43 protein-coding genes and 1 tRNA gene are annotated in these 46,985 nt (G+C 37.4%); 17 read left to right on the top strand and 27 right to left on the bottom strand.

Annotation, left to right across the window (positions count from 1 at the left end):
• Positions 1-1,333 precede the first annotated feature (1,333 nt).
• Entirely contained in the window at positions 1,334-2,944 is a 1,611-nt protein-coding gene (locus tag FIB07_15175) for a carboxypeptidase-like regulatory domain-containing protein (GenBank protein NJD54195.1), read from the top strand.
• A gap of 82 nt (positions 2,945-3,026) precedes the next feature.
• Here FIB07_15175 and FIB07_15170 read toward each other — a convergent pair whose 3' ends face one another.
• Together FIB07_15170 and FIB07_15165 are read right to left on the bottom strand one after the other, a co-directional pair.
• The gene (locus FIB07_15170) at positions 3,027-3,752 is read right to left on the bottom strand and encodes a class I SAM-dependent methyltransferase (GenBank protein NJD54194.1); all 726 of its coding nucleotides are present in this window, start codon (positions 3,750-3,752) and stop codon (positions 3,027-3,029) included.
• 130 nt (positions 3,753-3,882) lie between these two features.
• Complete coding sequence (locus FIB07_15165) at positions 3,883-4,590, bottom strand: nucleotidyltransferase family protein (GenBank protein NJD54193.1); 708 nt, start codon at positions 4,588-4,590, stop codon at positions 3,883-3,885.
• 117 nt (positions 4,591-4,707) lie between these two features.
• Here FIB07_15165 and FIB07_15160 point away from each other — a divergent pair, with 117 nt between their 5' ends.
• Positions 4,708-5,844, top strand: coding sequence for a glycosyltransferase family 4 protein (locus FIB07_15160; protein ID NJD54192.1), 1,137 nt, complete (start codon positions 4,708-4,710; stop codon positions 5,842-5,844).
• A 1-nt stretch (position 5,845) separates the two neighbouring features.
• Entirely contained in the window at positions 5,846-6,634 is a 789-nt protein-coding gene (locus FIB07_15155) for a class I SAM-dependent methyltransferase (GenBank protein NJD54191.1), read from the top strand.
• A 22-nt stretch (positions 6,635-6,656) separates the two neighbouring features.
• Here the strand turns inward: FIB07_15155 and FIB07_15150 are convergent, their stop codons facing one another.
• From FIB07_15150 to FIB07_15135, 4 genes are all read right to left on the bottom strand, one after another.
• On the bottom strand, positions 6,657-7,739 hold the full coding sequence (locus tag FIB07_15150; GenBank protein ID NJD54190.1) for a radical SAM protein: 1,083 nt from the start codon (positions 7,737-7,739) through the stop codon (positions 6,657-6,659).
• Between the two features lie 27 nt (positions 7,740-7,766).
• Positions 7,767-8,501 carry a class I SAM-dependent methyltransferase gene (locus FIB07_15145; GenBank protein ID NJD54189.1) on the bottom strand — a complete coding sequence of 245 codons (735 nt, stop codon included), beginning with the start codon at positions 8,499-8,501 and terminating at the stop codon, positions 7,767-7,769.
• Positions 8,502-8,509: 8 nt separating this feature from the next.
• A complete protein-coding gene (locus tag FIB07_15140; GenBank protein ID NJD54188.1) occupies positions 8,510-9,382 on the bottom strand; it encodes a glycosyltransferase family 2 protein in 873 nt (290 codons plus the stop codon).
• Positions 9,383-9,497: 115 nt separating this feature from the next.
• A complete protein-coding gene (locus tag FIB07_15135; protein ID NJD54187.1) occupies positions 9,498-10,463 on the bottom strand; it encodes a flippase-like domain-containing protein in 966 nt (321 codons plus the stop codon).
• 254 nt (positions 10,464-10,717) lie between these two features.
• On the opposite strand from FIB07_15135, the gene FIB07_15130 reads away from it, so the two are divergent.
• Both FIB07_15130 and FIB07_15125 read left to right on the top strand, forming a co-directional pair.
• A complete protein-coding gene (locus FIB07_15130) occupies positions 10,718-12,613 on the top strand; it encodes a DUF1616 domain-containing protein (GenBank protein ID NJD54186.1) in 1,896 nt (631 codons plus the stop codon).
• A gap of 10 nt (positions 12,614-12,623) precedes the next feature.
• A complete protein-coding gene (locus FIB07_15125) occupies positions 12,624-13,730 on the top strand; it encodes a class I SAM-dependent methyltransferase (GenBank protein ID NJD54185.1) in 1,107 nt (368 codons plus the stop codon).
• Positions 13,731-13,755: 25 nt separating this feature from the next.
• Here the strand turns inward: FIB07_15125 and FIB07_15120 are convergent, their stop codons facing one another.
• From FIB07_15120 to FIB07_15110, 3 genes are all read right to left on the bottom strand, one after another.
• Entirely contained in the window at positions 13,756-17,781 is a 4,026-nt protein-coding gene (locus tag FIB07_15120) for a glycosyltransferase (protein ID NJD54184.1), read from the bottom strand.
• 75 nt (positions 17,782-17,856) lie between these two features.
• Positions 17,857-19,164, bottom strand: a complete 1,308-nt coding sequence (locus FIB07_15115) for an ABC transporter ATP-binding protein (protein ID NJD54183.1) — start codon at positions 19,162-19,164, stop codon at positions 17,857-17,859.
• Positions 19,165-19,926 (bottom strand): ABC transporter permease, encoded by a 762-nt coding sequence (locus FIB07_15110; protein NJD54182.1) that lies wholly within the window; start codon positions 19,924-19,926, stop codon positions 19,165-19,167.
• A 145-nt stretch (positions 19,927-20,071) separates the two neighbouring features.
• On the opposite strand from FIB07_15110, the gene FIB07_15105 reads away from it, so the two are divergent.
• The gene (locus FIB07_15105; protein NJD54181.1) at positions 20,072-21,883 is read left to right on the top strand and encodes a glycosyltransferase family 2 protein; all 1,812 of its coding nucleotides are present in this window, start codon (positions 20,072-20,074) and stop codon (positions 21,881-21,883) included.
• Here FIB07_15105 and FIB07_15100 read toward each other — a convergent pair.
• The 5 genes from FIB07_15100 to FIB07_15080 all read right to left on the bottom strand — a co-directional run bounded on the left by FIB07_15100 (position 21,873) and on the right by FIB07_15080 (position 25,289).
• Positions 21,873-22,220: a hypothetical protein gene (locus tag FIB07_15100; protein NJD54180.1), complete on the bottom strand. Its 348-nt coding sequence runs from the start codon at positions 22,218-22,220 to the stop codon at positions 21,873-21,875. The genes FIB07_15105 and FIB07_15100 overlap by 11 nt on opposite strands.
• Before the next feature lie 121 nt (positions 22,221-22,341).
• Positions 22,342-23,055 (bottom strand): spore coat protein, encoded by a 714-nt coding sequence (locus FIB07_15095; protein ID NJD54179.1) that lies wholly within the window; start codon positions 23,053-23,055, stop codon positions 22,342-22,344.
• The gene (rfbD, locus tag FIB07_15090) at positions 23,052-23,873 is read right to left on the bottom strand and encodes a dTDP-4-dehydrorhamnose reductase (GenBank protein ID NJD54178.1); all 822 of its coding nucleotides are present in this window, start codon (positions 23,871-23,873) and stop codon (positions 23,052-23,054) included. The genes FIB07_15095 and rfbD overlap by 4 nt, the downstream gene beginning before the upstream one ends.
• A complete protein-coding gene (rfbB, locus tag FIB07_15085; protein NJD54177.1) occupies positions 23,846-24,802 on the bottom strand; it encodes a dTDP-glucose 4,6-dehydratase in 957 nt (318 codons plus the stop codon). Before rfbB ends, rfbD begins: the two co-directional genes overlap by 28 nt.
• Positions 24,803-24,815: 13 nt before the next feature.
• Positions 24,816-25,289 (bottom strand): dTDP-4-dehydrorhamnose 3,5-epimerase, encoded by a 474-nt coding sequence (locus FIB07_15080; GenBank protein ID NJD54176.1) that lies wholly within the window; start codon positions 25,287-25,289, stop codon positions 24,816-24,818.
• A 114-nt stretch (positions 25,290-25,403) separates the two neighbouring features.
• Between FIB07_15080 and FIB07_15075 the strand changes: the two genes are divergently transcribed.
• On the top strand, positions 25,404-26,429 hold the full coding sequence (locus FIB07_15075) for a glycosyltransferase family 2 protein (protein ID NJD54175.1): 1,026 nt from the start codon (positions 25,404-25,406) through the stop codon (positions 26,427-26,429).
• 8 nt (positions 26,430-26,437) lie between these two features.
• Here FIB07_15075 and FIB07_15070 read toward each other — a convergent pair whose 3' ends face one another.
• Together FIB07_15070 and FIB07_15065 are read right to left on the bottom strand one after the other, a co-directional pair.
• Positions 26,438-27,334 (bottom strand): glycosyltransferase family 2 protein, encoded by an 897-nt coding sequence (locus FIB07_15070; protein NJD54174.1) that lies wholly within the window; start codon positions 27,332-27,334, stop codon positions 26,438-26,440.
• 8 nt (positions 27,335-27,342) lie between these two features.
• On the bottom strand, positions 27,343-28,488 hold the full coding sequence (locus FIB07_15065; protein ID NJD54173.1) for a glycosyltransferase family 2 protein: 1,146 nt from the start codon (positions 28,486-28,488) through the stop codon (positions 27,343-27,345).
• Between the two features lie 124 nt (positions 28,489-28,612).
• On the opposite strand from FIB07_15065, the gene moeB reads away from it, so the two are divergent.
• Genes moeB through FIB07_15040 form a run of 5 tightly spaced genes read left to right on the top strand, consistent with a single transcriptional unit; the run spans position 28,613 to position 30,547 of the window.
• Positions 28,613-29,422 (top strand): molybdopterin-synthase adenylyltransferase MoeB, encoded by an 810-nt coding sequence (moeB, locus tag FIB07_15060; GenBank protein NJD54172.1) that lies wholly within the window; start codon positions 28,613-28,615, stop codon positions 29,420-29,422.
• Positions 29,423-29,427: 5 nt separating this feature from the next.
• A complete protein-coding gene (locus FIB07_15055; protein NJD54171.1) occupies positions 29,428-29,652 on the top strand; it encodes a sulfurtransferase TusA family protein in 225 nt (74 codons plus the stop codon).
• Positions 29,649-29,951, top strand: a complete 303-nt coding sequence (locus FIB07_15050) for a DsrE family protein (protein NJD54170.1) — start codon at positions 29,649-29,651, stop codon at positions 29,949-29,951. The genes FIB07_15055 and FIB07_15050 overlap by 4 nt, the downstream gene beginning before the upstream one ends.
• A gap of 3 nt (positions 29,952-29,954) precedes the next feature.
• Positions 29,955-30,299, top strand: coding sequence for a DsrE family protein (locus FIB07_15045; protein ID NJD54169.1), 345 nt, complete (start codon positions 29,955-29,957; stop codon positions 30,297-30,299).
• Positions 30,300-30,301: 2 nt separating this feature from the next.
• Positions 30,302-30,547 (top strand): hypothetical protein, encoded by a 246-nt coding sequence (locus FIB07_15040; GenBank protein ID NJD54168.1) that lies wholly within the window; start codon positions 30,302-30,304, stop codon positions 30,545-30,547.
• A 20-nt stretch (positions 30,548-30,567) separates the two neighbouring features.
• On the opposite strand, the gene FIB07_15035 is transcribed toward FIB07_15040, so the two are convergent.
• The 3 genes from FIB07_15035 to FIB07_15025 all read right to left on the bottom strand — a co-directional run bounded on the left by FIB07_15035 (position 30,568) and on the right by FIB07_15025 (position 33,939).
• Complete coding sequence (locus FIB07_15035) at positions 30,568-31,938, bottom strand: mannose-1-phosphate guanylyltransferase/mannose-6-phosphate isomerase (GenBank protein NJD54167.1); 1,371 nt, start codon at positions 31,936-31,938, stop codon at positions 30,568-30,570.
• A 20-nt stretch (positions 31,939-31,958) separates the two neighbouring features.
• Positions 31,959-33,113, bottom strand: a complete 1,155-nt coding sequence (locus FIB07_15030) for a formate--phosphoribosylaminoimidazolecarboxamide ligase family protein (GenBank protein NJD54166.1) — start codon at positions 33,111-33,113, stop codon at positions 31,959-31,961.
• 61 nt (positions 33,114-33,174) lie between these two features.
• Positions 33,175-33,939: a hypothetical protein gene (locus tag FIB07_15025; protein ID NJD54165.1), complete on the bottom strand. Its 765-nt coding sequence runs from the start codon at positions 33,937-33,939 to the stop codon at positions 33,175-33,177.
• Between the two features lie 202 nt (positions 33,940-34,141).
• Here FIB07_15025 and FIB07_15020 point away from each other — a divergent pair, with 202 nt between their 5' ends.
• Entirely contained in the window at positions 34,142-35,104 is a 963-nt protein-coding gene (locus FIB07_15020) for a hypothetical protein (protein ID NJD54164.1), read from the top strand.
• Positions 35,105-35,108: 4 nt separating this feature from the next.
• A complete protein-coding gene (locus FIB07_15015; protein ID NJD54163.1) occupies positions 35,109-35,396 on the top strand; it encodes a hypothetical protein in 288 nt (95 codons plus the stop codon).
• A gap of 119 nt (positions 35,397-35,515) precedes the next feature.
• Here the strand turns inward: FIB07_15015 and rpl12p are convergent, their stop codons facing one another.
• The 4 genes from rpl12p to FIB07_14995 form a co-directional block, all read right to left on the bottom strand.
• Positions 35,516-35,833 carry a 50S ribosomal protein P1 gene (gene rpl12p, locus FIB07_15010; protein ID NJD54162.1) on the bottom strand — a complete coding sequence of 106 codons (318 nt, stop codon included), beginning with the start codon at positions 35,831-35,833 and terminating at the stop codon, positions 35,516-35,518.
• 21 nt (positions 35,834-35,854) lie between these two features.
• Positions 35,855-36,769: a 50S ribosomal protein L10 gene (locus FIB07_15005; GenBank protein ID NJD54161.1), complete on the bottom strand. Its 915-nt coding sequence runs from the start codon at positions 36,767-36,769 to the stop codon at positions 35,855-35,857.
• 1 nt (position 36,770) lies between these two features.
• A complete protein-coding gene (locus FIB07_15000) occupies positions 36,771-37,412 on the bottom strand; it encodes a 50S ribosomal protein L1 (protein ID NJD54160.1) in 642 nt (213 codons plus the stop codon).
• A gap of 161 nt (positions 37,413-37,573) precedes the next feature.
• A complete protein-coding gene (locus FIB07_14995) occupies positions 37,574-38,755 on the bottom strand; it encodes a hypothetical protein (GenBank protein NJD54159.1) in 1,182 nt (393 codons plus the stop codon).
• Between the two features lie 435 nt (positions 38,756-39,190).
• Between FIB07_14995 and FIB07_14990 the strand changes: the two genes are divergently transcribed.
• Both FIB07_14990 and FIB07_14985 read left to right on the top strand, forming a co-directional pair.
• Positions 39,191-39,463 carry a winged helix DNA-binding protein gene (locus FIB07_14990; GenBank protein ID NJD54158.1) on the top strand — a complete coding sequence of 91 codons (273 nt, stop codon included), beginning with the start codon at positions 39,191-39,193 and terminating at the stop codon, positions 39,461-39,463.
• Between the two features lie 684 nt (positions 39,464-40,147).
• Positions 40,148-40,399, top strand: coding sequence for a hypothetical protein (locus tag FIB07_14985; GenBank protein ID NJD54157.1), 252 nt, complete (start codon positions 40,148-40,150; stop codon positions 40,397-40,399).
• A 360-nt stretch (positions 40,400-40,759) separates the two neighbouring features.
• Here the strand turns inward: FIB07_14985 and dinB are convergent, their stop codons facing one another.
• The 4 genes from dinB to FIB07_14965 form a co-directional block, all read right to left on the bottom strand.
• Positions 40,760-41,854, bottom strand: coding sequence for a DNA polymerase IV (dinB, locus tag FIB07_14980; protein ID NJD54156.1), 1,095 nt, complete (start codon positions 41,852-41,854; stop codon positions 40,760-40,762).
• 8 nt (positions 41,855-41,862) lie between these two features.
• Complete coding sequence (locus tag FIB07_14975) at positions 41,863-42,753, bottom strand: hypothetical protein (GenBank protein ID NJD54155.1); 891 nt, start codon at positions 42,751-42,753, stop codon at positions 41,863-41,865.
• A gap of 45 nt (positions 42,754-42,798) precedes the next feature.
• On the bottom strand, positions 42,799-45,426 hold the full coding sequence (locus tag FIB07_14970; GenBank protein ID NJD54154.1) for a DEAD/DEAH box helicase: 2,628 nt from the start codon (positions 45,424-45,426) through the stop codon (positions 42,799-42,801).
• A 527-nt stretch (positions 45,427-45,953) separates the two neighbouring features.
• A tRNA-Thr gene (locus FIB07_14965) sits at positions 45,954-46,027 on the bottom strand.
• Positions 46,028-46,116: 89 nt separating this feature from the next.
• On the opposite strand from FIB07_14965, the gene FIB07_14960 reads away from it, so the two are divergent.
• Entirely contained in the window at positions 46,117-46,884 is a 768-nt protein-coding gene (locus tag FIB07_14960; protein NJD54153.1) for a peptidase A24, read from the top strand.
• The last annotated feature ends 101 nt before the right edge of the window (positions 46,885-46,985 follow it).

The raw sequence follows: 46,985 nt of genomic DNA, 5'->3' as shown, positions 1-46,985 counted from the left end.
CACGGGTGAAACAAGCATAACCTGGTCATGGACAAATCCGTCGGATTCAGACTTTGATCATGTTGAAGTGTATCTTGACAGCGTTTTCAAGACCAATGTGACCTCGGGAACATACACGGCTACCGGGTTGAATGCAAGCACGACTTACATAATTGGTACAAAGACTGTAGATACAACAGGTAATGTGAATAGTACTATAGTCACTGATTCAGCAACCACAGCATCAGATGCTACCCCTCCAGCAAGCGTGACTGGTCTTGGTGAAACTGCAACAGGTGAAACAAGTATTACCTGGTCATGGACAAATCCGTCGGATTCAGACTTTGATCATGTTGAAGTGTATCTTGACAGCGTTTTCAAGACCAATGTAACCTCAGGAACATACACAGCTATAGGGTTGAATGCGAGCACTACTTACACAATTGGTACAAAGACCGTAGATACAACTGGTAACGTGAATGCCACTACGGTTAGTGATCCTGCCAATACCACTGCCAGCGGGGATACTACGCCTCCCACAAGCGTTACAAACCTGGCGAATGTGAGCTATGCCCTGAATTATATCAACTGGACATGGACTGACCCGCAAGACCAGGATTTTGACAGGGTTATGGTTTATCTGAATGGAGCATTCCAGAACAATGTCACAAAAGGAGAGCAGTATTACAATGCCAGTGTATCTCCGGGAACATACACCATCGGAACAAGAACGGTGGATACCACTGGTAATGTAAATACCACTATGGTAACGCATACGGCAACCACTATACTTCCATCTGTGAGGTACATAAATGGTACGGTAATAGACAGCGTGACTAAAACGGCCATCCCGGGTGCTACAGTGTTCATCAACACCAGCCTTCCGACAATGACTAATGAGACAGGGTTCTATTCGTTTACTGTCACTGAAGGTACGTTTGACCTTTCAGCAAAGCTTGATCCGACGTATAATGCCAACAGTTCGGTAATTGTCTCGACAATAGGCAGCGCTGTTGTAATACAGGATATTGAACTCGTTAAGAAGCCAACGGGAACTATATCAGGAGTTGTTTCAAACATTTAATGATGAAGAACTGCAGGGTCTTATGACCCTGTGGGCTTCATACTTAGATTAGAATTTGGAAAAGTCAAGAGCACAGAATATATGGCATATAGCATGATCTTCAGTGCTTATATGAGACTCCATTCAATTGTAATAATAATAAAGGTGGAAAGGCATCTTATGATCACGCATTGATAGCAAATAAAGTAGAAAGTTATATTAACCTTCAATTCGTAAAATGTACTAACTATTTAAATTCAATATATATAAGTTAAGGATAGGAGAGTAAAAATGAAAATATTGGAAAATATTACAAGCGGTTATAAGAAGGCCGCAACAGGAATAGCAATTGTATCAGTTCTGGCATTAATGTATATCGCATTGATCCCCGGGTCTTCATTAGCGTATGTTTATGGACCCGACGGCGGATTATTAGCAGGGGCGTTTGTCTTTATTAAGGAGTGGCCGCAGTATAATGACACGACAGATATTGGTGGATCGTATGCAATCAATGAAATGCCGATCGGTGAATATACATTAGTTGCAATGGGGAATGATTCGTATGCTCCGAATGTTACAAGTATAAATGTTACAGAGGGGAATACGAATTTCCATGATATACAATTGAAGTCTGCAAACCATTTTTTCCTGCCATTCCTTTACAAAACTACAGGCAGTGTATATGATTCTAAAGTTCAGTTGATGAATAATGGAACATCGAATGCTTCAGTTGAATTAACATACTATTTCCTTAATGGAACAGTTGCAGGTAACGATGTTTATATGGTCCAACCTGGAAAATTATGGAATAAAGATGTTTATGAAATAACGGGAGCAACGGGCTCGTTATTTGTAGGATCTGCAATTGTTAAATCTGAATTGCCAATAAAGAGTGGTGGATATATTAAAACAATACAAAAGGACGTATATTCACTTGCCTCATCATTCTCTGATAGTGATATCGGGACAAATGTGACTATTCCATTCCTTTATAATGGAGGAAATTATGATTCTGGATTGCAGGTCATCAACCCCGGGAATACAACAGCAACTGTGACAGTTAAATTATATTATATAAATGGAACTCAGGCGGCTACTACTACCTATACATTGGATCCAAAGAAGCTAGGTCCAACGACAATTACTTCATTGCTGCCAGGTGTATTTTTTATAGGTTCATCAACGGTAACTTCTAATCTACCTATTGCTGCTCAGGGTTATATCCGTACATCGGCATCAGGCATATACAGTATTGCACCAGCACTAAGCAACACAGTAACAACTGCGTATATCCCGTTTGTTTATAATGGCAATTACTATGATTCCGGATTGCAGGTATTCAACCCAGGAAATGTACCTGCACAGATTACTGTTAGTTTATATTATGTAAATGGAACTAAGGCAGCTAATACAACGTATATATTACCTCCAAAGAATCTGGTTGGAACAACAGTTTCATCCTTGATTCCAGGGGTGTTATTCGTAGGATCTTCAGAAATTATATCTAACCAATCAGTTGTAGCTCAGGGATATATAAGAACATCTGCATCAAATGTTTACAGTGTTGCACCGCAGGTTAGGAAACCCGGATCAATCGGAGATGTCAATGTGCCATTCTTATATAATACCGCAAGCCACAACTCTGGGATACAAGCAGTTAATCCCAATAGTGCGGCTGCTAGTGTAAATGTTAGATATTACTACACTAACGGCACTCAAGCCGGTAGTTATTCAGGGACTGTTGGTCCATATGGTCTGGCTGGTGTAACTGTTTCATCGGTCGTGCCTGGTGACTTCACAGGATATTCGGTCGTATCTGCAAATCAATCAATTGTAGCCCAGGGATATATAAGACAAGCAACAGATAATATCTATAGCATTGCTCCACCGGTGGAGAAATAAAGCGAAATAAACTCCTTAGGAGCGAAAATTAAATTTCTCGCTCTTAATTTTTTTTATTATAGTATAAGAAAAATAGTATAATTCAATCAATAAGTTTCTCAGCCAGAATTGCTATTCGCCTTCGCATAATAGGTAAGATATTTAAAAAACATCTTTCTATGATACAAAATATGGGAATGTGAGATTCAGCATAGTAACTCTTTTTAATAAGGAATTTTCTATTATGCAAATTCTTTATAAGATAATCCATAGACTTATAATCAACATGACCCTCCTCTTTGCTTAAAATTATATTATTATTTTTCAAAATTTCCAATATATGACCTCGATGAGGTGTCCAGATAATTAATTTTCCTCCTTTTTTTAATAATCGGTTGCATTCATCCAAAACATTTCCAAAAGTGTCAGGATATAGATGTTCAAACAAATCAGCACAAATAATAACATCAAACGAATTGGATTTTAATCCTGTATTCTGAGCATCAGAACATAAAAATTTTATATTTCCAGATTTCCATTTATCCAACAATCTATTACAAAGATCTATACCTTTTTGATTGAAATCCACTCCGATAACTGCCTTACATAGCGGTGCAAGTGCAAAACAAAAAGTTCCCCAACCGCATCCTAAATCCAAAATACTTTCTTCCTTATTTGGCGTATATATCTGTAAAATTTTTGAAATTCTATATTTTTGAAAAGATGATTTAATATCAGCCAATTTTATATATTTGTTGCTTTTAAAATACACATCATAATATTCTTTATTTACTTTCTTTTTTTCTATTTTTTTTTGCCCTTGGATCATTTTTTGTTTTCCTTAAGTCTTTGGATTTTTGATCTTTTTTATTACTCACTAAAGATATATTCTTGCGAATTAAGATATATAATATTATAAAAATATTTAGTTAATAAGATGAACGCTTAATTTCTAATATCTAAGTAACTTCTTTCAAATCTTCTTCTGAATTTATATTTGAATATTTATCACAAATAATAAATGATTTAACTATTTTTCCTTCGTCTATAGCACATTGTATTAAATCAGGAAGCTCCTTTTCACCCCTGACTTGATTAATTGGTGTCTTTTCAATATAGGATAAAAGTTCATTTTTAAAAATACAATTTCCTGTGCCTTGCATGTCATTTTGGGGATTTCTTGGTTTTTCTATTAATCTATATATCCTTCCACCTTCATCATTGAAAATCGAATATGTATGCTTTATTTTACTTCTATCCTTCTCGATAACGATTCCACATATGCCAAAAAGTCCTTCGTTATTGAATATTTCAATCATTTCTTTGTGCTTTGGATTAATTAAGATTTCATCACCAAGGAACAACATAAAATCTTCACTACCCAACGCTTCTTTGGAGCTTTCAATAGCATGAACCAGACCATGTTGATTAGACTGGATTACATATTTTATTTTCTTTCCTTTGTATTCTATACCATAAGTATTTATTATATCTTCAGCCCTATAACCTACAACAATTACTATCTCATTTATGTTTAGCTTAATTATATTATTGAGATTATGCTCGATTAAAGGCCTCCCTTTTAGTTCAAGCATGCATTTATTTCTATTATCAGATACACCTTCAAGGCGTTTTCCACGCCCTCCTGCTAAGATTAAAGCTTTCATAACATTACGGCAACATAAATGTGAATATTATTTATATATGTATTCCCTTTCACATATTAATTGCTCAAAAGATTGAAATCAATCGATAAAATTAATCAAATTAATAAGGATCTTTAAATGAGAAAATTAAATATAATTCTAACTGCTCATGATTTTGTGTCACCAATTCGTGGAGGTGCTGGTTTATTAATAGTAAAGGCTGCTCTTGAATTAAGAAAAAGAGGAAATCATGTAAAAATTATGGCTCCAACAGATAATAAAAATATCAATGGAATTGAAATCATTAACTTACCCCATGTTTCAAAAGATAAGCCATTTATTCTCACAGCATCTAAGTATATGCTATTTTTTGTTTTTGAGTTGTTCAAAATAAAAAAATTTGATGTTATTTTCACTCATGGTATTGCTGGTATACCTGCTGTTATATTTGGAAAAATATTCAACAAAAAAGTAATTATTGATGTGACTGATCTTCATACCGAATACCTGAAAGAATCACCGAAAAAATTTCCCTGGAAAATATTTATTTCAATTGTCTCTAAATTGGAATATTCTTCATTAATATTTGCGACCAAAGTTATTGTCGTTTCAAATGTCATGAAAAATATTTTGATCAAAAATGGTGTTGATTCAAGTAGGTTACATGTTGTTTATTATGTTGGCTTTGAGGTGGAAAAGTTTTCCACAGAAAAACAAAAAAAAGACTATTTCACAATTATTCATCATGGTGGCGTGGATGTCCAGGATGGTGTCAATTATATTGCAGAAGCTGCACCATTGGTTTTAGAGAAATATCCCGAAACAAAATTTATGATCGTCGGTGGAGGGGCATGTCTCGACTTTGTAAAAGAGATAACAAAAAGAAAGGGTGTGGAGAAATCCTTTATATTTACAGGTTGGAAACCCTATGATGAAATAATGAACTATCTGAAAGAAGCAGATATCGGACTCGTAACTAGGCCAAATACTTTGGCAAATAATACAGTTTTGCCCCTAAAATTATTGGAATACTGGGCAAGTGGAACTGCAGCAATTTCTTCAAGGCTCAAAGGAATACAGGAAGTAGCAGAAGAAAATGACGATATTGTTTTTTTCGAACCGGATAATCCAAAGGATTTAGCTGAAAAATTAATAAATTTATTGGAAAGTCCTGAACTTGTTCAAAAGTTGCAAAAAAAAGGAAGGATGAAAGCGATAGGCAAATTCAATTGGGAGATTCTCGTTAAAGAAATGGCAGAAATCATAGAGGAGTAGAATGGAAAATTGTATAGAATTCCCGGAAGCAATTGAATATAGTTTGCTCAAAAAAATTAGACTTCCAATAATCTTGGATTTTATGGAAACTGAAGAAAATGATATTATTTTGGATGTGGGTTCGGGGGGAGGTTATTTTATAAGAAATATAGCGAAAAAATCAAAGTTGGTTATTGGCCTTGATATGTCCCTATCAAATACAAAAAATGCAAAACGATCAATTGGTCATGGAAATATTTGTTTTGTAATTGGAGATGCAACGCGTTCGCCATTTAAAAAAGAAGTTTTTGATAAGATATTGGCAACAGAAATAATTGAGCATATAGAAAATGACAAGTTATTCATTGAAGAGTGTGAAAGAACACTAAAAAACAGAGGTCACATTGTAATTACAACACCATGCACGAATCCGACTCTTTCATTAGATTGGCTAAGAAAGATTTCAGGAGTCAATATTAAAGAAGATTTTGGACATGTTAGAGGAGGTTATACTAAAAATAATTTAGATAAGCTTTTAAATCAAACTAAATTTAAAATAATTAGGGTCAGTTATTTTTCTCAATTTTTTGCTGAATTGAGTAAGATTTTTACATATTTGGGTCGAACAATACATTCAGATAGTGAAAATTGGACAAGTGGGAGGACCCAATCAAAACTCATTGGAACGAGATCTTTTAGACTATATAAGTTTTTTTTTCCAATATTGTATCAATTCTCAAAGCTAGATAAATTGCTGAATATGTTTAAAGGACACCATATTATTATTAAAGCATCCAAAACAATAAAATAACTTTATATAGGTTTTTTTAGAACTATATCTTACAACATCTTATACACCCAGGGAATAATTTTATCGTTTTAAGAGTATATCTGAATTTTCTTGCCCTTTCGTTGTTCCAGATATTTTTAAAAGAACTATTTCTTAAATTTCCAAATATATAATGCATACACGAATAAATATTTCCTTCAGGTGTAATCCTTGCAGTACCCCACGGCCAGAAGCATCTTTCTTGATGAACATACCCTGAAAGATCAAAATAATAATCATCAAAATCATTCACACTTAGATCGGGCATAAATGAAACTTGGACATATTGCCTTTTGCACTCATCAGTTATTTCAATATATTTTTTATTTAGTAGAGCAACATCATTTTTTGACAATGTCATTGAAGTTGCATCAACATACATATCTTCATCAAATATATTATTTGAAATTTTTGTATTTTCATTGCGATGTGCATCATCAATAAATACCAGATGCTGATATGAGAGAGATGCGTCCAATTCTTTAGCATATGGTATTATTTCCTGTATTCTGCTAAGATTCATTGGACTGATAACACAATTCAGCCTTATAGGCGTTTTTTTATCAATGCTTCTAAAATATCTCAAATTATTGAACATTTTATCGAATGTTCCTCTGGCAGATCTTATTTCATCATGTATATCTCTTGGACCATCTAACGATATCCTCAGGTCATTTATTCCAATTTTTACCAGCCTGTTAATCTTTTCCTCATTTAGCAAAACAAAATTTGTTGTTACAGAATAGGAGAAACCGCTTTTTCTCAAGTATTCCAGAATTTCAAATATTTTTGGATGGATGAATGGTTCACCCCCTATAATTCCTATATACGGTTTATAAGGATAGAATTGATAGCTTTTTCTAAGACCATCGATAACAATTTTTATTTCATCAAAACTCAACTCATTTTGGACATCAGGTATTTTTCCCCCCTGACCATAAAAACCACACATCTTACACCGTAAATTGCATTTGTAAGTAATGAACCAGATAATTACGGGAGGTAATGCCGAATATCCTTTGGGTAGTTTGCTATTAAGAAAGCAAAACAAATTATATGCATATTCCAAAGTTTTTCTTTTATTCATATGGTATAAGTCATTCTTTTCCTAATATTACACTTTCTTTGCTTTAAACCCCATTCTCATGCCAAATATTTTAAATGGCTTTGCATTGAGAAATTTTAATAGAATATGCAATGGATAAAAAAAAAACAAGGGAATTGTTTTAAGCCAGGGGAATCTTGTCTCAATAAGTGCCTTATCAACTAAATACACTGATTCTGCATCATAACTAACTACTTCCAATCCATTTTTTACCATCATTTCCTTTAATTCCCAAGGAACATATCTATGTTCATATTCATGGATACGTTTAAAAAAAAGGTGAGAAAATAGTGTTGTAGGAAGGTTTAAGAAATTAGGACCAATTATAATAACAAACCCATTTTTTTTTGTAACTCTTTTCATTTCTTTAATAACTAACAACCTATCTTCATACAACGGCATGTGTTCAATTGCAGAAAAAGAAACTGTAAAATCAAAAGAATTATCTGGAAAATCTAATTTTCTTCCGTCACCATATTTAACCTCTATATCAATATTTTTTAGGTTTTTGATTTTATTATGGGCACGTTCAATGGCATTTCTATCATAGTCAATTCCCACAACTTTAGCTCCTAGAAGAGTAAAATATACATCAGATACGATGTATCCGCCACATCCAATATTTAATATTGTTTTCCCTTTTAAATCTTTTCCTACTAATCTTCTTTCCACATCAGATACCTGTAAATAGTAATCTGGTACGTCTGAATAAATTGTTTTTGGCAAGATTTTTTTTATATCCATTTTTGTACTCACTGGGGCCGGTTCATATCTGACATTAGTGCTAAGAATAATAATTGTATTCCTGATATTATTAGAAGGACTGTCAATATTACTGCCGGGGTATGGCCAATAACTCCTACGATTGCAAATTTATACAGAATTGCACTTCCTATAACAAGGCCAGTAAGAAACAAAATTATTCCCGGTATTCCGAAGAATCTCAGCGGATCATAATCCCTTATGGTTCTAAGTATTATAATCCATGCGCGCCACGCATATGCAAAAGGGCTTGAAATCAAGCGTGAGTCACCTGCGCTTCGTTTATAGAAGTTTATAGGAACATTCTCTATACGCCACCCTTCTTTTGATGCTTTGATTATCATTTCCTGAGTATAAGTAAAATCTCCACTTAACTTTATTGTGTCAAATACCTCTTTTCGTATCGCTCTGAAGCCGGTCTGTCCGTCCTTTATGTTTTTCCCTGTCAGGCGGCGAATCAGCCATGAAAACGCTTTATTGCCAAATTTATTAATCCATGGCATTTCATATTTGAGATTCTCCAGTCTTGAACCCAAAACAAGGTCTGCTTTATTCTTTAGTATCGGTTCTATAAGGATAGGGATTTCCTTTGGGTCGTACTGCTTATCAGCGTCTATCTGAACAATTATATCGGCTCCTAACATGACAGCTTCATTGTAACCACGCCTTATTGTCTTACCTAGACCGCGGTTAACAATATTATCAACAACAATAGCACCGGATTTTTTGGCAACATCAGCGGTACTGTCGGTACTTCCATCATTGATTACGAGAATCTCATCAACATATTGGGAAGTGACTTTGATCACATCTCCTACTGTTGATTCTTCATTATAAGCCGGGATTATTGCAGTTATTTTCATTTTAACTTTGTGTTGACTTATGTTATTTGTTTACTGATATATATTTTGGCTTAATAATTATATCACAGGATTTTTTTTAAATATCAAAAATAAGTCAGAATTAAAATGCATATTTTTACTCTGATTTCTTCCGTAACCATATGAATCCAATTAAAAATAAAGCAATAAAATAAAAAATCTGTATAATATGTGCTAGAAATCCCGAACTTATCGCAGATACCTTAGTAGTCCCAACTGCTATAAAGCTGATAGCCCAACTGCCTTCCAGCGTGCCAAATCCACCGATTCCCTGGATAGGCAGGATCGATATCATAAAGAAAAATGTAGAAGCTAAAAATACAGCTCCTAATGGCAGATTTATGCCCATTGCGATGACAAGGATATAATTTACTGAATATAGGGTGATCCAGATCATTGCAGAGATTAAGAAGCTCAATATAAACTCATTTCTATGAATGTGCTCAAAGCTCAGTGCCATTTCATCCAGTTTTATGAGAATGTAATTGATGAAATGAAGTTTGTTATATTTCAAATATGTGAAAAGAATTCTGAGACAGGCAATGAATCTATTACATTGATGTATGAACATCAATAGAATTAATATGACAAGGAACAACAAAAAACCGACAATAGGCAGAGCATTTATCATGATGTCAGGCAGGTCATATGCCAGCATTGCTGATGTAAAAAATAAGATCGAAATGGAAATGATATCGAATATCCTGACTATGAGCAATGTAGCTGCCCCCTCCCCGATGCTTTTGTAATGACGTTTATTCAGCAGGTAGATGTATGATAACTCCCCTGAGCGTGCTGGTAAGATGTTTAAAGCCATATTGTGGATGCTGACGATGGAAAAGAGATCTTTTACACTTATTTCTCTATTCAGCAAGATGTGAAGCCTCAGGGCTCTTAAGAAATAGCTTATTGTATATAGAATAAATCCCATAATCAGGTACGCTGGGTTTATTTTTATCAGCATAAAATAGACATCTGTCACAGAGATCTGTTGGAGTAGTGTTGCTATAAGGGCGATAGTTAGAATTGCCCCGATGATTTTTGGGAATATTTGTTTTTTCATAAAGATTTAGAAGATCTTGTAACAATTTTTGAAATTTTTTAATGACGTTCTAATGATTTTATGTCTTTTAAGCTAAAAAACATATGGATAAAAGAATGAGTAAATGATAATTTTTTAATTTCAAACAATAAAAATTCATGGAAAGATATTGACGGTGGCGGCGCATAATTTGTTGGAACTTCAAAACAGTTCGATACTTAATTCCCAGTAATGCAAAACATTAATAATTAGGACATATTAATGGAGATTTAAAAATGGATTCCTTATTAGCTCTTAAGTTTATAGTTAGTAGTATTTTTGTATTTTTTGTACCTGGTTATTTTATTTATTGTATTTTTCTCAAAAAATTGAATATAGATTTTTTCCAGAGTCTAATTATTTCCATAGGTCTTAGCCTCTCATTCATTCCATTGATTACTTATTTTTTCACATTATTTAGAATAAAGATGAACAATTTTTTAGTTATATTACTATTATTTATTTTTGTGGTTACAATTTTTTCAAAATATATATTTGGAAATATAAGAAATGAAGTGAATTTTTTCAGGTTTGAAAACTTCAAAAATTCTTTAAAACAAGATTTATATTATTATGTTTTGCTGATTATATTTATAATATCTATATTAGTGAGGTTTATCCAGGTTGAGGGTATTCTTGTTGGTCCGGGAAGTGATAGTTACCATCATACCCTAATAGCGCAATTGATTGTCGAAAATGGAGGCATTCCAGGATCTTATGAACCTTATGTTCCCCTTGCGTCCTTTACATATCACTTCGGATTTCATAGTATTGTTGCATTTCTATACTGGGTATCTGGAATTAGTATTATAAAACTCGTTATATTTACAGGACAAATCTTAAATGCTTTCGCTCTATTATCGGTTTTCATTTTTGTGGATAGGTTATTTAGAAATAAGAACATGGCTTTATTAAGTTCTTTTATTGTTGGTCTGATTTCAATATTTCCTGCCTATTACGTAAATTGGGGTAGGTATACCCAGCTTACAGGTATGGTAATTCTTCCGATAGCGCTGCTTCTGATAATAGAATGTATTGAAATGGAGAAGCGAGATATTAAAGTATTATTTATATCAGGTTTTATGATATCAGGACTTTTTTTGTCTCATTATCGTATCATAATCGCTTTTTCCAGTTTCGCAATATTATATCTTATGTATGGAATTTATCATATTAAAGATAATAGAAATGCAATCTTAGAAATTCTAATAAGATGTTTTGTTATCATTCTAATAGCTCTCATTCTATTATTTCCATGGTTGATGCGTTTAATAATAGAACCCCAAATTATAACTGCATCAAACTATTCAAATGTTTCATCGTCTTTTTTTTCGATAGAAAGGATTGGTGATTCGATTAAATATTATACAAATCTTCCTTTGCTTCTTCTTTCTTTTGGAGGGATATTTATAGGTGTATTTAAGAAAAACAAATACATCATATTAATCACTCTATGGATTTCAATATTGATTTCATTTTCAAATCCATTCTGGTTAAAATTACCATTTTCAGGTTCACTCGATTTTGTGACCGTATTGACCATTTTATATTTTCCAATTGCAGTAACCTCCAGCTATTTTATTACGTATCTGCTAAAAAAAATTAAAATAACATCAGTGCAGAATTTAACAATATTTTATATATCTTTATTAATTTTAGCTCCTTTTTCTGCAATTAATCTGATTGGCACATTTTATCCGGAAAATGTGTTTGTAAAACCGGGGGACATAGATGCTATGAATTGGATTAAAGTTAACACTGAAGATAATGCTACATTTTTAATAGAATCATACAGTTTTGATTGGTCACAAGAATTGAAAACGGGTATAGACGGTGGATATTGGATTCCTCTATTTACAAAAAGAAATGTTACCATTCCACCCATGACTTACTTGGTGGAAAGACCATATGATAAAAATTATATTGAAAAAGTAATTGCAATGTCAAAAGCTGAAAATTCAATTAGTTCTGAATCTGCAATAAACTTTCTAATTCAAAATAATGTTAATTATTTATATTTTGGGGGAAGAAATTGGGGTAATTTCAAATTAGAAAATTTAAATAATAATACCTATCTCAGACCAGTTTATAACAAAGATGGGGTATGGATTTTTAAGATAAATAGAAGTTAGGAAGCAATATATGACAATGAAAGATATTTTCAAAGGGATATCACTTAAATTAAAAATACCGGCTGGATTAATAGGATCGAAGACATTAATAAAATCTCAAATAAGTACCGAATATGAAGAGAGAATGGCTCAAGAAAAAAAGGAATATCTTGAAAAGTATGCAGAATTCACAGAGGATGAACCGCTTTTTGAGCGAACATCTGACTCATGGGGTTACATCGAACAAGCCACTCAAAAGTTGATTCGAGAAAAAGTTGGCTTTTCCCAGTGGGAATATGTTATCAATCAAGCCAGTCAAATTGAGAAACCGGAGATGCTCAGTTTAGGCAGTGGTCCTTGCGGGGTTGAGATTTCAATTGCCGAGAAGATTACAAGCAACTATCACTATCATTGCTTAGACTTAAATGAGGAACTCTTGGGGATTGGCAAAAAACAAATTGAAAAGAAGGGGCTAAATATATCAACCGAACCCATGGATTTAAATTTAATAAGTCTTGAAGAAAAAAAATATGATATCATTACAGCATTTGCATCCCTGCACCATCTTAACGAATTGGAAAGAGTGTACACTATGGTCAATAGAGCTCTAAAGCCTGATGGCATTTTCGTTACTGTTGATGTAATCACCAAAAATGGTTTAATGATGTGGCCCGAAACATATGATGTCTTGGTACGATTATGGTCTATTTGGCCAGATAAGTTTAAAATTAACCATACGTACTATGGGACACCCCGTTTTACCCCTGAGTATGGAAACATTGATTACAGTCAGGGATCTTTTGAAGGAATCAGATCTCAGGATATACTTCCTTTAATTCCAGAGTATTTTGATCCCATTATCTACGTACCATGCCACTCAATATGTCGTCAATTACTTGATACCCAATATGGGCCAAATTATAATTTGGATGATCCATTTGATAAATCCATGGTGGAATTTATTTGGAATTTAGATTGCTATTACATCCATGAACGTGTATTGCCACCTGGCACCATGTTCGCTGTGATGCGCAAAAAAGGAACAGCAAATCCCAAAATTGTAGCAGAGGTGGCTGGTCATATGAATGCCGATTCCAGAGCTAGACAAGTAAGATGGATCGGGCATACTCGCTCATAATACTTTTTGTATCAGATTTGATTCTCTAAGCTTGAGTAGTTACAAGTTTGCGGATTTCAGCATCAGATTTATCTGATATATTCAATATTTTATATAAGTCTTTATCTTTAATTATAAGCTTATTATATTTATAAAAAGCAAGAAATGCATTCATCATTTTTTTATTTGCGTACCTTTCATTCATGTATCTCTTTTCTTTTGAAATATTTTTACCAAAATACAAATGATAATGAACTACTTCAGATAATGGGCAATTAACTACCCGTCCTCCGATATTCTTTATTTGTAACGAATAGTCGTTATCTTCATATGCTCCTTCAATATCCTCCCGGTATTCAACTTTTTCAAGAAATTCCCTTTTTATTATCATCGCTCCCCCGGGTATCCAATCGCAATCTAATTCCCTGAAGGTTGATAAATCATTTTTATTTTTATTTGAATCAAGCAAAGAAAATTCAATAAAATCGTTTTTAATTTCCAGTTTTCCTCCATTATATTGGATCTTTCCGTCAGGAAAAACTACCTTTGCGCACGCAGCAGCAATTTTCTTATCATCTTCTATTCTTATGATGAAATTTTCTAACCATAGAGGAGTTACGCAGATGTCATTATCTAACGTGACTATATAATTTCCTTTAGCGAATTTAACAGCCTTTTTTCTTCCTCTGCCACACCCCAAATTTGTATCCTCGAAAATAATTTTTACATTGGATTTCTTTTTTTCCAACTTCTTCAGATATTCTCTTACATCGCTATCTGAATTGTTATCTAATATAATTAGCTCGAATGGCAATTTTGTATAATTAAAAATGGACTCAATAGATTTTTTTGTATCATAAAGTCTATTAAAAGTCAGCATAACAATTGATATTGATCTTCTAATATCGCCATGTAATATCTTTCTTCTCTGGATTGCAGCGTCTTTAATTAATATTGCAAGATTTTCTTGTTTTGTGAGGTTTCTTTGTGTACACTGTTCTTCATGAACTCGATGCTTGTATAAATAATCATTAATATATCCAAAATCAAAATATTCTGAGATTCTTAGTGCTATATCATAATCCTGCGAGGAATCATATTTAGGCGCGAATAAACCAACTTTCGAAAAGCATTCTCTATTGATAACTTTCAGATGGGAGGTATACATTCCCAATAATAATTCTGTTTTGGCATTCATTCCCCGATTTTTGAAACTTAAGTATTCAACTGTTTCTCCACTTTGGTTGATATTTATTCTATCCGTATAAATAAAATATTTGTCAGTGTTGTGCTTAATGAAATCTACCACTTTTTCTATTGCATTGGGAACAATTATATCATCACAATCCAAAAATGCTAGATAATTTCCAGATGACATAATAATTCCATCATTTAACGTTTCGGAAATACCTTTATTTGTTTTGTGGTAATCTATTTTTATTTTTGGATTCGTTTCGTATTTTTTTAACACTTCAAAAACTAAAGATTCGCTTGAATAATCGTCTACAATTATTATATTGATATTAGAATATGTTTGATTGATTGCACTTTCAATGCATTCCTGCAAATACTTTCCATGGTTATAAACAGGAATAATTATATCAATTGTCGGATCATTCAGTTTTAATAAAACATTATTTATTTTTATCCTATGTTTAAAAGGAACCCATCCTTTTAATTTTTCCTTAAATTCAATCCATAGGCTTCTCCATCCTTCGTTTACGACTATATTAATGCTATTTAACCCAAGATTATAACAATGCCGTCGCCGCGTATTATTCGGAAGAAAGAAATCAATGATTTTCTGAAATTTCATTACTGATTTCCAGGTTATACTCATATGAATCTGTTGCAGGGTATTATTGAGTTCTATAATTTCAGAAGCTTTCACATTCATAGCATCTTTGAGTTCTATAATTTCATTATCTTTTACTTTTATTAAAGAATCTTTTGAATTTGATGTACTTTTCATTTCATTAATTTCAATTTCTTTGGCTTGCAGTACACCTGTGAGTTCGGTAAGCTCACTTCTTTTCTCAAGCAATTCTTTGTACCTAAGATTGCTGGAAAGTTCTCTGATTTTTTTAAGAATAGACTGCAAAGATTCATATTTAATAGTAAAATTCTCATCCATTTTAATATTCTTCGCATAAATTTCAGAAAAATCAGGTTCATTATTACTTTTATTTACTACAATTACATGTCGATAGGCAGGATTTAAATTATCATAAGCGTAAAAATTTTTATTGTAGAATTCATAAAGTGCTTCCATGCTCTTTGTAAATTCAGGCATACCTTCTGTAAGCATATAAGTCGAGACCATTTCAAACCATCGTAGCAAATATCCATTGGGTATCACAGTATAGGAGTACTTCGATTTTTTAATTAATTCAAGAGTAAAAGGGAGAGATGGTAACCCATTCTGGATATGTTCATGAAGCCACTTATACTCCATCCCATGGCTGATTTTATACACCTCATTTGCAGAAACTTCATATTCTCTAACCCCAGGGGTATCAAATGGTGCAGCTATTATTGTAGCGATTTTTGAAGGATCAATAAGTTTATTGATAAACTTTTCTCGAAAAATAGGGGATATATGCTCATAAGCATCAATAGAAATAATAAAATCATAACTTTTGTTAAGCCCTATTTTTGTTATGTCTCCAATTATGTAGTTGCTTTTTTGATTATACTCTTTTGGATAGTTTTTATCTAATAAAAAAATTTCATCATACGGAAGAAACTTTTTTAGATTGTTTTCAAAACCGGCTCCAACATCAAGTATTTTAAATATTTCTTTGTCGGTTCTGAATTTGTTTATTATATCAGATATTATTTTATATCTCTGATATTGATCAAATGGGATCGCCAGCACATACTCATTCCCTGAATCCCAATAGTATTTCTTCCCGTTTAGCGATTCAAGTAAAGCTGCTAAATATGGATGATAATTGCTGGTTGGAACATCTTTTTTCTTAAGCTCCATCAATCCATTTGGACTAATTAAAGCAAATTGACGCTCATTTTCACTCATTATTGTTCTTTCTTTCAAAATATTATCTTCTTTACCTTCAAGGACTTCTTTGAGAGAATACCCCTCAAGCATGAAACTCAGATCATTATTGCATAAAGAGAGTATAGTTAGCATGATATCAAGGGTGCTTACTGGAATATCTAAGATACCGCTCTTTATATACCAACCTTTATGAAATTTCAATACCAACGGGACTTCTATCTGGTCCAAGGTCACAGATAATCCATAATCTAAGAATAAATTATTTTCACCAAAAGCCACACCGTGATCTGAAGTGATGATTATCAGTGAGTCATCAAAAATCTTGAGGACTTTTAATTTTTCAATGAGTTTTTGGATATTTTCATCTATGTTACGTATGCATCCGTCATATTGCGCTTTGTAATATCTCACATCACTTTCAAAACTGACAGGAATATTATCAGCATCTGTGACAGGATTAAGTATCTGGTATCGGGGAATACTGTTGAAGGTGGGGTCTTTGTCTGAGATGTTCTTTATCTGCTCAGCATTTCCATAAAATTCATCCTCTACGAATGTATTTTTATAAGACCCTGAATTTAAATATGGCCCTTGCAAATCAGAATAATGAACTAACAGGAAAAAATCCTGCATGTGATTTTCATCAAGCCATTTTAAAACCTGTTCATTTGTCCCTGCACAGTCTCTTTTTCCCTTTCCTTCATCGAATATATCAAAACCTGAGTTTATGCCAGTAAGCCCACTGCTACTTAGAAAAGCGGCAGTCCTGTATTCATTCTCGTTCAAAACAGTGGCTAAAGTTGTATCTACCTCTGGATCTAGCTTTTTATCTGGATCAAAACCCATCGAATGATTTGACGGATACTTTGAAGTCAGGACAGATGCTATCGAAGGAACTGTATTTGGACATGCTGAAAAAGCATATTTAAAAAGTATCCCGCTTTTTGCAAGAGTATCTATATTCGGGCTTGTATTTCTCTTATAACCATAACAGCCTAAATGATCCTTTCTTAGTGAATCTATAATTATCAGGATTATCTTTTTTGGTCTCATTAAATATATTTTCCGTTTATTTTATTCTTTTTTAAAGCGCAATAAACCTTTGTATATTTTCTTTCTAAAATGCTGCTATTCGCCATATTTCCACCTGCATGGAATGTAAAATATACCATAATCTTTTTTACTCTCATCTTCAACTTTAAAGGTAAATCTTTTTTCGTGGTAGTCATATGCATTAACACATGCAAAATCATACACAGCAGCCGTAAACAAATAAGTTCCATTTAATAAAGGCAAAGAATCCACAATATATTCAACTATCCCGTCTCCTTCTATACTTTCTATCACATTATTATGGAATTTCGTATTGGGTCCTGTTATATGGGTTCCATCGTTCCTGTGAATCGCAACCCCGAAAACTGGTTTTTCGATCCTTTGCTTTGCAGAATACTTTATTTTTGCAATAAGGGTTTCTCCTGTTCTGAAAATATATTTCTCTTCGCTATCCCTGCCAAAGAATTTAACTTCCGTTATCTCAATTTCTCCCGTTCCCCACCTGTCTTTTGGAAGCTCAGCTTTTTCAGGAACGCTGGATTCTTCATTAGTGATAGGGGTTGATTCCTGCTGTATTACTATTTTCTGTTGTACCTTAAGAATTGATTCTGCTTTCTCGCGCATGTTCTTGTGATACTCATCGATCACCATCTGGCTATTCCCAATTGAAGTCATCTTTCCATGATCAAGCAAAATAGCACTATCGCATAACCGTTTCACCATCTCCAGATCATGCGTAACAAGAACTATTGTTTTCCCGTTCATCTTGAACTCATTGATCTTATCAAAACATTTTCTCTGGAAAGTCTCATCCCCTACTGCCAGTACTTCGTCTATCAGTAAAATATCAGGGCTAGTCGCAGTAGCAGTAGCAAACGCAAGCCGCATATACATCCCGCTTGAAAAATTCTTAAGCTTCATCTGTTTAAAGCGCTCAAGTTCGGCAAATTCAAATATCTCCTCGAACCTGCTCTCCATCTCTTTCCTGCTCATACCCATGACTGCGCCATATAGTCTCACATTCTCTTCGGCTGTGAGTTCAGGCTGGAAACCCACGCCCAGTTCAAGGAACGGCGCAACCTTGCCATAAACTTTCACATTCCCGGCATCAGGCACAAACACACCGGAGATGATCTTTAGGAGTGTACTCTTTCCGCTTCCGTTTTCACCCACGATTCCAAGCTTCTCCCCTTTCTTTACCCTGAAACTTATATCCCGGAGAGCGCAGAATTCATCATAATCCTGCTTCCTGCCCTTTACTACACCAGCGATATTTTCAAAAAGAGTATTTCTTTTCTCATGAGGAATCCTGAAACGCTTTCTGACATTTTCAACTATTATGGCATCTCCATCTTCCTTTTTTTTCAGTGGTGGCTCGAACATTCAAATCTCCTCAGCAAACCCTGGAGAAAGCTTCCTGAATAACCATGAGCCAAGTGAAAATAGGATAATCCCGAACATTAACACGAGGACAATATCCATGAGTCCTGGCAGGATTCCAGATAAAAGCAAGTTCCTGTACATTTCAATTAAACTTGTTATAGGGTTAAGCATATAATAAAACATATACTTCTCAGGTATAAGGGAAAGCGGATAAACGATCGGTGAAAGGAAAAAGCCCATCTGGAGAAGCACATCCCATATCTGGTTCACATCTCTATAATATACAAATAGCGATGCCATAGCCAGTCCGATGCCATATACTATAAGGAAAAATAGAATATGCAGGACAGGGAAGAATATAATAAATATTGAAGGTTTGACTCCTAAAATAACCATGAGTGGGATCAATACCATGAATTCGAGTAGAGAGCTTATAAATACAGATATTACTGCACTGAATGTCAATATCTCACGTGGTATAAAGATCTTGGTTACAAGACTTGATTTTCCAACAATAGAGTACATAGCACCCGTTGTTCCGAATGTAAAAAATCTCCATCCTGTGAGTCCAATTAATATATAAATGGCAAAATGCTCCTGTGTGGATTTAAAAACATTGTTAAAAACAAAATACAGTACGAGCATCATCAGCAAAGGATTAAGCATTGACCAGGCAAATCCAATAACTGAACTGGAGTATTTCATTTTCAGGTCGCTTATTACAAGGTTTTTTATTAGATCTTTATATTCAAATATGTACATTTAAATATGGTTCCTATCACTAATTTGCTTTCTTGTTATATTCTATTCTATATAATGATGTCTTAAATTATCGTATTTTTCAAAAATCAGGGAAAATTACATGATTATTAAAATCATTTAAGCAGATCAATGAAAAGAAGAAAACATGACATTTACACAATTAGTAAACAATAGCTGTAGTATTTTGAGAGAGGAAGGCTTGCGTTCATTTATCCGGCAAGCGATAGTCTATTTAAAATATTCCGGGAAATTGGCATCAAACTATGAGATTTATCTGGAACAAAATAAAATAACAGATCAGAATTTGAGTAATATGAGGGCTCAAATAAAAAACTTCAAATATTCCCCCAAGATCAGCATAATCACTCCCGTGTATAACGTGGATGGCATCTGGCTTGAGAAAGCAATAAATTCTGTAATAGATCAGGTTTATGAAAACTGGGAATTATGCCTTGTAGATGATGCTTCCAAAGGTGATTATATTAAAAAAATGCTTGATAGATACAGCGAAAAAGACCCCAGGATAAAAGTAAAATACCTCAGCCGAAACCAGGGAATCTCAGGTGCATCAAACGAGGCATTATCGTTGGCCACCGGAGAATTCGCTGGTTTCTTAGATCACGATGATGAACTTTCCGTCAATGCCCTGTATGAAGTAGTGAAACTGCTTCAGGAACACCCGGAAGCTGATATGATATACAGCGATGAGGACAATATAACAATAGATGATAAGAGGGTTAATCCTTATTTTAAACCTGATTGGTCTCCAGACCTGCTTTTATCAAATATGTACACCTGCCATTTTGGAATTTATAGAAAAAATCTGATAGATGAAATTGGAAGGTTTAGAAAAGGATTCGAAGGAAGCCAGGACTATGATCTTGTTCTCAGGGTTACTGAACAAACGGATAAGATTTTTCATATACCGGAGATCCTGTATCATTGGAGACAACTCCCCGGTTCTACATCAGTGAGATACCAGTCCAAGAGTTATGCAGATATCTCAGCATATAAAGCGCTTGAGGAGGCTATAGACCGGAGAAAAATAAGTGGGAAGGTTTTGCCCGGAAGATTTCCTGGTTTTTTCAGGATCAAGAGAGATATAATTGGGGAACCATTGGTCAGCGTAATCATACCAACTAAGAATAAGCTTAAAACATTGAAAAAATGTATAGAAAGCATCAGAAAGAAAACCACTTATAAAAATTATGAAATAATAATTATCGATAATTATAGCAATGACAGTCGTACGCTTAGATATCTGGAATCGATAAGTGGATCACCAGGCATCACTGTTCTAAAATATGATCAACCATTTAATTTTTCAGCTATTAATAATTTTGCAGCTCAAAGATCAAACGGTGAATACCTTTTGTTCTTGAACAACGACACGGAAGTGATAAATGAGGACTGGTTATCAGCCATACTTGAGCACGCGCAGCGCCCGGAAGTAGGAGCTGTAGGCTGCAAGTTGCTTTATCCTAACGGAACGATACAACATGCTGGAGTTATCTTGGGGATAAGAGGGAGGCCTGAACAACCGGGCATCGCAGGTCATTCTTATAAACATTTATCAAATATTTATATGGTGTATTTTAAGGGACCTCATGTTATCCATAATCTCAGTGCAGTGACGGCAGCATGCGTCTTAATAAGGAAAAAAGTATTTTATGAGGTCGGAGGATTTGATGAAAACATTGAAGTTGCTTTTAATGACGTTGATCTCTGTTTAAAGATAAGGGAAAAAGGATATCTCATAACCTATACCCCTTATGCGGAACTGTATCACCATGAATCATTGAGCAGAGGATATGAAAATACTCCTGAAAAGATGAAGAGGTTTTTAAAAGAATATTCATACATGAGAGAAAAATGGGGTAGTGTTATTGATAAAGGAGATCCATATTATAATCCTAATCTAACATTGATCAAGGAGGATTTTTCAATTAGGATTTAGTATCTCGCGGGGTATCCGATCTTGGTGACAAAATTGCTTTTCCTACGATAGAGGACATGGCCATGTGGTTCCCAGTGCAAAAAACCGCCAGCCAATCAGGCCGATTAATAAATAAAAGAGCAAAATGCTCCTGTGTGGATTTAAAGACATTGTTAAATACAAAATACAGTACGAGCATCATCATCAGGGGATTCAGCATTGACCAGGCAAATCCGATAAATGAACTGGAGTATTTCGTTTTGAGGTTGCTTATCACAAGGTTTTTTATCAACTCTTTATAATCTAAAATCTTGTAATCAACACCATATATTCGAGAGTAAACAACCTTTGATTTCATGGTATATCCGCCATCGGCGGCGCGACCGCGTGGGGTCTGGGGTCGCACCCCGGCGCAGTATTGCTGAAAAGATCATGTCCCCACTGTAGGTATAAAATTTTATTATTATATATAATATTTTCTATTCAGCTATTCTCATATTCCGTACCAGTTCACTTGCCCTGAACAATGACTCAAACGTTCCCGCATCGCTCCAGAATCCGGAGAGAACAGAATAACTCATTTTACCCTGCCGGATATATTCATTATTTACATCCGTGATCTCAAGCTCTCCCCTTCCCGAAGGCCGAAGTGTCCGGATAATATTAAAAACACTTGCATCATAAATATATAATCCTGTAACTGCCAGATTCGACCTGGGAACAGCCGGTTTTTCTTCAATCGATATAATGCTTTTTCCTTTGATCCGGGCAACGCCAAACCGGTTTGCATCGGGCACTTCCTTAATAAATATCATGGAGCCTGACCTGAATGAGGAAACTGCTTCATTCACATTATCCTGGAATATATTATCACCAAGGATTACCGTTACGGGTTCATCATCCGCAAAATCCTGCGCAAGGCCAAGGGCCTGTGCGATTCCTCCCGCTTCTTCCTGTATTTCATAAGTAAGATGCACTCCAAATTCGGTTCCCGATCCCAGGAGTTCAAGAAAATGACCTGCATGACCCCGGCCGGAGACGATCATTATCTCCTTTATCCCCGCATCGATAAGTGTTTGCAGTGGATAATATATCATAGGCTTATCATACACAGGAAGCAGATGTTTATTCGTGATCTTGGTTAATGGATACAGGCGGGAGCCTGTTCCTCCTGCAAGTATTATTCCTTTCATGTTACCTCAAAATTTTTTCGCTTATTTAAATAATCAGCAAGCGCATCTCTCCAGTGGCGCATCGGAGTTGTTTTTGTGTTCACAAGGACCGAATATTGCGGACGCCTGGCCTTACGCGGGAATTCATTGCTGCTGCACGGCTTGACATTTGTTATTATCGCAGATGCGAATTCATACCAGGAACACACGCCTTCGTTTGTTATATGGTAAATTCCGGGCGGATGTCCGATGATCTCTTCGGTTTTCCTGGCAAGGTCAGCCGCATACGTTGGTTTACCGAACTGGTCATTTACTACTTTTACTGTATCCACCTGTCCGGACAGTTTTAGCATAGTATCAACAAAATTCTTACCATGTAGCCCGAAAAGCCACGATGTCCTTATGATCCTGAAATCATCCGTTTTTTCAATTATATTTTTTTCACCCATAAGCTTGGAATGACCATAGACGTTGATCGGATTGGATGCATCGGTTTCTATATACTGCTTTTTAGAGCCGTCAAATATATAATCCGTACTGTAATGAATGAGTCTTGCACCAGTGATAGAGCAACCCTGCGCTATATATCCCGGAGCTTTGCCATTTACCTCAAAAGCCAGGTCCTGATTATCTTCGCAGTCATCCACGGCAGTATATGCGGCAGCATTGATAACAACATCAGGTTCAGTCCTTGAGATGGATTCAATGACCATATCTTTATCACGTATATCAATATCGCTATGCTTGAGTTTCACAGCGTCAGGAAATACCTGGCACAGTTCCATACCAAGCATCCCGCCAGCGCCAAAGATCATCGTTTTAATTTTTCCCACCACCAGCGATTTTCGATGTACCATTTTACAGTATGCTCCAGGGCGTCATCAAAGTCATGCTCAGGCTCCCATCCGAGCAACGTAAGTTTTGAACAATCAAGCGAATACCGAAGGTCATGTCCGGGCCGGTCTTTAACATATTCGATCATGGATTCATCAGCTTTTAGCATCTTGAGAATCTTTGTTGTGATCTCAATATTTGTTTTTTCGGCCCCGCCGCCAATATTGTATATCTCCCCTATACTGCCTTTGTGAAGTATAAAATCAACTGCCTTGCAGTGATCAAGAACATATATCCAGTCGCGCACGTTTTTTCCTGTCCCATAGACCGGAACTTTTTGGTTTTCAAGCAAATTCGTTATAAACAGGGGTATAAGCTTCTCAGGATACTGGTATGGTCCGAAATTGTTGGTGCACCTGGTAATGACCACAGGCAGCTTATGAGTGATAAAGTAAGATCGGGCTAAAAGATCAGAACCTGCCTTACTTGAAGAATAAGGACTTGAAGGAGTCAGGATGTCAGTTTCCACAAACGATCCGCGGATTATGCTTCCGTATACCTCGTCAGTAGAGATATGAATAAATTTCCGTATATTGTGTCTTAATGCGGCATCAAGAAGCGTAAATGTGCCAAGGACATTGGTTTTAACAAAAACTGATGCATCTTCGATCGAGCGGTCAACATGGCTCTCAGCAGCGAAATGTACTACATGGTCAACTTTTTCCATGAGCTTATTCACTACTTTTGAATCGCAGATATCACCGCGGATGAACGTATAGTTCGGGTTTTTTTCAATATCTTTGAGATTATCAGGATTTCCTGCATACGTTTGCTTATCAAGATTTATAATCTCGTAACCGGGATATTTTACAAGCATGTGCCGGATAAAGTTGCTTCCGATAAAACCAAGACCGCCTGTTATAAGTAATTTCAATTTTTTCACCAATTCAACCGTGCTTTAATCCGGGTGCAAGTCCCCAATCGTATGGTATTTCCTTAGAATCCGGAGACAATCTGTATTCATCAGGTTCTTCATAATTATAAGGCAGGGTGGGAATACTCAGGAAATATGCCGTCTCCGTACCTACGGCTTTGAACCCGTGATATACACCAGGAGGAACACTGATCAGTATCGGGTTTTTTTCACCCGCGAACAATTCCATCAAATTCTTATAAGTTGGTGACTCTTCCCTACCATCATACAGGACGACTTTCATCATGCCATGTACACATGTGAAATTATCAGTCTGCTTCTTGTGATAATGCCAGCCTTTTACGACTCCGGGATAAGCAGTTGTAATATAAACCTGCCCGAATTTGGTAAATATCTTATCATCGCATCGCAGGATTTCCATAAGCCAGCCCCGCTCATCAGGAACGACTTTCAGGTTTTTTATGACTACGCCGTCAATATTTTTCATATTTGCTATATTATCCTATCCAGATATAACTGTTTTATTTGTATTCATTAAATAGTTTTGCTGGAACAATAAAAGGCTTATACTATTATATTAGTTTTTCCATTATATGCTTTGATGCTCCTCAAACGAACTGTCACCGGAACTGTTTCCATAATCGTTCTCAACTGGAATGGAAAACAGTACCTTGAGACATGCCTTTCATCACTGGTAAGACAAACCTACAAAAATATCGAGATCATATTTGTAGATAATGGTTCTTCTGATGGTTCAATTGATTTTGTAAGAAATAAATTTCCAGGTATCGTTATTTCAGGACATACTACTAATCTTGGCTTTGCGGAAGGCGTGAACAGCGGCATCAGGATTTCAAAGGGGGAATTCATAGCCACCATAAACAATGATGCCCAGGCAGATGAAAACTGGGTAAATAATCTTGTGAGGGTTATAGAATCCGATCCCGGTATCGGGTGTTGCGCATCCAAGATGATGCGGTACTATGACCGGAACATAATTGATTCGGCAGGCATCGTTATTTACCAGAACGGAAATGCATACGACAGGGGGAGAGAAGAAAAAGATACAGGACAGTATGATAAAATGGAGGAAATCTTCGGTTCCTGCGCAGGAGCGGCCATATATCGCAGGGAAATGCTTGATGAAATAGGTCTCTTTGATAAAGAGTATTTTGCATATTTTGAGGATGTGGATCTATCTTTCAGGATGCATCTTTTTGGCTGGAAATGCATTTTCGCGCCTGATGCTATTGTATATCATATGCATTCTGCAACAGCCAAAAGTTCATCACCGTTCAAAATATTTTTTATCGAAAGGAACAAGCTCTGGAATATGTGGAAATATTTTCCTGTTCAGGTACTTATTGTTCAACTCCCGTTCACGAACATCCATTATTTTAGATATATAATGTTATTCATAAAAACATTCTTTGGAATTACTCCCGAAAAGGAAGAACCGGTTTTAAATTACAGTTTCAGATCGGTTTTATTTGCTGTATTACGCGCAAAATTGTCAGCATATGAAAAACTTCCCCATATGTTGAACCAGCGAATGAAATTACGATCAAAAGGTGCGGATTTCTCCAGGCTCAATCGATGGATAATAAAAAGCCATGAGAGAATATGATATTTTATTTATTTTTTCCAGTAATATGCATGCATGCTCAAATGCCTCTTAATTGATCCGGGTATCCATTTATGATGCAACCCAAAAAAAAATCCGGTGAATTTAAAGATGTCGTAGCATATTGCATACGGGATTTTGATGAAATTTTCCCGTCCCACATATATTATTTCAGCTATAAAATATTTGATTCCATTACTCAGAACTGCCGGTTTCATATACATCTGGGAAAATGATACCCCTGAATCAAAATATCTTTTAAATACCTGTTTTAAGCCGTAATTATGAGAATGGAACACAGCTGCATCCGGGACATACTCTATTTTGTATCCAAGTTCGTTTGCTTTTCTGGCCCAGTCATGATCTTCGCTAATGATGAGTTCCTCGTTAAATTTTGTATTTTTCCATACTGAGCGCTTGATCGCGGAATTTACATTTGAGAAAAATGCATTCATGTTGAAATCTTTTACCGAGTATGGTTCATTTAAAATAGGCGGATAATTCCTCTGAATGAAAAATCGTTCCATAAGTGGTGTATTTTCATAAGGGATCTGTCTTCCAAAGGTCGCTGCAACATTTTCAATGGCAAGCCTATCTACGAGATTTTTAAGCCAATTCTCATTTGCAGGTATCGCATCCGCAGAAAGATACACAATATAATCTCCTGTAGCATATCCGGATGCAAGGTTCCGGGTCCTGCCATGTCCGAATTCACCAGGTGGTATGGTATAAAATCTTACATTAAATCCGGATACCTTCCGTATCGTATCATCGCTTGACCCCGAATCAACCACAATAATCTCATAATCATTACGGATTTGTTGCGCCTGAACCTGTTGCAGGACTTTTCCGATCGTTGTACCATTGTTTTTTGTAAGTATGACAACTGATAATTTTATATTTTCCATAAATTATACTATTTTTCCTTATCTTCAAGAATAAATATACTTATAATTAGTGCCGAAAATATGACCTGGATCCCAAGCGCTGCCATTGTCATTGATGTCACTGCAGTCCCAACTTCTGAAAGTGAACCATATCCCGATCCTATCCATTTCAAGACCACACCCGAACCCTGGACAAGGCCTGCAAAAAATAATACAATTCCAAATAATAGTCCTAATTCCAGGGAATGGTAATCCAGTATTTTAGCGGTCAATCCGGTTTTGTCGATCCTGTTATGAACAATCCCATAAACTTTCATGTAGCCACCGGTGGCTATCATCTGGGTACCGATGAGTAGCAGCATCGAACCAAGTATAAAAGAATGCAGGCTTGTTGTTTCAACATTCCCGCGAATTGATAGGGTCACTGTCATAAATATTCCAAGGATCAATATCAAGAAACCCGGGATCGAAAAAAATGGCGTAGGATTGTAAAGCATCATGAACCTTAAATGGCGCCATCCGTCTCCCCATGAGTGGAGTTTGGAGGGTGTCAGCCTCGGATAATATGTAATAGGTACCTCGGTTATTCGTAACTTTTTCCTGGCAGCTTCTATTATCATTTCACTTGCAAATTCCATCCCTTCACTTTTAAGATCAAGCAGATCATACGCTTCTCTTTTTATTGACCTCATGCCGCAATGGGAATCGCTGAGATTTGTTTTAAAAAGTTCATTAAGAATGCCTGTTAATACTGGATTTCCAATGTATCTGTGAAGCCATGGCATAGAACCTTTTTTGATCTGGCCTTTAAATCTTGTGCCCATTACAAAATCCGCATCATTTGACATTAAAGGTTTCAGGAACTTTGCCAGTTCAGAAAGGTCATAGGTGTCATCTGCATCCGCAAGCACGATGTATTTTCCTTTTGCATGCCAGAACCCTTCAAGGAAAGCATTTCCATATCCTTTATTGTTCGGTATTACGATCTTTGCTCCAAGCTTTCTTGCTATATCCCTGGAATTATCTTTGGAATTATCCGGGATAATTATTTCCCCGTCCCAACCCTCTTTTTTCAATGCTAACCATGCTTTCTTTATGCACACTCCTATGGTCTTTTCCTCGTTCATACATGGGATTATAATCGATACAAGGGGTGGGCTCATCATACCCAGCATATCTTCAGAGATGAAATATCTTTTTGTTTGATATTCTATACATGCGATTTACCAAAAATTATTTATGCCAGTAATACTTCATAGGCGTAAATAGAACTCACAGTAATAATGTGGTGATAAAACAATGTTAGGCGGATTTAATGAAGAACAAATAAGAAGATACTCGCGCCATATCATATTACCTGAAGTAGGTGGGAAAGGACAAAAAAAACTGCTTTCATCGAAGGTATTATGCATAGGCGCAGGGGGTCTTGGCGCACCAATAATTGAATATCTTGCAGCAGCAGGCATCGGGACTCTTGGTATTATCGATGATGACACTGTGGATCTGAGCAATCTCCAGAGACAGGTTATACATGGAGGCAATGTGGGAAAGCCCAAAGCTGAGTCCGCAAAACAGTTCATAAACAATCTCAATCCGGATATTGAAGTGAAAACCTATATTGAGCGGCTGAATGCCAATAATGTTATCGATATTTTTAAAGAATATGACATGATAGTTGACGGCTCTGATAATTTTGCGACAAGGTACCTCGTTAACGATGCATGTGTTATAACAAATAAACCTCTTTCTCACGGCAGTATATACAGGTTCGAGGGACAGGTCACAACCATTATTCCTCATAAGGGACCATGCTACAGATGCCTCTTTGAACATGCCCCTCCCCCCGGGATGGTGCCAAGCTGCCAGGAAGCAGGCGTACTTGGCGTCCTGCCAGGAATAATCGGTGTAATGCAGGCAACTGAGGTCGTGAAATATCTTCTTGGAATTGGCGAACTGCTTGTGGGGCGTCTCGTTTATTATGATGCGCTGAACATGACTTTCGATGAGATCAAGATGAGATGGAACAAGAATTGCCCGATTTGCGGTGAAGTGCCAAAGATAACCTCAATACAGGAAGAGATATATGGGGATTCATGCAGAATATGGTGAATAATATGACAACTGAACTTGATCTTAAAGGTGAGGTTTGCCCTTACACCTTTGTAAAAACAAAACTGAAACTTGAAGAAGTAGAAAGCGGCGAGGAACTGGTCGTATATTTTGACCATGCACCGGCAGTTGAGAATGTCCCGCGAAGCCTGAAAAATGAAGGCCATAAAATAATGGGTATTGAGAAAACAGGCGATCACCTCTGGAAAGTAAGGATAAAAAAATTATGAAACTGGGGATACTCCTGACCACAAGCCCTGAGAATGAGAATACCAACACTGTTATTGAAATAAGCAAAGCTGCTAGGGAGCATGGTATAGATGTATCTATTTTCCTGATGTATGATGGCGTTTATAATGTGAATAAAAAAGAATTTGCAGGACTGGTCGACAGGGGCATTGAAATAGCAATCTGCGCATTTAATGCAGAACAAAGAAAAGTCGCTAAAGTGGATGGCATATTATTCGGAAGCCAGTATGACCATGCCTGTATTGCAAGTGATGTTGACAGGTTCATATCGTTCGGGTAAATTATGAAAAAAATCGCTGTAATTGTAAGAAACCTTCCATTTAACACACGCAGGAATGCCGAAGCCCTGCGCATGAGCGTGGGATTGACACTCCGGGAGGATAAGGTCACAGTTATATTCATAGATGACGGGATTTATACAGCAACCCCCACAAAACCCGAATTTATCAACATTCCTCCTCCTGTAAAAGAGTTTGGGGCGCTTTCCATGCTTAAATGCAGGATGCTTGCAGATAAACCTTCAATGGAAAAAAGAGGGATTCAGGAGATTCTTGAAAATATAACATGTGTTGAACGTGAAGAGATAATCCGAACAATTAACGAATCAGATATTGTTATTCCATTCTAGTTATGAAGATACTACATATTATCAGGAACCCCAACGATGCTACCCCGTTTGAGATAGCTAAATCACAGGGTAAGGAGCATGAGGTGGCAATTCTTCTCTTACATGATGCTGTTTACACGAATCCCGGTCTTCGAGTATATGCCTGTGCAGCAGATGCCCGGGCAAGAGGGATCACGAAGCATGAATGTGTGGATTTTAAGAGGATAGCCCGGATGCTGTTTGAGTATGATAGAATAGTGTCGTGGTAGTAATATTAATAGGGTAGTATTTATTTAATCCTTCCGAAATCATCCTCAAATCTTTCAATATCATCCTCTCCTACATAATCACCAAGCTGGACTTCGATAATTTCAAGCGGTATTGTTCCGGGATTTGATAATCTATGCTTGATTCCTGCTTTTATGAAAGTGCTTTCTCCGTTGCGTAAATAAAATTCCCTGTCATCAACCCGGATCCATGCCATTCCTGTGACAACTACCCAGTGTTCGCTCCGGTGATTATGAAGCTGAAGACTGAGTTTTTTACCAGGTGTTACTATAATATTCTTGATCTTATGTCTTTCTGACTCTTCCAGTATCGTATATGAGCCCCACGGCCTGTACACCGTCAGGTGGAATAATGCTTTATCATTATTCTGGTTTTTAAGCGATGTCACGATATTCTTGACTTTCTGGCATGATTTCCTGGGAGAAACAAGAAGGGCATCAGGCGTATCCACCACAACCATATCATTTACATCTATGAGTGATACGATCTTATCCTTTCTGGAATATATGAGATTTCCCCTGGAATTCAAAGACATATCATCACAATTATAAACCGCATTTCCTAATTCATTCTTGTCCGTTTCCTGGAATATCGAATCAAAATCACCAAGGTCGCTCCATTTGGATTCAAGCCTTACAACAGCCACTTTATCTGATTTTTCCATTATGCCGTAGTCAATCGAAATGGATGGAAGTTCACTGTAAATTTGCTCGATATTCTTTCCATCCGTGAAGGCTGATATAATGTCCGGCGCATGTATTTTAAGTTCCTTGAAAAAGACTCCGGTTCCGAACATGAACATGCCGCTGTTCCAGAGACATTTTTCCTGTATGTATTTTTTTGCAGCCTCTAATCCGGGTTTTTCCCTGAATTCAAGGACTTTGGAACCGTTTTCAAAATTTTTCCCGGGTTTTATGTAACCGTAGTCCGTATGAGGAGAAGAAGGCGTGATCCCGAAAGTCACGAGATATTTAGAACATAATTTTTCTGCGCTTTTTATTTTATCAATAGCTGCCATGTCAAGTAAATGGTCAGAGGGAAAAACGCCCACAGCACACTTACCATACTGCTTTTTTATTTCATTCATACCTAAACATATTGCGGGAAGTGTATTCTTTCCCTGTGGTTCGATCAGTATGTTTTTCGTTGGTACTTCAATCCTGAGTTCTTCCATTTGTCCTGAAACAAAAAATTTCTGGTTTTGATTTGTAACAACGAATATCTCGGAAGGATCAGATAACTTAAGGCATCGCAACAAAGTTTTCTGGAATAGCGATGTATTTTCAAGTTTTAAGAATTGCTTGGGATATTGCTCCCTGCTCAAAGGCCACAGGCGTGTGCCCGAACCTCCTGCAAGTATTATGGATTTAATGTTGGTCATATATTTTTAAATTATGTTACAATTTCTTCTATTCTTTCCTGTTCGATCGCCTTTCTTATTTCCATTGCCATTCGCCTTCCGGTGCTCATGGGTTTGCGCCATAGGGTGTTACCATACGGATGCCCTACGGAAACATGAACATTTGTTCCTCCGCCAACACGCGGCGCCACGTCATAAACATAGAAATTCAGGTCTTTGTCAACACATGTCTGAAGACAGAACGGTCCGATGATCCCCGGATCATAATATTTCCGGGCAGCTTTAACATATTTCTCTGCCAGTTCAAATGCATCCTCCAGTAAAGATTCACGTAAAGTCGCAGAATTATGGCCGCATACTGTATATTCGGGAGTAATCTGGCATTCGTTCAGCGCGATCTGCTGGGGAGCAGGAAGCCGGACATGCCCGTCAAGGCTTGTCTCAAAGCGCCAGTCAATACCGAGAAGCTCTACTTTGCTCATATTTTCTTCAAGTGGTGAATAGAACATATCAAGGTTAAATACAGGCCCGATGACATATCTCTCGATCCTGGCACTTGCAAGCGCCTCTTTTGTGATAATCCCCTGTTTCAGGAAGGCCTCTGATTTTTTTTTGTACTCATCAAAAGATGCCGCTGTGAAGAAACCCCGTTCCAGTTTCTTAACAGCATGAGGTAATTTTACCATAACAAGACTGTCGATATCCTCAGGACTTGCTATTTTCTCAGGATAAGGAAGCCCTGCTTTTTCAAGAAGCCAGTAGTAATCCCGTTCCTCTCCCCGCTCTTCGCTCCTGAGAAGGTTCCGGCTTCCGAACATTGGAACCTTGAAATTATTTTCAATTTCATCTATCCCGCAATAGGATGTAAATGAGCGGTTTGGAATAAAGATCGTATTTTTCTCCCTCATCTTTTCCTGGTTCTGCGGCTTCATTATCTCATTGAATTTGGAATAAACATCAGCGCTGTCAACTATTCCCCGAACCAGATTGCCATTTTTTCTCTGTGCCTTAAAATATTGTGTGTAGGTTTTTTCCCTCCCTTTCTCGCATACTGCATATGTCCTGAAACCCTCTTCTACCGCCCCGTCGCATACATCGAGTGCCGAATGCGATGCCAGTACACCTATCGTGGTTTCACTGATATCGTATTCGCATATTACTTCGGTTATTTCCTTCCGTTCTATCATATTCACCTGTAAGTTTTAAATGTCCATGAATGTTGCGTTTTTAAAATATAAAAATTTGTGTCTATTTTATGTTTTCAGCAATAATGATGTTCGCACGTCCTTTCTTGATCTTTTTAATCAGACCCCGGTCTTCAAGGTCGGCAATCATAAGGCTGACTTTTGCTTCACCATATATCACTTCTTTTCTCAAATCCTTCTGGGTGATTCTTCCGCCTTTTTTCAATATTATATCATATAGTTCTTTGAGGTCATCGGGAAGTTCCGTCAGATTCCTGTCTTCTTTTTCCTCTAACTGTTCGGGAGGCAAAGGAACAGGTTTATCGATTATTGGAACGTCTGGCGTCCTTTTTTTCTTCCATATAAAGATAATAATAATAATAATTGAAATAATAATAAAAGCAACGAGAAAAATTATGATATAATTCGTGGAATCTACCTGTTTTGTGTCTAACTCACCGGTAAGGTTTATATTCCCGAAATACTCATAATCCGAATCAATAGGTGGAAACAGAATAAGATCAAGGTTCTTTGAATCATCAGGATTGTTTATCCGGAGCTTCTCTTCACCGGATAATTCCAGGATATTATTGTAATAATATTTAGCTGTGATATCATAACTTCCAGGTGAAATATCAAAAAAATATGTTCCGTTTCCAGAAACCTTGTATTGCACTCTGGTGGAGTTCTCTTCTATTTCAACTATCACATTGTTAAGAGGTTTATCAAGCTCTGACCATTCATATATAGTACCATATACTTTTGCTGCCTGGACGTGAGAGATCAGGATGGTTATTAGAATTATAACTAAAATAATTCGTCTTTTCATTAACACATATTCTAATTTCAGAATATGCTATATATAGTTTATTATAAAGCTAAAAAAGCGTTTATAATGTTTTGTAAAGAATTATCAAGCATAAAAAAACTTAATTTTTTAATCACATAAAAGTATATTTATGTAATCTGTCATTATAGTATTGGGTATACAATCGCGGATGCGATTGGAAATATAGAAGGAGGTAAAAAACATGAAACCCACAAATATATTCAGGATATTAACACCCCTTATCCTGGCACTGTTCATCCTGAGCTTATTATCGGGAACTGTTGCAGCACAGGCAACAGCCAGAGAACAGTATGAAAAAACAAAGGAACAATATGAGGTACAAAAAGAAAAGTTCGACAATACAAGAAAGCAATTTGAAGATGCGAAAAAGCTCTTTGAGGATGCAAACAAGCGAATCAAGGATACAGGCAATAAATCAGATAACAGGTCAAGTGAAGAATTAATGGTAAAGGCCAGGGAATATCTCCTCAAGGCAATAAACCATACCGAAGCCCAACTTCAGGTAATGAAGAACAGGCTCGATAATCCTGAAAATAAAGGAATATCAGCCTCCGATGCGATAAAGATCATTGATGCACATACAGTACAACTTGAACAGTTGAAAGGAAACGTCAGCCAGGCAACTACTATCGGGGAAATCAGGGCTGCTCATAAGGAACTGGCAGGAATTGTAGCTAAGATAAATCTTGAGACACGTTATTTCCTGGGAATAGTTCTGAACCACAGGGTTGAAAATTTCATAAGCCGTGCAGATAACGTTTCAGTAAACGTGGATGATGCCATTGCAAAATTGAAAGCTAATGGTACAGATACAACAAAACTTGAATCCGATGCAGCAGAGTTCAAGGACAGGGTAAAAGAAGCAAAAGAGATTCAAGCCAGGACTATGGCTTTATTTGCAACTCATGCCGGATTTGCTGCAGATGGCACTGTTACGAATGAAAAGGATGCCAGGGATTTCCTTAAAAAGGCAAATGAACTACAAAGAGACACCATCAAGGAATTGAAAGAGGCTGGCAAAAAACTGACGGAATTCGGTAAAGAATTCAGGAAACTTGCCCGTGGAAAGGTAAAAGTTAGTGAGAAAGGCGAACTGGAAATAAATGGTGAAGCCACTACTACTTTTACTGCTAAAGGAGATTAAAAATATGAAATGGATTTATATCTTAATATTGTTGGTTGTAGCGGCCTCAACATCAGGTTGCGTTGATAAGAACCAGGCCGAAACACCTGGACAGGTCCCTGCCCAGACATCGGTTTCACCAGGTGAAGCAGCAGTTACACCCGGAGCAATTGCAGCTCCGGCAGCAACAGGATCTTCTCAGGCAGTTTCACCGGTAACAGATGACCTTTTTGGGACAGAAAGCAATCTATCTGCAATAGATACAACGTTTAATGATATGAATATGGAAATTTCCTTATCGGATACCATTTAAGGTAGATGCGGATGCATTTACCGTCTAATTTTTTTATAAACACATATTTGGATTATAGGATATTTAAAATTCTAATGAACAAAAAAAAGAAAAAAATTTAAGAAGAATTCACATTCTTCTTAACCGAACAAGGCGCCGAGGCCTTCCATTCCGCTTTCTTCAGCTTTCTCTTTGGATTTCTCATCTGCTTTTGGCGCTTCAGCTGCTGCCGGGGCTGCCGCTGCCGCTGCTGCCGGAGCCGCTGCTGCTGCCGGAGCTGCAAATGCTGCCTTTGCAATGGCCTCTTCGATATTGACCCCATCAAGGGCTGAAACGAGTGCTTTTACCCTTACTGCATCAACATCAACACCTGCTGCTTTAATAACAGAGGTTATTCCTTCTTCAGTTATTTTCTTTCCTGCGCTGTGTAATAATAGCGCTGCATATACGTATTCCATTTTAATCACCTTTTATTGAATTTAACTTTTTTGAATTCTCTCTTTTGTTTTGCTGCTGACGGAATTAGCGTCCTTTGCCATTGCCAATCTGGCAACAGATATCATCTGTGCATTTGCTTTTCCAAGCAATACATCGATGACTTCAGGCATTATGACTTCAGCATTTATTGCAAGATTCCTTGATTGCGATGCTGCCTTTGCGAGCAGTGTGCTGATAGTTGCTTTAGCCGGATAAGCTGAGTTGACTGACAAATTGAATGCATGTTGGACTGCCAACGTCAGATTATTTGTATAAGTGGTCTCGTCGACCGACAGGATCTTTGATTCAAAGATCGTACCATTTTCATAAACAGCACGAAGGTCGAGTCCCAATTCCATGGGGTGTATTTCAAGGCGTGAAAGGATAGATGCAAGTTTTGCATCAACGACATCGCCTTTTTTAGCCACGGTCTTTGTCTGGCGGATTACGACTTTTCCTCCTTCTATACCAGCCGGGATTCCTGCTCCGGTCAATTCTCCGACTATCGGTCCTGGTGGGAAGGAAGTTGGTCCTTTTTCAACTACTATATCCTTTGGAGCGATGCCTCCTGCCTTCATCGGTGCAGAGGTCTTTCCTTTCTCCAGGATTTTAAAGAGTTTGAAAGGATTCTCGTTAGTAAACAATAACGCTGTCTGGTCTTCAACATACTTGTTTATCTGCTTGACTTCATTGGATGATTCAGCAAGCGCACGGTCAATAAGAGAATTCCTGCACATCTTGAGGTCTGCAATACCGCGCAGACTCTTTCTCATTAGTTGGAGCTGGTTAGATGGGATTCCTGTAACTCCTACAATACCGACTGAAGAATGAGCCGTTATAAGTCTTTTTATATCCTCAATTTCATCTTTTTTCCATTTTGGGATGTGAATACTGTGGTGTGCTATTTCAGTTGACATTTTATACCACCTTTATTGCCGGTCCCATTGTGGATTTGACATAGATCGATTTGACGTTATACATGCCACGTTCGTACCTGTGCTCAATACGGTTGATTATTGCCTCGATGTTCTGGGATAATTTCACAGGGTCCATATCTTTTTTACCCACTGTGATATGGAATGTCATCTTATCCTTGGACCTCACTTTTATTGAGTTCTTGGACTTGTTTATTACCTGAACGACATCCTTATCCGGTGTCAATGGTATGGGCATTTTTCCCCTGGGACCAAGCACCTGGCCAAGGGTTTTACCGATCACAGGCATATATGCTGCTTCTGATATGAAGAAATTTACTTCTTCTGCCAGGTTTTTTGCCCGTGTTTTGTCTTCTCCGAGAACACTTATCTCCTCGGGATCAAGAACATAATCTGCACCGGCAGCTTTAGCCCTCTGGGCAGTATCACCTTTTGCAAATACCGCGATCTTTATAGGTCTTCCCAGGCCGTTTGGCAGGATTATTTCTTCATCAAGCCTGTTCGTGGGCTGGTTCATATCAAGATTTTTAAGGTTGATGGCTAGATCAACGCTTTCCGCAAATTTTCGCTGTGGAGACTTTTCTAAAGCCTGCCTGACAGCTTCTAGTATTTTTTCGTGTTCCAATATAATTCCTCCCGTAGTTATTCGACTATTGTCTCCTACGGATGATAGGGGAGTACTCGTTTCTACTATAAAGTACTTTAAGCTATCGGTTAAAACCATTAGCTAATTAAAAGGTACTTACCAAGACCCTATGAAACCGTTGATAACTTTTTTTCACCTCCTTATGTCAAATAGGCAACTGAAGAAAGATTTTCTTTTATCCCATGCTGCAATCTTATCAAAGCTACTGCAAGTAGAACTATACAGCATTGCGTTACATGAAGGTCGATATTCTTTATGCCTTTCCCATTTATATGCGTCTCTAATCCAAGATTGAGTTTCATATAACTGTTTACCCCCTCGCTGTGGTTTCTCATATGGTACAAATCAAGCACAGCATCCGGGCATTCTTCATATTTCTGCACGTATGGACTCCTAAAATACATAGCAACAGGATCATGAATTCCCTTCTTAACAAGATATTGCATCATATCTTCAAGTGAAGAATCTTTCTTGTAATCAAGTTCATTCCAGTACTTTCGATACAGGTAATTTATCTCTTGTTCTGGTGTATAGGTATAGGTTTTTCCACCGAATTTATGCTCGTACATAACGTTTCTTCGCCAATCCATGTCTATATGATAGTGGCATATCAAACCAAATTCGACATGGGCTAATGCAATATTTTCATTCCCATTATAACCGCCATCAAACCACGTCTCTCGCATATTCTTTCCAGCTGAAACAGATGTATTCCTGAGCATGCTTTCTAAATATTGGTTATCATTGTCAGTGCCTCCACACACCTTTTTAGCCAGAGGGATATTGTGGTCATAATCCTCGGTTATATGTGTTTTCACCATCTTTTTCTTATAATATCCATTATATTCTCCGATAGTATCATTAGGAACTTGAATTGGTGTACTATCCGTTCCAGTTTTTTCACCAATTTTTAATCCAAGTTTATCTCCTGTACCAACAACCTTGATGCAAAAGAGTTCCATTATTGAATCCATTCCTTCATTACCCAATCTTATTTTTTCAAAATGCCTTAATGTTTCATGGTCGGGAATTATAACATTCCCATTCTGGTCGATATTAAAACCAAGCTCTATAGCCTCATCAGAATGATTGTTAAGATGATTTTCGGTCCTTGTATAGTACTTGATGTTCTTGGTCTTCCTCCAGACCATTGTCTTGAACATAGCTCTTCTCGGATACTTCTCTTCCCCTTCTTTGACTGAATAATATTTGTTGAGTTCAGGCATTATCGGGTCAAGATTAAGCTCTTTTAGAAATTTAGATGCTCGAACACTATTCTGCGAAGTCGCATCAACGAATTCTTCTTCATCTCTATCGGTCAAGCCGATGAATTTGATTTTGTCCCAATAAGATTTTAGGTGTTTAATTACATTATATTCCAATGTTCATTCCCCCCTTACTTTTGACTAAAATAAAATTGGGGGAATGAACAATAATAGTTATAGATCGTTTTTATCGCATATTGTAACCGTTACACTGGTCTACTGCAAGCATAACAAACAGTTAAGTTTAAATGGCAAAACTATGAATTGGTAACCACCAGTATTGCTGTTTTTTACAATATTAATGGCTGTTTATTTTTATAGCAGATCAAGAAAGATTTCCCAGCTTTTTATTTTGTATGTCCTGTTTTTCCTGTTCTGGATAGTTAACCTGCTCGCCCTGGGTCCACGAAGATTTATTCCATTTGAATTACAAACCGTATTTCAGATAATTTCAATCGCAGTTATAGGAATAATCTACCAAAAGGTGTCCAAATGGACAAAATAAAGCGCAGACGGGATCGTCTCGAGATGATATTCGATATTCTAAATATTATTAGAAATCATCATAATTCCATAAGGCCAACACCATTGCTCAGGCATTCAAATCTATCGTCACAAAGTTTTTCAGAATGCTTAAATGAATTATTGGAAAAAGATCTGGTCAAGGAAATTACTGACGATAATGATAGGAAATTCCTGACCCTGACAGATAAAGGATTTAAATATCTGGAAAAATACAAATTAATTTCAGGTGTTAAGTTATAATGGCTTTGATTGGAGTATACTGGATTTTAGCCATTATCACTTTTTGGGAATGATCATAAATGTTTAATACTATATTCGCATACTAACGAATAGTAGTTGGGGCAGATAAAAATACTTTTTTATCAATCCTATCCTATCCAAATCGCTCCAACTATTTCTTTACCTAAATTCTTGTTTGATGAAGGCGAGAGGATAGGTAGTAAAGATTAAGCACCTAATTTAAACGATGTTTCGAAAGAGACTGAGGCTACTAAAGACTTTAAGTGCTTAACCCTACTCCATATTTAACATGGTTATTATACTATTAATATTTTTGCTTATATAATATGATTACCATGATAATTATGCTCATAGCGACATATATCGAATATTTGCACTCATTGAAAAGGGTGATCAGTCAAAGTACATTTCCCAATTCAAATATCGGTTAAGGAATTTAATGGCTAATAACACATCTTTTTATGATTCCTATTAAGAACCTATCCGAAAATTCAAAACCACAGGGGTCACAGAGAGCAAAGAGATTTTTTAAGCACGTCTCCGTGAGAACCTGTGCAATCCGTGTTCTGTGTCATGATTTTTCTCTTAACCGCTAACGTATGAAGTTAATTTTATAAGGTATTAGAATTAAATACTAATATTGTAGTTATTATCTATCAACCGAAATTGGGAGGGATATTGAATATGGACATTAATGAAAATTTGGAAACTCCGCCTGAACTCATATCAAAAGTTGTTATATCAATAATAGTTTTCTTTGGCTTGTTGATTTTTGCAATAATTTATGTTGCATTTTTCGCTTCATCATTCAGTCTTTTTCAGCAGATTGCTGTTATTCTGGTTGCCTTGCTCGTGGCGACAGCGATTCTCGGAGCTATGTGGGTTTCCTGGGGCATGAAGTATGGTAAAGAATGGAAGGAAAAAGGCTGTAAATAATTGAATTGGAATTTCAACTAACCGAATTTTTAGATTTCAGAATCTAAAAAAGGATTCTCAGGATGCAAGACTCTTCCTGCATTTGATAACAAGAGAATAATAATTGTTGCTTTAAACCTTGGCTCGCTCCACAACACTCCGCTCCATGCAAGTTTTGATGAAAAGGCGAAGAATTAAATATGCAGTTTACCATTTCATCCTCATAAAGAGTAAAAAATGAGTAATGCCAGAGACGAATATAAAATAAATGCTTTGAGAGACATACATCTGGACGAATGTATTTGCAGGGATTGTGGTAATAAATTTAAAGGGCTGCCTGTCCGTTATATTGAATGTCCTGCATGTCGCTCCACGAATATATTAAAACTCCCATAGCGTTCTTTGTCCTTTCTCTTCTTCCAGATTTGCAACTCTTATCCCGACCCGCCGGAGAGCAAACGGATGTTCTGCAAGAAATGCTTTCACAAGTTCATGGGCATGAGCTTTGATCGTCCCGGCATCTTTTGAGGATGCGGATAGTGTATGGCTCTTGGTGTGGGTTTTGAAGTCCTGGGAAATAGCAATAAATGAGACTGACCTGAAACTGAGCTTCCTTGCTTGCAGTTTCATATGAATATCATTTGAAAGCTGATCGATCGCATCAAATATCGTATTCAAATCTTTTGTATTTTTCTTCAGCGTGATTATGCGTCCAATCTGTCCTGTACCAGAACGCTCCTCAACAGGCGAGTCATCGAGTCCCTGGGAAGCCTGTTTCAACCAGGTACCTTTCGCATGTCCGAACTCCCGGACAAGTTCATCTGCTGCGAGTTTCGATAAATCTGCAATATTTTTCACTCCAAGTTCGTTCAATCTTTCTCCGGTCTTTTTACCAACCCCTACCAGGTCAGTAATTTTAAGAGGTCCCAGGAATTGTAAGACCTCTTCTGGCCTCACAACAGTCAGACCATCGGGTTTATTGTAATCAGATGCAACTTTGGCAATAAGTTTATTAGGCCCGATCCCGACAGAACATGTCAAAGAGACTTTCTGTTTTATCTCATTTTTTAACTGTATGGCAAGCAATTTTGCCCCCTCAAAATCATTGACTTTTCCTGTCAGGTCACAAAATGCTTCATCTATACTTTCCTGCTCAATTTTTTCAGAATATTCTTTCAATATCTCCATCACATCATCAGATATCGTGCGGTAAAGTTCCATGTTTACGGGTAAGAATATTGCCTGTGGAGCTATTTTCTTTGCATAGCTGATCGGTATTCCCGCTTTTACGCCCAACTTCCTGGCTTCATAATTACTCGTGCTTACAGCGCCAGAGTCTCCTCCGCGCCCAGAGTAGACGCAAATGACAACAGGCTTTCCTTTTAGTTCCGGATGTTCTCTTTCCTCGCATTGGGCAAAAAAGTAATCCATATCAACATGCAGGATAATCCTGGATTTCATTTCATTATTTGACATGGATCACCTTATTTTATCTTTTTCGTCTTCCCCGCTTCGCCATAAGCTGTCTCAATGGCCTTCCGGCTGATCTCCTCATAATATTTTTCCATCTTCTTATTGAAATCTTCCTTGCTATCCCAGAACTGCGGCGTTCCCAGGCGCTTTATGATCGCGGCTGGCACATCGGGATGGGATATGTTGACTGAGAAGGATTCAAGTTCCCCGCCGCTCCAGAAACCATCTACTGATAGAGGGGTTTCTTCTGGTTTTACATTTTCAGCCTCTTTTTTGGGTTCTTGTGATTTCTCCTCTCCCACCCGCTTTTGGCGAAGTGAAACCATGATTTCTTCTTTTTTCCGCCCTCTCAGGTTAAAAAGCATGAAAGGATCGCGGTCAAATTCTTCTGCCAGAATGTAATAAACTGCTGCTATATGCTTGCATGGATTTGCGCTATCAGGACATGAACAGTCAGTTTTGATATCTTTGGAAGATTCGGGAAACAGAGGTACACCCGCATCTTTAAATGCCTCTTCGATATTTTTCGGCATTTCACCGGCCAGCAATTTTGCTGCAAATATCGCCTTCCGGGCCATCTCTTCCGTGGCTTTTCCCCACGCTTCGCCTGTGAGCGGTTTTATTTCTATCATGACAGAATATGGTTTAGATACCGAACCCTGCACATGCGCTGTGACTTTTCCTGGTGTGAGTTTAAAACCAAGTACCTGCCCGCCTCTTGCATATCTTCTCCCTCTTTCAAGCCTGTTGCTCCAGCCAAACGATTCAAGCACAGAGACCCAGCGCTTTGACCACCATGTGTCGCCGATGCCGTCTCGCTTGCTTTTTGCTTTGATGCCGCCTTCCACTTTTATGGGTTTTGAAGAGGTGTAGCCTCCCCAGAAATCATCACGGTATGCCATTATCCCCTCCACTCCTGGCAACCGCAAATTCCAATTGTTTTTAAATTATTCATCAGCCACCGCCTCGCGTCTGAGCATGAACAATTCCTTCAACTGCCTGGTAGTCATCTCTGTCAGCCATCCTTCACCAGTACCAATGATATTCTCTGCAAGCTCTTTCTTTACCTCTATCATCTCATCTATCTTTTCTTCAAGCGTCCCGTCGCAGATGAATTTATGAACCTGTACGTTCTTTGTCTGCCCGATACGAAAAGCCCTGTCTGTAGCCTGGTTCTCAACTGCCGGGTTCCACCACCTGTCAAAATGGAACACATGGCTTGCACGCATAAGATTTAGACCCACACCGCCTGCTTTTAGAGAGAGTATGAAAATCCTTGGGCCATTTTTTTCCGAGAACCGCATGACCATCTGATCTCTTTGCTTCTGGTTTACCCCCCCATGCAAAAAGAGTATCTCCTGCCCGAAAACCTTCTGGAAATGAGCTTTTAGCATACTGCCCATTTCGGCAAACTGCGTAAATATCAGGACTGAATCACCTTCTGCCAGCACTTCTTCAAGCATCCCGGTTATCCGGTTCAACTTTCCTGAGCGCTCCGGGATGGAAGAGCCATCGCCAAGAAACTGCGCCGGGTGGTTGCAAACCTGCTTGAGCCTCATAAGAGCAGAAAGCACAGCACCTTTTCTTTCGATTCCTTCAGAGTTCTCGATCTTTCTTAGCATGTCCTTTACAACCGCCTCATAGAGCGTAGCCTGCTCCTTTGTGAGGTTGCAATGTTCTTTGATTTCGATCTTATCGGGGAGGTCTTTAATTATCGAAGAGTCTGTTTTCAGGTGGCGAAGCACAAAAGGCGTGATAATGTTACGCAGGCGCAATCCGGCTTCCTTATCATTATATCGCTCAATCGGAAGAGCAAAAGTCCTTCTGAAACCAGCAGCAGAGCCAAGATAACCCGGATTCAGGAATTCCATGATGGACCATAACTCGCTCAACCGGTTCTCAACAGGCGTTCCGGTAAGAGCAACGCGATATCCGGCTTTTATCCGCCTCACGGCCTGGGATTGCCTGGTTGATGAGTTCTTGATGTTTTGCGCTTCATCAAGGACTACGCCATTCCATTCAACCTTATCAAGCACATCCTCGTCCCTGTGTGTAAGCGCATAAGTGCTTATCACAAGATCGTAATTGGGAACTTCTTTAATGAATTCTTTCTTCTTCCGGCTAATACCGTGATGCACAAGGACGCGAAGAGAAGGGGCAAACTTCTTTGCTTCCCTTTGCCAGTTCCCGACTACAGAAGTAGGACATATAAGGAGTGTCGGTCTTTTGTTTCCTTCTTCCTTGTCTTTTAATAAGAGGGCAAGGAGCTGAATGGTCTTTCCAAGCCCCATATCATCAGCAAGGCATGCTCCAAGCCCATACTGCCTCAAAAATGCAAGCCATGAAAAACCTTTCACCTGATAGGGGCGAAGTTCTCCGCTAAAACTGTCAGGCTGTCGGATTTGCATTATTCCTTTGCGCCCGGATAATTGTTCAAACAGGGAGGACAGGCTTCCTTTTGCCTCAAATCCAGAGATTTTAAGACCTGTTTCGGACTCGCCCTGTCCGATACTTAGCTTCATGGCTTCACTTAACTTCATTTCACCGGAATTTTTTGACCTGAAGAATTTTATTGCGGCATCAATTTCATCTTTTTTGAGCTCCACCCATTGCCCGCGTATGCGTACAAGCGGCTCTTTGAGGCTTGAAAGATGTTGAAATTCTTCTTCACTTATGGCTTCACCGCCAACTGCAAGCTGCCAGTTGTAATTTATTATCGAATCAAACGTAAATATTCCTTTTCCGGTCTTTTGCTCGCGCTTTGGTTTTACGCTCAATTTTATCCCGAGCTGTGTCTTTGCTGCCCCTTTATTCCACCATGGTGGAATAAGAACACCAAAACCGCTTTCAGATAGCAGGGGCGCCGCCTCTTTCAAAAATGTATATGCCTGCTGCGTCCTGAGTTCTGCAGCAACGGGCCTTGCCGCGTTCAGGCTATCTTCAATCGGAAGGAATAAGCGTGAGGCTTTTCCCAGGTCAGCAAGAAGTTTTTCCTGAGGGTGGTCGAATTTTCGTTTCAGGAATGAGAGCGTATCACGAGATTCTCTCCAGACGTCATCTGCCGGAACAAGAAGGCTCGGGTCATCCGATGCCTGGAGGAAATACCGAAGGCTCCAGCTATCATCAACATCCGGTGCAGGTGGATCGAGACGAAAACATGTGCGAAATCCGGATCTCTCTACTTCGTATATTGGTCTGCCCCATGATCTTATTCCTTCAGACAGGTTTTTTAGTCCATGTGTATTGGTTTTTATGGGTTGGCCTGTTGAAAGGGATTCTAACCATGCTGATGAGATGCTTGATGTTTTAGACCGGATTTCAGAAATAGGGATCCATCGCCGGATGCACCCATCCACAGCCGAGTTTATATAATCAGATAATAATGCTTCGGGATTGTTTGGTGATCCATTTAAGAGGATCGATCTGCAAATTGGTGGCATTCCGCGGGCAAGCATTGACATGCGTATCATATCGTCCTGGTCATTGAGCACATACTGCCATCGTGCAAAGCTCTGACCGTTTTTATCGGATGAAACAAGTCCGGGGACGAAATGCTGTTTTGACATAAGTTCCATTGAAAACTTTGAGACTTTGCTCCAGTACCTAAAGTCTGTCCCGATAGCAAAATCATCGATTCCTGTCCAGAAGCCAGAAAGCACTGTTAAAAGCGAAACCGCATCTTCCGGAGGAAGGCTTAAACCGTCTATTTTCCATTCTGCCAGAGTGACTTTCCCGTTTCCATTTTCGCTGTCATCTTCCTTAATCAGGTCGGGAGAAGCCTGTGGAGAATTTGAAATAGAGGGAAGTGTTATGAATGCGCTATCCTGCCACGCATTTTTAATAACATTGTTTGCGGGATCAAGTAATGTGATTATTTTGAGAATGTCATCCTTTGAAGCCTGAAATGGATGAGAAGTCTCTCTCCTCTCCCTGGGACGTCCCCTGCGCTTTAATTTAGCTGATGATGAAGTCTCGCCCCATAAGAAGAAGCCCCCTTGTTCCTTTAGTGAAGCAGATGGTTTCCACGTTCCATGTAAGACGATCATTTAATACAAATATACTCATATGTTTTGTGTAATAAATGTTTGTTTTTATAAATTAAAGCCGCCGGAGGGGTTTGAACCCTCGATCTGCTGATTACGAATCAGCCGCTTTGCCGGGCTAAGCCACGACGGCATAAAGTGTGGGTATATTGGTATTTTCGTCTAAATAGTTTGCCTTTAGACTCACATAATTTTATATGTATAAAAAACAATGAAAAGAATATGCTATATATATTGAAGATATTGTTCTGTACGCCTTTTTTACTATATTCATGTTATTCAGATATCAAAACCCGCCGCGTTACAAATAAATTATGGCTGGTGATGCTTGTAGGAGGATCTCTTTTTATTGCTTATGACATCTGGTTTCACGGAATTGATTATTTATTTCTGATGTTTATTTCTACAGGATTGATCTTCATTTTTGTGTATCTTTTATTCCAGATTGGTGTATTTGGAGGAGCTGACGCAAAATCACTTATCGTCTTATCTTTATTCTTTCCATCATATCCGGATTTTAGTTTATTTGGATATGATTTCCCTCTTAATGAACCCTTACCGCTATTCAGTAATTTATTTTCATTCGGGATATTTGAGAATGCAGTGCTTCTTACGATCGTTGTTCCTTTAATCCTCGCCATTTATAATGTTTCAAAAATGGGTCTGCATATCGACAAACCATTATATGCGTTCATAGGTTATAAGACGAGGATCAGCGAACTTTCAAATAAAAAGCACATTAGAATGATCGAAGGATTTGAAAAGGTAAATAATAGTATCAAATTTTATTTTAAACGGGGCGGCTTAGAAATTGATGATAATGTGATAAATGAACTTAAGAAAATGTCTGATAATGATTTTGATTTGATCAAGGATGTATGGGTTACACCTGGTTTGCCATTCATGATACCAATAACACTGGGTTTCTATGTATCAATATTTTATGGTGATTTGATTACTGAATTAACAAAATATATTATTTTACATTAACATTTTAAAAAATTTAATTGAAATAAGTGAGCATAGCGACTTTTTACAGTTCCCGAGAGTTCGCACATCTTAGTACAGTGTAAAACGTTGACAGGCTTAAC

Source organism: Candidatus Methanoperedens sp. (genome assembly GCA_012026795.1).
Taxonomy (GTDB): domain Archaea; phylum Halobacteriota; class Methanosarcinia; order Methanosarcinales; family Methanoperedenaceae; genus Methanoperedens.
Note: the sequence above shows the minus strand (reverse complement) of the source record. Positions and strands in the feature narration are given on the sequence as shown.

What these genes read in the sequence shown, in the direction of transcription:
- FIB07_15175 (NJD54195.1), top strand. Translation starts at nt 1,334, where the DNA reads ATGAAAATATTGGAAAATATTACAAGCGGTTATAAGAAGGCCGCAACA.
- FIB07_15170 (NJD54194.1), bottom strand. Translation starts at nt 3,752, where the DNA reads ATGATCCAAGGGCAAAAAAAAATAGAAAAAAAGAAAGTAAATAAAGAA.
- FIB07_15165 (NJD54193.1), bottom strand. Translation starts at nt 4,590, where the DNA reads ATGAAAGCTTTAATCTTAGCAGGAGGGCGTGGAAAACGCCTTGAAGGT.
- FIB07_15160 (NJD54192.1), top strand. Translation starts at nt 4,708, where the DNA reads ATGAGAAAATTAAATATAATTCTAACTGCTCATGATTTTGTGTCACCA.
- FIB07_15155 (NJD54191.1), top strand. Translation starts at nt 5,846, where the DNA reads ATGGAAAATTGTATAGAATTCCCGGAAGCAATTGAATATAGTTTGCTC.
- FIB07_15150 (NJD54190.1), bottom strand. Translation starts at nt 7,739, where the DNA reads ATGAATAAAAGAAAAACTTTGGAATATGCATATAATTTGTTTTGCTTT.
- FIB07_15145 (NJD54189.1), bottom strand. Translation starts at nt 8,501, where the DNA reads ATGGATATAAAAAAAATCTTGCCAAAAACAATTTATTCAGACGTACCA.
- FIB07_15140 (NJD54188.1), bottom strand. Translation starts at nt 9,382, where the DNA reads ATGAAAATAACTGCAATAATCCCGGCTTATAATGAAGAATCAACAGTA.
- FIB07_15135 (NJD54187.1), bottom strand. Translation starts at nt 10,463, where the DNA reads ATGAAAAAACAAATATTCCCAAAAATCATCGGGGCAATTCTAACTATC.
- FIB07_15130 (NJD54186.1), top strand. Translation starts at nt 10,718, where the DNA reads ATGGATTCCTTATTAGCTCTTAAGTTTATAGTTAGTAGTATTTTTGTA.
- FIB07_15125 (NJD54185.1), top strand. Translation starts at nt 12,624, where the DNA reads ATGACAATGAAAGATATTTTCAAAGGGATATCACTTAAATTAAAAATA.
- FIB07_15120 (NJD54184.1), bottom strand. Translation starts at nt 17,781, where the DNA reads ATGAGACCAAAAAAGATAATCCTGATAATTATAGATTCACTAAGAAAG.
- FIB07_15115 (NJD54183.1), bottom strand. Translation starts at nt 19,164, where the DNA reads ATGTTCGAGCCACCACTGAAAAAAAAGGAAGATGGAGATGCCATAATA.
- FIB07_15110 (NJD54182.1), bottom strand. Translation starts at nt 19,926, where the DNA reads ATGTACATATTTGAATATAAAGATCTAATAAAAAACCTTGTAATAAGC.
- FIB07_15105 (NJD54181.1), top strand. Translation starts at nt 20,072, where the DNA reads ATGACATTTACACAATTAGTAAACAATAGCTGTAGTATTTTGAGAGAG.
- FIB07_15100 (NJD54180.1), bottom strand. Translation starts at nt 22,220, where the DNA reads ATGAAATCAAAGGTTGTTTACTCTCGAATATATGGTGTTGATTACAAG.
- FIB07_15095 (NJD54179.1), bottom strand. Translation starts at nt 23,055, where the DNA reads ATGAAAGGAATAATACTTGCAGGAGGAACAGGCTCCCGCCTGTATCCA.
- FIB07_15080 (NJD54176.1), bottom strand. Translation starts at nt 25,289, where the DNA reads ATGAAAAATATTGACGGCGTAGTCATAAAAAACCTGAAAGTCGTTCCT.
- FIB07_15075 (NJD54175.1), top strand. Translation starts at nt 25,404, where the DNA reads ATGCTCCTCAAACGAACTGTCACCGGAACTGTTTCCATAATCGTTCTC.
- FIB07_15070 (NJD54174.1), bottom strand. Translation starts at nt 27,334, where the DNA reads ATGGAAAATATAAAATTATCAGTTGTCATACTTACAAAAAACAATGGT.
- FIB07_15065 (NJD54173.1), bottom strand. Translation starts at nt 28,488, where the DNA reads ATGCTGGGTATGATGAGCCCACCCCTTGTATCGATTATAATCCCATGT.
- moeB (NJD54172.1), top strand. Translation starts at nt 28,613, where the DNA reads ATGTTAGGCGGATTTAATGAAGAACAAATAAGAAGATACTCGCGCCAT.
- FIB07_15055 (NJD54171.1), top strand. Translation starts at nt 29,428, where the DNA reads ATGACAACTGAACTTGATCTTAAAGGTGAGGTTTGCCCTTACACCTTT.
- FIB07_15050 (NJD54170.1), top strand. Translation starts at nt 29,649, where the DNA reads ATGAAACTGGGGATACTCCTGACCACAAGCCCTGAGAATGAGAATACC.
- FIB07_15045 (NJD54169.1), top strand. Translation starts at nt 29,955, where the DNA reads ATGAAAAAAATCGCTGTAATTGTAAGAAACCTTCCATTTAACACACGC.
- FIB07_15040 (NJD54168.1), top strand. Translation starts at nt 30,302, where the DNA reads ATGAAGATACTACATATTATCAGGAACCCCAACGATGCTACCCCGTTT.
- FIB07_15030 (NJD54166.1), bottom strand. Translation starts at nt 33,113, where the DNA reads ATGATAGAACGGAAGGAAATAACCGAAGTAATATGCGAATACGATATC.
- FIB07_15025 (NJD54165.1), bottom strand. Translation starts at nt 33,939, where the DNA reads ATGAAAAGACGAATTATTTTAGTTATAATTCTAATAACCATCCTGATC.
- FIB07_15020 (NJD54164.1), top strand. Translation starts at nt 34,142, where the DNA reads ATGAAACCCACAAATATATTCAGGATATTAACACCCCTTATCCTGGCA.
- FIB07_15015 (NJD54163.1), top strand. Translation starts at nt 35,109, where the DNA reads ATGAAATGGATTTATATCTTAATATTGTTGGTTGTAGCGGCCTCAACA.
- rpl12p (NJD54162.1), bottom strand. Translation starts at nt 35,833, where the DNA reads ATGGAATACGTATATGCAGCGCTATTATTACACAGCGCAGGAAAGAAA.
- FIB07_15005 (NJD54161.1), bottom strand. Translation starts at nt 36,769, where the DNA reads ATGTCAACTGAAATAGCACACCACAGTATTCACATCCCAAAATGGAAA.
- FIB07_14990 (NJD54158.1), top strand. Translation starts at nt 39,191, where the DNA reads ATGGACAAAATAAAGCGCAGACGGGATCGTCTCGAGATGATATTCGAT.
- FIB07_14985 (NJD54157.1), top strand. Translation starts at nt 40,148, where the DNA reads ATGGACATTAATGAAAATTTGGAAACTCCGCCTGAACTCATATCAAAA.
- dinB (NJD54156.1), bottom strand. Translation starts at nt 41,854, where the DNA reads ATGTCAAATAATGAAATGAAATCCAGGATTATCCTGCATGTTGATATG.
- FIB07_14975 (NJD54155.1), bottom strand. Translation starts at nt 42,753, where the DNA reads ATGGCATACCGTGATGATTTCTGGGGAGGCTACACCTCTTCAAAACCC.
- FIB07_14970 (NJD54154.1), bottom strand. Translation starts at nt 45,426, where the DNA reads ATGGAACTTATGTCAAAACAGCATTTCGTCCCCGGACTTGTTTCATCC.
- FIB07_14960 (NJD54153.1), top strand. Translation starts at nt 46,117, where the DNA reads ATGCTATATATATTGAAGATATTGTTCTGTACGCCTTTTTTACTATAT.